Source organism: Paraburkholderia graminis C4D1M, from assembly GCF_000172415.1.
GTDB classification, from domain to species: domain Bacteria; phylum Pseudomonadota; class Gammaproteobacteria; order Burkholderiales; family Burkholderiaceae; genus Paraburkholderia; species Paraburkholderia graminis.
The window spans coordinates 456,390-507,199 of sequence record NZ_ABLD01000004.1; the positions used below are offsets into that span (position 1 = coordinate 456,390).

A 50,810-nucleotide genomic window follows, 5' to 3' on the forward strand; every position below is an offset into this window, starting at 1 on the left:
GAGAACAGGTTAGTTGCGACCGAGGAGCGGGGAAGGGCACAAAAGCGCCGATGTGACAGCCTCGACCAGCTCCCGTCGAGGCGGCGAGTTGGCCTTCAATGCTCCTTACCCGCTAGTGATCCGCGAGGGTTGACCCGCGAACTCAGTTGAACCAGTAAAACAGAGGGATAGTTAAAGCGTCATAGACAAGAATAGCCACGACTGCCAAGGCGAAAGCCAACTGGGGCGCGAGCTTGTGACGAAGACGGTACGCGGCGCGAATGTAGTCGAAGCGGGACATAAAGCAGCTACTCCTAAGTGAAGGACCGGTCTACCGCAGTCGGGAAGACCTTCTGACAAACATGCCGACCCCAGCAAGATATCGAGTTCGCGCCGGCTGCGCCTCTGCAAGCCGTCAACCCTGCAATGAACCCGGCCTACCTATCAAGTTCTGCGTCTGGCCGCGAAGCCCGACCGCGTTTAGACTCAAAGGCGTGGGAGCACTATCTTGATGGATGCAGCGTGACACCGCGAGTCATCGCATCAAGGTAGCGGCGAGCCTCGAACAGAACAGTCTGGAAAGTGGGCTTGTCTCCAGCGACTTCCCGGGTCCATGGCCTGCTCTCCACCGATCTGTGCAGTGATTTCAGCATCTAAATCTGCAGCTATAAGCTTGCGTTGTATCTCTGGAAGTTTTCCGGAGCCGTCCGCGTCGCCTAGATGTTGAGCGAAATGTCCTTCACAGGAAGCACATTTCCTGCGACCCGCGTTTATTGGAATTGGTATGGGGCAAGGGCCACGACGACCGTGGTCCGCAATGAGGCGTTGGCGCGGCCCAACAGCTAAAACACAACATTGGGCTCTCGCCGCGCGTCTCGTCATCGACAGCGGTTCACACTCGAAAATCGACCTCAGCAACGACACCCTACTTGCAGATGCCAGCAACGCGTGCTTCGTCAACCACCTTCGCCCCAGTCTGCAGTTCGCGACTGCAGGTTCGCCGCGATGTTCGCCGCTGCTGCAAACCGCGCGTGGCTATCGCGGAACTGGTTCAAACGCGAGCGCATAAAGTGGCGCAACTCAATAGCTTGAAGGAGGTTGACCGGTAAGGCGGGATCGAGCGTACACGAGGAATCGGCAAACACCGCAATGGACTCGACCGGACAACCACAATGGCCGACGACCGAGCGTAGATACCGGAGTGCCGGCTTTGCCCTGCGCAATGGCGACGTTTGAATCGAGACGACACCTGGTTTCTCATGCAGAACTACTTCCTCTTCGCTGGATGAACGCGTCACTGTGCCCGTCCAGTCGTACTGATCGACGACAAAGACCCCAAATGGAGTTACAGCCAAACAGTCCAGCCAGGTCACCGGGTTGAGCGTGCCTGGGGCGTGCTCCAGCAGCACTCCACGGCGAACGAAGCATGGATCTCCGGTCATTGCCTCGAGCAGCGATTGAATACGCCCTGATAATGGCGAGCACTCATGACGGCGCTGAACCTTCCACGAAGTTTGACCGAGGTCCTGTCCTTTAGCGGCCGCACTGAAATCCGTCCGCAACGCGGCGGTGGAAACTGCATTATTCCCGGCCAAAGGGTGCTGTAACTTGATTCGTTCCATATATTCTCCGTTGATTGAACGAGCGGTTAAACGACAGGCAGCATTCGCCCCGCTCGGCTCGTCTAAGAGCGCAGCGTGGCACTCGGTGACACCGAACTGCGCAGCAGGTCCAAGACGTCGCTAGTCAGGACGGCCTTGGATAACTGCAGCGTGCCATGTGTGGCGCAAAGTCAAGTCAACGTGAAATGACCGAGATAGCGAGCCTACAGACCCGAACCAACAAATGCCTTCGAGGTTCAGCCCGTTGACCTTCTCTTCTTCAAGCGAGCACATGGGCGATCTCGCGTGCCTGAAGGTCCACTGCTCGCGCCGAAAGCCACGCGGAGAGCGACGATCATTTCGGTGGGTATAGCGGCGGAGGTTTCGGCCGGCCGGTGCGGAGAAGTCGGCCGCAACGCAGCCGCTGGAGAGTTCTCCCCACCGGCGGCGCCAATCGGTTGAGCCCTATGATGGCTGATTGAATAAGAAAGCGATCCGCTAGATATCTGCCACCGGCATTCCCCACAAACCGGTTCGCGTCTGCATGTCGAAACGCAAACATCACTCGCAGTAGATCGCCGGCGCCAAGGCCGGCATCAGTAATCGGTTATCGCCAGAAGGTGCGGGTGTATGGTGACAGGCTCGACTGCCAGCGCGTAAAGACATCATCGAAATCAGCGCTGGCTGCATCCAATGACTTGTCGTTTTTTCATCGGCGCTCATAGCTCTTCGCAGTCATCCGCTCGCAACAACTCTGGGCGCGTACCAGAAAGGAGTCGACAACCACATGGTAGGCGGTCGTCCATTACTTGAAGAGGGAAATACGGCGTGTGGTAAAACGCACTGGCTCACTTAGCTTCAGCAGTGACGTCGGGACGCCGTACCCCAGCTCCGGTCTTCACCGTCAATTCGCGATCGCTTCAGCTGGGGAACTGAATCTGGCCAACAGTGCTCCCAAAAAGCTCACGGCCGGGGCAGTCTATGCAATAGGAGATGCGTAGGTGCTCACTTCCCGCGATTTGGTCGCAATGCCCAATTTGCCGACTTCATAGTCCATCGAAATCCGGCCAGACGCAGAGATATGCGTAACGACAAATTCACCTGTCAAGACAACGCAGTCCCGCCCTAACAATGGGACCTGAAGACCCGGCAGACGGTAGCACTGCTAGCTCTTCGCGAATGGAAAACAGTTCCCCAAGCAAAGGGAGCAGTATTTCATGCGCCTTTGGCGAGAAGTCGCGAATTTTTTTTGGCGTTCGGTCATCGCGTGCAGTTTCTTGGCTCGATTCGGATAACCTAGCGTTGCGTGGGCCGTTAAGGTGTTCGCCAACCTACCCCCGCTCGTGTGGAATGTTCCGGTCATGGATAGATCGTTTTGTCGGGCTTCAGCAAAGGGTTCGGTGCGATGCCGTCGCTGTATCGGCAATGCCTATCCTAAACCGGCTCATCCGACGCAGCTCCTCAAATGATGACGATAGTGGTGGGCGTTTCGCGAGCGCACGGCCATCCCATCTTGAGTGGCGCCAGAGTCCTGGGAGCAGCTTATCCACCAAAATTGGTGGATAGGTGAAGCACGACCGCAGAGGGAATCGCGCTTGGCTGGCGTCGACGCCGACGCCGACGCCGACGCTGTAGCGTCGAGTTCAAAGTTTAGGCGGCGGCAGCATCCCAAGGTCCACGGTGTCGCTCATAGCCATCGCGTTGCACCACGAATCGAACGCTCATCTGGTGAGACACACCTTCAGCCGATATGCTGGCGTTCAGACACGCTGCAAGGCAATTGCCACAATACTCGCGCCAGCCTGCTGACCGCGACGAAACCGGTGGCAGCATCGGCTATTGACTATCACGCCGGCGCGACCAGCCGGACGTGCGGAGACTCCGTGAGGCACGGACCATGCGTCCCCAGCAAGGGAGCCAAGTCGCGGGCTAAGCAGATTGCAAAATCGGCGACTAGTGCGTTAGGCAGCGTCCTGCTTCGACCGGTTTCGCTATCAGAGGATTGAGTCCGCCAGATTGTTTGGCGGGACCGATCGAGTCGATTGGACATACCGATGATCATGCGACAGCGGACTCTCTAGCAGCGCACCGCCGCTTCCAGCACCTTCAAAGGAAGAGACACACTAACGGAAACTACCCCGTCTTCTTCCACGCATCGCGACGTCGTGGAGGCGATGGGCGAACACGCAGCGCGAGGGCGACAGCCAATCTATTTTCCGTTTAGCGCACCGGCCAAGAGCCGGGGTATGTAGCCTTAGTCTTAACAACTCCGCAGCTTAGCGTGGACTGGATCCAGAAATCGGCGAGAAACTCTGCGTGCTCTGCCAGTACGCAAGCCCGATCTGCGCATGTCGACCAACGCGACTGCCAATTGCGGGAAACTTGCGCGGCCGCCCCGTTGCCTCCGTGCAGGGGTTTTGGCGCCGTGGCGTGTGGTGATGTCTGCTCAACGCGAATCGTGCCACTGGGTCGGTTCAGTCACGAGCCGAAAGCGGCCGGTCATGTTCGCAAGATATGCATGAATGCAGCCGCTCACTGCTACAGTGCAGGTCCCGGAACGACGTGCGGACATGCCGTCCGCGGTTTCGTCCAAGCTCGTGTTGCGCTGATTCGGTGCTGCTGAAGAACCGGGCCCGTCTATCTACGATAGCTTCAATGACGACATCGAAAGGGGCCGCGATGATCTTGCGCCGTGTGGTTGCAAAGTTGCGGATCAAACGCCGCCGACGCAGCCGCCTCCCCGATGTCACCGGCCACATGCGCAGCACTTGTGTGGACACGCCGCCGGTTTTGGCGGTGCTGCGCCCACAAGCATGGTTCGCAACGCGGTGAGTCGTCCCTGCTGAGCGGGAACGAGATGGAACTGCTGGCCGATGCCTACGACGCGCGAAAGCCAGTAGGACGCGTCAAAGTAATCATAATCATCGGACGCGCGGCTACTAACGAAGTACCGGACCACCGTTTCCAGATGCGCTATTTCAGCATCGGCGAATGCCGCTGAGCGCTTCGGTCGGGGTTGCTCATCCGCAGCCGTTGCTCGCGACTTCATTCGAGGCTGCCCTCACACCGGTTCAAGATCCGACGAAGCAGCGCAGAGCGAGACGCAGAACCATCGCGCGGAAAGACGCGGCCAGGCGATAAAGGCGCGACGCGTCCCGGTTTGCGAATGTTGTTGCGAAGGTTATAGAGAGGGTCGTTGCGGAGGTTCCTATGACCTCGTCTGCGTTCGGCATTGCCTCCGCTCGCGGCGGAATCGGGAAAGTACAGTGTTTTGAAGTGCATGGCCCAATGAAATCGGATTGACGATTTCATCTTGCCGAGATCAGCGAGAAGTCAAGGCAGCGTAGCCCACGAAGCTTGACGCTGTTCTGAGCACCGCAGCGGTGTGCAGACGCTCAACCGAGAAATGGGGCGATCCTTCAGTCATCCTATGGAGTGACCAATGCGACAATCGCAAATAGCCCGACACTTTCAGTGACGTCTCCAAATGGAGTGCATTGGATTGAGGCAAACGCGACGTACAAGTTCAGTGATAAAGCCGCGCGCGCTCTTGCCACGCCCGCGAGATGAGATCGAGCTCGCGTTGCAGCACTTGCACCTCCAACTCGGCCGGACTAGGAGGTGACTTCGGCTCGGGGCAGTGCCACGCAGAGCACTGCGCGCCGCCGCAGTACTTACTCAGCAAGGGATCGCCGCTGAGTCGCGTAGTGGGCACTCCTGACTTCACTTACCGAATCTTTTGGTAGGCTTGTAGCAAGCTAATCGACGACTTTCGACAATGCACCAGTTACAGGCGCGCTTCCTCAAGTTGATTTCGTGAAGTGCTTTCCAATATTAGGCGAATTCGCGTCACCTATAGTGATTGACCGCAATGCAGGCGAGAACCTGCCGGAATACCGCTCACCATTCAACATGTTGCCATCGGCGCTTACTGGATAGGACGGAGAATCCTCACAACCGTTGTCTTGTTCCGCGGAGGCCAGTGTAAGGTTGGCCGTTCAGTTCTGCGCATCGCGCTTGGCTTCTTAGCCTTGGGAATTTGTCACGTCAATTCCCTTCGCGAGACAGCTATGAGATGCGCGTTACCGGCGCAGGCACGCTGCGCAGTGCGGTCAACGTCGCTGGCTGGTACTCGGCAACCCAACGGCGTAGGTCGCGGCGAACCTCGTCGTCGGTGGGAATCCGGTGCTGCATTAACCACGGCAGCAGGTTGTCGATCAGACTGTCCGACACTTCGCGCGCCCGCGCGATACGCAGCTTGGGATGCGGCGTGCGCGTGGTGGTTTCGTCGTCAGCCAGCAGTTCTTCGTAAAGCTTCTCGCCCGGACGAAGACCCGTGAATACCACGCGAATTTGCTCGTCCGTAAAACCGTAGAGGCGAATCAGATCGTGCGCAAGATCGGCGATGCGTACAGGTTTACCCATGTCCAGAATGAAAATTTCTCCGCCGTGTCCCATGCTCGACGCTTGCAGCACGAGCTGCGAAGCTTCGGGAATCGTCATGAAGAAACGCGTGATTTCCGGATGCGTGACCGTGACCGGACCGCCGCGCGCAATCTGCTCCTGAAACTTCGGGATCACGCTGCCCGCGCTGCCGAGCACATTGCCGAAGCGCACGGTCTCGAACTGCGTGCGCCGCGCGCCCTGCTGTTGCAGCGACGAACACACCATCTCCGCGAGGCGCTTGCTCGCGCCCATCACGTTGGTCGGATTAACAGCCTTGTCGGTGGAAATCAGCACGAAACGCGCGACGTCGTGACGGATTGCCGCGCGCGCCACGCGATAGGTGCCAAGCACGTTGTTGCGCACGGCCTGCCACGCATTCACCTCTTCCATGAGCGGCACATGCTTGTACGCCGCGGCGTGGAAGACGATATGCGGGCTGTAGCGCGCCATCACCTGATCGAGCAGCAGCGAGTCCTTGACGTCGCCGATGATCGGCACCACCGACACTTCCGGATACTTATCGCACAGCTCTTCGTTGAGTCGGTAGATGGAGAACTCGGAGATGTCGAACGCCACCAGTTGCGCCGGTCCGAAGCGCAGAATCTGCCGGCATAGCTCGGAGCCGATCGAGCCGCCGGCGCCTGTGACCATGACCACGCGGTTCTTCAGCAATGCTTCCACGTCGTCCGTGTCGATCATGACCGGATCGCGGCCAAGCAGGTCTTCCAGATCGATCTGACGGACGCGCGAGAGGAAGGCCTGGCCTTGCGTCAGCGGCGTGAGCGCCGGCAGCGTCATTGCGCGAACGCCGGCGCGAACGCAGAGCGTCGCGATGCGCCGATGTACTTCGACGGAAGCCGACGGAACTGCGATGATCACATGCTCGATCTTCAGCTCGGAGGTGATTTTCTGCAGATCGCTGATCGCGCCAAGCACGCGGTAGCCGTAGATCTCGCGGCCTTGCTTCACCGGATCGTCGTCGAGCAGACCCGCCAGACGCCACTCGCCCGAGCGCTTCAGTTCACGGACCAGATTCGCTCCCGCATTACCCGCCCCCAGCACCAGCACCGGTTTGCCTTGGCCGACGAGCCCGCCGTAGCGATAAAACTCCTTGGCCGCGCGATAGATGGCGCGCGAGCCGCCCATCGCGAGAAACAGCAGCATCGGCGAAACGATCAGCACGGAGCGCGGCACGATAGGCGCCGGCTGCAACAGCGCGGAAGCGATCATCACGACGAGCGCGCCGACGCCGATTGCTTTCGCGATCCGCACGAGATCCGGCAGGCTCGCAAAGACCCACATGCCGCGATACAGCCCGTAACTCCGGAACATGACTGCGTAAATGAGCAGCACCCAGATCAGCGCATGCATGCCGCTCGACCAGAACGGCGCCGGCACCGGGCCGTTGAAGCGGATCACGTAGGCGAGCATCCAGGCGACCGCCACCGCGCACAGGTCAAACGCAAACGCACTGAACGAAAGCCATCGGGCTTTGAATCTCTTCATTGCGCAGAACCTCAGGATTGCCCTGAACGGGGCACATGGCGTCGCCAGCGACGATCAATAAAAAGCCCGGCGACGACGAGCACGACAGCCCATGCGACGACCACCAGCCACTGGTTGGGCACCGACAGGTCCAGCGCCCACAAAGCAAGCATTATGCCCGCAGTCATGAACAAATACCAAATGCGCGCCGTCGATGCATGACCGAAACCCGACTGCACCAGTCTTTGATAGTAGTGTTCGCGGTGCGCTTCCCAAAATTTTTCACCGCGCAGCAGGCGTTTGGCAAGCGTGACCGACGCATCGCCGATGAACGGCGCAAAGCTAACTGCGGGAAACCAGACCGGCCACACGCCCTCGCGCCAGCCCCAGTAACCGAGCGCGCCTGCGAGAAAGCCGAGCGGGATCGAGCCGGCGTCGCCGAGAAAGATGCGCGCCGGGTGGAAATTGAACAGCAGGAAACCTCCCGCCGCGCCGGCCACGACGACCGAAGCGACCGCGAGCGCGGCGTCAGGACGGCCGGAAATTGACGCGGCGATTGCATAACCGCCAAAGCCGAATAGCGCCATGCCGCCCGCGAGGCCGTCGGAGCCGTCCATGAAATTGTATAAATTGACCAGCCAGACCAGTAAAACCGCCATGACCGCGAGCGCCCACCCGGGCACATCGGCGGGATAAACGATGATGAGCGCCGCCACCGCCGCCGCATGTCCGCCGAAGCGCACGCGCGCCGGCAAGCCGCGCCGGTCGTCGATCTGCGAGAGCGCGGCGAGCAGCGCCGCCGCCAGCGCAGGCAGCCACAGCGCGGGCGCCACGAGCCCGATCAGTACGACGGCCACCGGCACGATGCCCCAGCCGCCGACGCGCGGCGTGGGGCGCGTGTGCAGCGAGCGGTCGTTGGGAATGTCGATGGCAAGACGCCAGGCGAGGCCGGTCTTGAGCAGCGCCCACAGAATGGCGGCGCAGGCGCAGAACGCGAGTGCGCCCCATAGCAGCAACTGCACAGCGTGATGAGCGGAGAGCGAGGCAAATGGCATCGAAGTACGTTCAGTGCGTGGCGCGATACCAGGCCGCCGTTTCGAGCAGGCCATGTTCGACCGTATGCGGCGGATACCAGCCGAGGCGTTCGCAAATGTGCGAACTGTCGAGACGCAATTCGCCGATCAGACGATCGATGGGCGCCGAGCGCCCCGTGATGCGGCCGGCGAGCCGCAACACGGCAACCGGCACCCGCACGAGCCGCGCTGGCGCATGCAGTTGCGTCGCAAGCGCTCGCGCGAGTTCGGCGACGCTCAGATCTCGGCCGTCGGTGACGTTGAAGGTCTGGCCCGCCGCGCGCGGATCGGTCGTGCAGTGGACCAGCGCATCCGCGAGATTGTCGACAAAGACGAGGCTGCGGCGCGCGTCGATCGCACCCAGCGGCAACGGAATGCCTCGCGCGATGGCGCTCATCAGTTGCAGGAAGTTTGCCCGCACGCCCGGGCCATAAACCAGCGGCGGCCGCACGATCACGATCTCCATGCCCGACCTCGCGCCATAGTCGATCAGCGCGCGCTCGGCTTCGAGCTTGGAGATGCCGTACGGATCGGTCGGCGCCGGTTGGTCGGTTTCCGCGATCGGCCAGCCGGCGCTGCTCTCGGCCACCGCCTTGATACTGCTCACGAACACGAAGCGCCGTGCGCCCGCGCGACGTGCCGCCCCGGCCACGCGCAGCGCGCCAGTGACGTTCGTCGCGCGATAGGCCGCGAGCGGATCGGCCGTGGTGTCGCGCATCATGTGCACGCGCGCTGCAAGATGGATGACCGCATCGCAGGACAAGTCCGCGGGCCAACGCGCTTCGAGGTTCTCGAAGTCGGCCGCGTCGAAGCACCATTCGCGCACGCCCGGCTCGCCGGTCTCGGCGCGGCGCACCAGCCCCGTCACCGAATCTCCGCGTTGCAGCAAGGCCTTGCAGACCGCTTTGCCGACGAAGCCATTCGCGCCCGTCACGAGCACACGCTGGGTCATGAGCGCACCTCCGCTGCTAGCGGCAGCGGCAGCGGCCGCAGCCGCGAGCGCGTGCAGGCAAAGCCTGCCCTACCCCGGCACGTCGGGAAAGGGTTTTGAGACACGATACAATCCTGCCATCGGCGGCGCTGAAGAGGAAGTCTGACTGGGAACGTATTGTTATGCGGGCAGCTCTGCTTCGGCCCGCCTTGCGCGATCTTAGGCGCTAAAATGTGCCGGCATCGCACCAGCCAAGCGGCACAGGACAAGTCGAATGAAACTGGCCGGGCCGGGACCGCGTTGGCGGCCTCGGGCCGAGATAATAAACGGCCGGCCGCGCAGCGAGAGCCGTCTGAACACTTCGTAACACCTCAAACATATTCGCGCATGTGGAATTCGTGGTTTCGATCCGACGTGCTCGACAACAGCACACTCAGGCTCGCCCCGCTCACGTCACGGCGGGCAAGCAGCGGCCCGTTCCCCAAGGCGCCGGCGAGCCGACGGGCGCCTCGTGCAATGCCCGCGCAACGCACGATCTGGTCTGAAGAACGTTTGAGTAAAAGAGCCCATCTATGAAAGTGCTGTTCGCCACCTATCCGATGGCATTCCACACTCCCGGAGGCGGAGAAATCCAGATGCTTGCGTACCACAAGCATCTGCCCGCGCACGGCGTGGACGTCACGTTGTTCGATCAATGGAACCCGCGGTTTCTCGAACACGACGTGGTCCACTTCTTCTCGTGTGTCGGCGGCTCCGTCCACTTCTGCAATTTCGTCAAACAGTTGGGCTTGCCGCTCGTGGTGTCGTCCAGTCTTTGGGTGACCGAGGAGACCAAGCATCTGTATCCGATCGGCGAGATTCATCATCAGTTCTCGCTGGCGGACCGGGTGGTCGCCAACTCCGAGATCGAATGCGAAACGCTGGCGCGCATTTTCGATCTGCCGCGCGAGAAGTTCGTGAGCGTGCTCAACGGCGTCGAGCAAAGTTTTTATGAGCCGGTCGCCGCTGAGCTCTTTCGTAGCGAATTCGCGATTCGCGACCGCTTCATTCTGAACGTGGGCAACATCGAGCCGCGCAAGAACCAGTTGGCGCTGATTCGCGCGATGAAGTCGTTCCCTGAACTGAAGCTCGTGCTGATCGGCCATCAACGCGATCCCGAGTACGCAAAAAGCTGCTTCGCGGAAGGCAGCGACCAGGTCATCTATGCAGGCACGCTCGCGCACGATTCGCCCGTGCTGCGCTCGGCCTACGCGGCATGCGAAGCGTTCGTGCTACCGAGCACGCTGGAGACGCCAGGACTCGCCGCGCTCGAAGCGCACGCCGCCGGCGCCCGCATCGCCGTCACAAAAGTTGGCTCTACCGAAGAATACTTCGCGGAGCACGTCGCCTATCTGGACCCGTCGGACGTCGACAGCATTGCGCAGTCGATTCGCGACGCCCTCGCACACGAACGCACCGGCACCTCCAATAGATTGGGCACGGCGCGCGACCTGACGTGGCAAGCAGTCCTGTCACCCCTGAAAGACCTCTACGATTCCCTGCTAAGAAAATGAACTTCGATCTTCGTCCTCTGAATAACGTCGAGAAATCCTCGAATCCTGACTTTTCCTGGCAGGCGACCAACAACGACCCGCAGTTCCAACTCGTGGGTTGGGAGGCGTTGTCGCAACGGGCCGCGCGCATTTCATTCGAACTGAAGACGAACGCCACGGCGGCCTCGCCCTGCATGCTGTATCTCGATGCGGGCTCGGGCATGTCCGAACATACCGCGATAGGTCTGCACGTCGACGCAAACGGCAAGGTCCAGCAGGACGTCGCGTTTCCGAAGCTGGCCGGTCCGATCCGCTTCGATCCGATCGCGCTGCCGGCGCTCTTTTCGGTGACGGGCCTGAGCATCACCGTGCTCGATGAAACCGAATGTTCGGGCGAACTGCTCGCCCGCGCGCGCCGCATGGCGGCATGGCGCGGCGGACCGTTGCCGGCCACTGCGCCAATCGTCGGCGAGTCGTATCCGGAATGGCTCGACGCCAACGAACCGCCGAAGTCCATTTACCCGCAACTGCGCGAACGTTCGAAAACGTTTGCCTTGCAGCCGAAGGTCAGCATCGTGATGCCGACCTATAACACGCCGGAAAAGTGGCTGCGCAAGGCGCTCGATTCGGTGGTCGACCAGGTGTATGAGAACTGGGAAATCTGCATCGCCGACGACTGCTCGACGAAGCCCGAAGTCAGGATGGTGCTGGACAGCTATGTCGCAAAGTACCCGGGCCAGGTGAAGGTCGCGTACCGCACGACGAACGGCCACATCAGCGCATCGAGCAACACGGCGCTCGAGCTCGCGACGGGCGAATTCGTCGGCTTGCTCGACCACGACGACGAACTGCATCCGCTCGCGCTCTATTGCGTGATCGAGAAGCTGAACGAACATCCGGACGCGGCGCTCATCTATAGCGACGAAGACAAGATCTCGGAAGAAGGCGAGCGCTCGGACCCGTACTTCAAGTGCGACTTCAACTACGATCTGTTCCTGAGCCAGAACATGATCTCGCACTTCGGCGTGTATAAGACGTCGGTGCTGCGCGACATCGGCGGCTTCCGCACCGGCCTCGAAGGCTCGCAGGATTACGACCTCGCATTGCGCGTGATCGATCGCGTCGGACACGACGTGGTGTATCACGTTCCGCGCGCGCTCTATCACTGGCGCATCATTCCCGAGAGCACCGCGAGCGGCCATGAAGCGAAGCCGTACGCACATATCGCGGCGATGCGCGCGATCGACGACCACCTGAAGCGCAACAACATCGCCGCGCACACCATTCATGCGCCCGGCACGCACGCGTTCAACAAGGTGGTGTACGAACTGCCGGAGGTGCTGCCTTCCGTCGAAATCATCATTCCGACGCGCGATTCTGCGGAACTCGTCGAGCAATGCGTCGAATCGGTGCGGCAGAAATCGACCTACTCGAATTACCGCATCACGATCATCGACAACGGCTCGGTCAAGCCCGAAACGCACGACCTGTTCGCACGCCTGCAAGCCGACGAGCGTATCAAGGTGATCCGCGACGACTCGCCGTTCAACTACTCGGCGATCAATAACCGCGTCGCGCTGGCGAGCACGGCGGACTTCGTCTGTCTGATGAACAACGACATCGAAGTCATCAACGCGGACTGGCTCGAGGAAATGGTGTCGGTCGCGATTCAGAAGAACGTCGGCGCGGTCGGCGCCAAGCTGCTTTATCCCGACGACACCATCCAGCATGGCGGCGTCGTGCTCGGCGTGGGCGGCATCGCGAGTCACGCGCACAAGCACTTCCCGAACACGATGGCCGGCTACTTCGCACGCGCGCGCCTGCGCAATGCGATGAGCGCGGTCACCGCCGCGTGCCTGCTGATCCGTCAGTCGATCTACAAGGAAGTCGGCGGCCTGGACGAAGAACTGCACGTCGCGTACAACGACATCGACTTTTGCCTGCGCGTGCGCAAAGCCGGCTATCGCAACGTGTGGACGCCGTACGCGGAGCTCTATCACCACGAGTCGGCCACGCGCGGCGCGGAAGACACGCCGGAAAAAATCAGCCGCTTCAACAAGGAATCGGAACTGGTGCGGCAACGCTGGCACGATCTGCTGATGAACGACCCGTACTATTCGCCGAACCTGACGCTGACGGCCGACGACTTCTCGTTCGCCTGGCCTTCGAGGATTGCAGACCTTGTCTAATCTGGGAACGAAGAACAAAACCGCCTGGCTGGCCGAGTATCGTCATCCGTCGCCAGGCGAGCTGTTTTGCCTGCCGAGCGCGATTTACTTCCTGATGAAGTTCCGCGCCGATCTCGCGCGCTTTAACTCAAAGTCGCTGAACGACCGCATCGCGCTGTATTTCTGGTGGGAAATGACGGCGCGCGAGACGTACCCCGACTTCGACTGGGTGCTGCGTCGCGAGGACGTCGACTATCTGCGTCAGCTCGACAACGAAACGCTGATCGCGCGGCATCCCGAGGCCGTGAGTTATTGGCTCGGTTCCACCGCGCCCAGCGTGCTCGACACTAAGCATTTGCCCGAGACGCTGCTCGAACCGCAGACCGTACTCGAGGAAGCCGGACTGCAACTGCCCCGCCTGATCACGATGATCGTCGCAAGTCGCGGCGATCTTTCGCAGGCGTTCGATCTCGGCACCTTGAGCGGCTTTCTGAACTGCCTGAACTGGTGGGAAGCTCACGGCCAGGACGCCTGTCCGCGCGTGACGTGGCGAGCGCCAGCTGCGTGGCCGAAGCTCACCGAGCCGATGCGCGATACCCAGGGCCGCGCGCTGCCCTTCCCGCGCTTTCTCGCGCTGATCGCAGCGGAGCGGCCCGATCTGAAGAGCGCGTTCGACCTCACGACGTTTATCGGTCAACTGGCTTGCCTGAGCTGGTGGGAAGAGCATGGGCATCGCGAATATGCGCGCATCAAGTGGTCGCCGGCGCCGATCGGCGGCGCGATGCTCGAACCCGTGGAACCGGTCAGCGACGACGGCCTGCATGTGCCGCGGTTCATCTCGCTCATCATCGATGAACGCCCCGATCTGCAAAGCTCGTTCAATCTGCGCAGCTTCACCGGCCGGCTGAGTTGTCTGTCGTGGTGGCTCGAGCACGGGCAGCTTCAATATCGCGCGATCAAGTGGGTGCCGCCTACCGCTCCGCGAACGCTCACCGAGATGGAAGAGTCCGAAGATCCGCACGGCTTGCCGTTGCCGCTCTTTTTGCGGCTCATTCTCGATGAGCGGCCGGACCTCCTGGCAGTGTGTCCGTTGGACACTTTTATCGGCCGTCTGAAGGCACGTTCGTGGTGGCTCGAACACGGACAATTCGAGTATCGGGCGATTCGCTGGGTCGCGCCGCCCGTGCCCGCCGACCTGTTCGCGATGCAAGCCGGCGAACGTTGCGCGCTGCCGCTCTTGCCGCGATTCCTGAATCTCATCTGGAAAGACCGCGCGGATCTGCACGCCGCGTTCAATCTCGACAACTTCGGCGCGCGAGTGAGCTACGAGTCGTGGTGGGACGAGCATGGCCAAGACGAATATCCGGCGATCAAATGGTCGGCGGCCGGTCTCGCCGTCGCGCTCGCTCGCATGGACGACGAAGAGGAACCGGGCACCTCGCAACTGCCGCGCTTTCTCGAACTGATCGCCAGCGAACGCCCCGATCTGCAAGCTTCATTCGATGTCGCGACCGAAGCCGGCCGCGCTCAGCTTGTAGAGTGGTGGAACAGCTTCGGCGGCCGCGAGTATCCGTTGCTGGACTGTCTGAAGGTGCACTGGGCGCAAGGCAACGCTGCGCGCGATGCACCGGAGCCGCCGCGCTATCACGCCCGTGTCGAAGGCGTCTGCGAGTTTGGCGTGAACGTGATCGGCTTTCCGCAAGGCGTGCTCGGTCTCGGCGAAGACGCACGCATGGCCGTGCGCGTATTCCAGATCAACGCCACGCCGGTCGCGCTCGTCAATGCGCCGATGTCCGGCCCGGCGAAGCTCGATCATTCAGTGGATCATCTGCTGAGCGACGAGCTGAAGTACGGCATCAGCCTCATTTGCCTGCCTGCGCCGGAAATGGTGCGTCTCGCGCTCGAAGGCGGCCGCAAGCTGATCGAAGCGCCCACGCACAAGATCGGCGCGTGGCCGTGGGAATTGCCTCACTGGCCGAGCGCGTTCGGCAAGGTGCATCAGATGGTCGATGAAATCTGGGCGCAGAGCCGCTTCGTGCAAAGCGTATATAGCCGGCTCGGCGACACGCCGGTGTATCACATGCCGATGGCCGTCGAAGTCCCCGCGCCCGTCGATGCGCGCCGCGAGCGCTTCGGCCTGCCGTCGAACGAATTCCTGTTCTATCTGATGTTCGACGGCAATTCGTGGCTCAGCCGCAAGAATCCGCTCGCGGGCGTGCAGGCGTTTCGCCAGGCGTTCGGTAACGGCTCGTCAGGCGTCGGGCTCGTCATCAAGGCGATGAACGTGCGCGACGACGATCCGGTGTGGCGCGCCGTGCGCGATCTGACGGCCGGCGACAGCCGGATTCACATCGTGTCGGAACGCCTGAGCCGCCAAGATTCGATCGACTTCATGGCATGCTGCGACGCCTATATTTCGCTGCATCGTAGCGAAGGCTTCGGCCGCGTGATCGCGGAGGCAATGGCGCTCGGCCAGCCGGTCGTCGCCACCAACTTCTCGGGCAACGTCGACTTCTGCGAGCCGGATACGGCATTTTTGGTCGACGGCGAACTGGTGCCGCTGCGGCCAGGCGACTATCTGTTCTCCGAAGGCCAGTACTGGTGCGATCCGGATGTGTCGATCGCCGCCGAGCAGCTCAAGCGCATGATCGAAGACGTCGCGTTGCGCGAGCGCATTGCGCGAGCCGGCAAGGCGCGCATCGAGCGGGACTACTCGGTTGAAGCGGTCGCACGTGCTTACGCGCGGCGTATCGCGGATATCGCGGATATTGCGGATATTGCGGATATCGCGGGAGCGCGGAGCGAATGAAACTGCATGTGTGCGCCCCTGACATTTTTGCCGGCGATGCCGTCGGCAATCATTGTCTTGGGCTTGCTCGCGCGGCGCGGCGTCTCGGCCTTGACGCGCAGTTGTACGCGCAGCGCTACGACGTCGGCACGATGGAAGTGCGTCCGTTCGACGAACTGTTCGCGAGCGTCGCGTCCGACGACGTCGTGCTGCTCAGCTATTCGATCTTCGATCCGTATTTGGAGCAACTGCTCGCATTGCCGTGCCGCAAGCTGTGCTATTTCCACGGCGTGACCGATCCGCAACTGCTGCGCCAACTCGAACCACGCACCGCGCAACTGTGCGAGAAGGCGCTCGCGCAACTGCCGTTGCTGCGAGGCTTCGACGTTGTGATCGCGAACTCGCTGAATACGGCCGAAAGCCTCGCCGGCGTGGTGCAAGCGGCGGCGGTGAAAGTGATACCGCCCGTGTTCGCCGATATGCCCGCGTTCCTGCGCAAGCCGGCTTCGGCCACGCGCAGGTTGCGTGAACCGAATTTGCTGATGGTGGGCCGCGTGGTGCCGCATAAGCGCGTGGAAGATGCGATCGACATTCTCGCGCTGCTGCAACAGCGGGAGTTCGCGGCGAGTTTGACGATCGTCGGCAATGCGCCGAATTACGATTATCTGAAGCTGCTCATCAATCGTGCGCGCAAGCTCGGTGTGCTCGAGCGCGTCGATTTCAAAGGCATGCTCGACGACGCCGACCTCTTCGAGTGTTACGACACGACAAGCGCGCTGCTCGCGATGAGCCGGCACGAAGGCTTCTGCGTTCCGGTGCTCGAGGCGATGCACTTCGGCAAGCCGGTTTTCGTCCGCGGCGGCACGGCGGCGCAGGAGATCTGCCCGGCGGATTGCGTGCTCGATGCCAGTGCAGAACTGTCAGCGTGGGCTGCCGCGATTACGGAGCGCCTGGGCGCATCTGCTGGCGCGAACGCCGCTGCAAAGCCGATTGACGCCGCGTATGTGGCGCATGCGAACAGCGTGCTTCAGCGTGCGAGCGATGTTGTGTGGCGCGATGTATTGATTCGAGCAGGCGCTCAGAGGAACAACGTATGACCGGGCTTAAATTCATTCTCACCACGTACAGCACCGCGTTCACCGTCAGCGGCGGTGGCGAATCGGAGCTCGTGCAGGTCGCCGAAATCCTGAAGGGTTCCGGCGTGCATACGGACATCTACGGAATCGGCAGCCGCCCCCTCAGTTTCTACGACGGCGTGATCCACTTCTCCGTGCATGCGGACGGCCACGCCATCCTGCGCGAGGCCGCGAGCCGCAACAAGCGCATTTTTCTGTGGCCGAATGTGTGGTGGCTCGACCCCGTTCCGGCGAGCGAAGTGCAGCGTATCGAGCAGATCATCGGTCTTGCGCATAAGCTGCTGTTCAAGTCGCAAGCGGAACTCGACAATTTCACGCAGTACATTCAGGTGCCTGCGGACAAGATCGAAGTGCTGCCGACCTGCGTGTCGAACCGCTTTCTCGCGCCGCCCGACAAGGACCTGATGTCGACGGTGTCGAACAGCACGGATTTCGCACTGTGCCTCGGACTCATCGAGCCGATCAAGAACCAGTTGCAGACCATCCGCGCGCTCAACGAACTGAAGCTCGACGGTCTGTTCGTCGGCGGTGCGCGCGACGACGCATACTACCGGCAATGCGTCACCGAGGCACATCCGGGTATCACATTCCTGCCGTTCATCCAGCCTTGCAGCGCGATGCTTCGCTCGATCATCGCGAATTGCAGCGTGATGGTGGAACCGAGCATCGATCCGCCCGGCCGCTCGAGTCTCGAAGGCGCGATCATGCAGAAGCCGCTCGTCATGTCCGACGGACCCTGGCAGCGCGAGCATTTCGAAGACGGCGTCTGGTACACGCCCACCGATTCGGTGAGCGCGATTGCTTCGGCGATCGCGGGCGCGCTCAACGACGCTGACCGCGAAGCCCGCATCTCGGCCACCTACGAGCGCGTCATGGCGCGTCATTCGGCGTCGACCATCGGAGCGCAAATCGCGGCGCTGCTTGCACGGGAAAGTGTCTGACATGCCGAAAATTCCTCGCCTACTGGTTGTTCAGCGAATCTCGCTGTCGCACGACAGGCTGATGTCCCGCTCCATTGCTGCCCGCTTCGGTCCCTTGCTCGGCTACATGGCGAACAACCGGATGCTCGAATGGGAAGAGATTGTTGAAAGCGACGTGACCGTCGGGCAATTGCGGCGTTTCGATGCGGTGCTGTTCAACAAGCACACGTCGAACCGTGCGACCGACGTGATGCGCATGGCCAACGACCTCGGCCTGCGCACCATCTACGATATGGACGACTGGATCATCGACTTGCCGATGTACAGCGTGACCGATCTGAACGACGACCTGCTCGCGAATATCACGTGGCTGATCCGCCAGGCGTCGATTGCGACCGTGTCGAACGACACGCTGCGCAACAAGCTGAGACGCCTGCGGCCTTCGGTCGTGGTGATTCCGAATGGTTTCGATCACGACGCGCTGCCTTCCGGTCCGTCGAACTGGCATGAAGCCACGCCGCCCAAAATCCTGTTCTCGAATACGGACGGCATCAAGCTCGTTCAGTTCAGAAAGGAGTTCTTCAAAGTCGTGGTCGACTTTCTGGAGCGGCATCCGGAAGTCGTGCTGGAATTCTGGGGCGACGGCTTCCCGGAAATGTCCCGCATTCCGCGGCTTGTTTCCAAGGGCTTTCTCGAGAACCACGCCTATAAAGCGGCGATTCGCGATGCGGGCTATATGTTTTCGATCGTGCCGCTCGGCGGCCGCGAAGACCCGGACGCGCTGTTCTTCAATAGCTGCAAGTCGTGCATCAAGTACATCGACTACGGCAGCCTCGGCATTCCCGGCATCTACTCGCGCTCGCCGGTTTACGAGGAAGCGGTATCGAATGAAGAAACCGGATTGCTCGTGAACAACACGCCTGAAGAGTGGGCCGCCGGGATGGAGAAAGTGTACCAGGACAAGCGGTTGCGCGACTCGTTGCGCATTAACGCGCACGCCGACACGCATGAGCGATTCGGCCTCGCCGGTCCGGCCAGGACGTTCCTTGAACTCATCACCGGCGACAATCCGGTCTGAACGGATACGACACTATGGATCTTCTATTGATCAGACACGGCCAATCGGTCGCGAATGAAAAGGGACTGCTGATCTCAACGGACAAGGACGGACTCACCGAGCTCGGCCGAAAACAGTCGATCAATCTCGCGGCGACGCTCGAGCGTTTCGCCTTCAAACCGTCGCGCTTTTATTGCAGCCCGTGGGCGCGTGCACGCGAAACCGCCGAGTTGCTGTTCGACGCCGCCACGCCGATTACCTACGATGCGCGGCTCGCGGAAACGCATCCGGGCAAATACGCGACGTGGCTGGAGCTCGAGTTCAATCGCGCGTTTCCCGACTTCAACGCCAACATCAGAAACCGCTACGAAGAAGGCGAATCGCATCTCGAGATGGCGGAGCGCGTGCAAGCGTGGGTCGAGTCGGAAGTGCGCCCGCATGTGAACGAAAGCGGTTTGACCGTGGCGGTCGCGCATGGCGGGCCGATCAGCGTCGTGTTGCAGCATCTGCTCGGCGTGCCTATCGAAACGCATTACCCAAGCTTCACCGTGCCGAATGCGTCGTTCAGTTATCTGAAATGGCGTTCGGATCTGAACCGCTACTGCCTCGAACGCGCAGGCCACGTATGAGCAAGACCGTTGCGATATTCGAGCCGATCTACTCGCAGGATCAGACGCTGACCTGCGCGGACTTCCTGCCGCTGGTGCGCGCCGACAATGCGCGTCCCGAGTGGCGCGAGTTCAAGATCCTGACCGACATGTATCGCAACGGCGAGCATCTGCGGCACGACTATACGGGCCTCTTTTCGCCGAAGTTCTCGCTCAAGTCGAAGATCGCCGGCAGCGGGTTTCTCGATTTCGTGCAGCGCCACGACGGCGCGGACGTCGCTTTCATCAATCCGTTTCCGCAACTCGCCTACTGGTCGTTCAATGTGTGGATGCAGGGTGAAGAGGCGCATCCTGGCCTCGCCCGCGCGGCGCAGGCGCTGCTGGATGCGAGCGGTGTCGACATATCGATTGCGGATACGCCGCGGCATGGACCGGCCACGCTCGCTTACTGCAACTTCTGGGTCGGCTCGCGCCGCTTCTGGAACGAGTATGTCGGCAACACGCTGTTGCCGATTGCCGATTTTCTCGAAGCAAATCCGTCGCACGAAGCGGCCATCGGCGTGATGACCGATACGATGCACACGGACCCGGCGCCGTTTTTGCCGTTCATTGTCGAGCGCCTTTTCAGCACCTATATTTCTTTGCATCCCGAACTGCCACGCGCCGCCTATACGTTCGATGCTAATACGGTGCGAGAGTACTGCATCAATGACTTCGAGAAGCTGTTGTTCGACCGCATGCGCGCAAAGATCGACAAAGCCGATGCGTCCGATGTGTTCGAACCGGCGCTGATCGAACAGATGCAGACGGTCTGCGCGTTGTGGCAAAAACATTTTTTCGATTTCTATGCAACGCGGCCACATCCGCATACGGGGCAGCCGGTGAGGATCTAATAGACGGCGGCTTTGCGTTGTAACTGCAGCCCGTTTGACGAAACACAAGAACCGCCACGCGCGGCCAGTCCATTTCTCTCGAGAAAACGCTTATGCAGTCAGCACGCATTCATCCGAACGACGACATGTTTCATGGTTCGGCCGAACATTACGCCTCGGTCGGCACGCAAATGGCCGACTTCGTCTCTCACGCAGCGGCGCTCGCGAATGCGCGCTCGCCAAACGTTCTCGAATTGCCGTGCGGTTATGGCCGCGTCACGCGTCACCTCGTTTCCCGCTTCTATCCGCAACAGATACACGTGGCCGACATCATGGTGCCGGCCGTCGACTTTTGTGTCGAGGAATTCAGCGTCAATGCGTATTCCATCGTCGATCCGGTGTATGAGTTCAAGAACGTTCCGGATGAGTTCTTCGACGTTGCCGCGCTCGGCTCGCTCATCACACATCTGTCGGGCCACAACGCCCGCACGGTGATGAAGCACTTCTTGCAGAAACTGAAACCGGGCGGCGTTGCGGTCGTCACCACGCACGGCGAGCGTTCGCGCGAAATTTTGGGCACTGTGGATTGCTATCAGGTGGGCGACGCCGCGCGCACTCATTTGCTCGCCAGTTACGACGCCGGTCAATACGGTTTCGTGAACTACATGCCCGACCATTCGCTCGAGTCCAAAACCGTCGACTACATCGGCGACAGTTACGGCATTGCACTCATTCCCCATCAATGGGTGAGCGACGTCTGCCGCGAAAACGGCGTCGAGATTCTCGAGTACCGCCGCGGCGGATGGGACAATCATCAGGACGTTTTCTTCATCTCGCGCGAGTAAGCTATTCTTTAGTCGCGAGCCATTGTCGGCTCAGCCAGCACGCGTGCGATAGACACGCGCTGCCCTTCACGTTTGGTACATGCAACGGGTTGCGTTGTCTCATGCCGGGCGCCATCCGACGCATGTACGCTAACCATCTTTTCGCGTTGTGCGTTTTTGCGCCACTACGCGTGACGCATGAATCGAGCGGCTCAGGATGCAGTTCGATGAGGAGGAGACATGACGAAGGAGAGCAACGACCGCGACACCGTTGCAAGAGAGAAGCGCCGCGCCCGCCTTCTGCGGGGACTCCATCTGAAGCAAAGCGTGGGCGTCGAAATCGGCGCGCTGTGCTGGCCGCTGGTTCGCCGTGCCGATGCCGGCAAGATCATCTACGTGGATCACACCGACACGCCGCATCTGCGCGAGAAGTATCGCGAAGATCCGCATGTCGACGCAAACGAGATCGTCGAAGTGGATGCGGTGTGGGGCATGAATACGCTGCACGAAGCCATCGGTGGGCAGTATGTCGATTATGTGGTGGCCTCGCACGTCGTCGAGCACGTTCCCGATCTGGTCACGTGGCTGCGCGAACTGGCCGCCGTGCTGAAGCCGACCGGCGAAGTGCGTCTCGCCGTGCCCGACCGGCGCTTCACGTTCGACTATTTCCGGCGCGAGAGCGGCCTGCCCGAGGTCCTCACGAGCTACGTGGAACGCGCGCGGGTGCCTCGTCCGTTTTGTCTCTTCGATCATTGTCTGAATGCCGCCGATATCAGTACAGCGCAGGCGTGGCGCGGACGCATCGACCGCGCTTCGGCTAAACGGCATCACACGTGGCAAGGCGCGCTGCACCTCGCGCGCGACGTCGTCGAAAACGGCACCTATCACGACGTCCATTGCTGGGTCTTTACGCCGCGGTCGTTCGCGAACCTGATCGCGAATCTATGCGACATGGACCTCATCGACTTCGCGTGCGAGGACTTCGCCGACACTGTGCGAAACGGCATCGAGTTCTCGGTCGTGCTTCGGCGTTCGTGTGACCGGCAATACATCGCCGAAAGCTGGCGACGCATGGAACGCGCGGCGAACGACGTCACAGTGGGCGCGCCGTTCTCGCGGGCGCGCCGCAAACTAAAGGAAATGACCGTTGGGTCGGACGAAGCAGCGCCTGTCGCTCGCGTTACTGGGCGGAAGTACGATCTCGATCCAATCGAGCCGATTGCTTTGCCGCCCGATTTCGATCCAGTCGATTATCTTGCGGCCAATCCTGATGTGCTCGACGCAGGCGTGGACCCGGTGCTTCATTACATGCATTTCGGGTGGCACGAGGGCCGGCCGATTCATCCGCCGCCCGCAATACTCACTACAGAACGTGCGGATGTAACTGGCCCAAAATGACAGGAACACGTGCGTGGCAGCGCACGTACTTTCCATGCGCCGCAGTGCCAGATTTTTGCTACAACCACTCACCGGGAGTCCGGGATACGCGCGCGCAGTCCGGTTCTGCGCGACTTTAAGAACATATTCAGTGTTCTCGTGAGTGATCTTCCAAATGGGCCATTCCGAGGCCTGGAAGCGGGTCGCGCTGGCTAGCAGAATGACACACGCATACGGCCAACGTCGTTGTCTCGATTGGAAGCAGGGTCGCCGAGAAAGCGAACAAGAGCGCCGCATAAATGTAGCGAGCGCCAGTACCGTACCAAAACATATGATCGGCAATGGGGTTCGTTCGGGCCGCGCCTAATAGCCAGATTGCCACCGCCGTCGGCGCAAGAAGTAGGCAGACCCCATGCGCACTCGATGCGAGCGCCACCGACACAAATGCAACCGCCGGGATTAGACCGAGGACAGTCGAGACATTATTGGGTGCCGGAAGAAGGCCCACAAATATCTCCCGGATCAGCCGGATGCCGCACCGAAACATATACGGTGGAGTGCCAAATTCTAGCGTCGGCGACGCGTTCGTTCCATCGCATAGATTTGTCCGGCGACGCCAGCAAGATAGACGAGCACAAATCCAATTGGCAACGCGAAAAACGCCACCGCGACGCCATACGCAAACGCAAGCCACGAGGGTCCGTACGAGCGCGATGATTCCGAACGGTCCCGTCAGCGAGATCGCCGCCGCCACCAGCCCGCGAACGAAGTATCCCGATCGAGGCGGGCTAAACAGGTTCTCCCACAACAGAATGAGGAGTGTAGAAAAAGTATCCATTGGATATTCGCGACGTTGAGAAGCATCTCGCCGGTTTGCGGAACCAGCAATGGGCCAGCGCAAAAAGGGCCGCAATGGCAGACGAGAGCTGGCGCACAACATACGCCATATAACTAGTGGACAGCGCCGTGATGAGCGCGCACGCCCACATGAAAAATACGGCGCTGCGTCCACAGAACTCGTTCTCATTTAGAGCCATGCCATCAGCCGCGGGACAAAATGCCGATATCCTGAATAGGCCTGAACGAATGGGCGCGCCCCGAGTTCATGAGCTTGAGTGATGAAGATGGTTGAATCCTCGGCCTATAGGAATCCATGCTCAATGCGTAGCGGCGCCCGAAACCACATAAGCAAAAATGCGCAAACAAACACCAGCAGCGGCAATGAATAGAATTTCGTGCGGTGCATGTTGATATCTAGTAGCCGTCTCAAATCGAACTGGTTTGCCAATCTCCAAGCTGGCTTGTCGCACAAAACGACCCGTCGCCAAACCTGAAGTACCTCGGACATCAACAACTGCTAGTTAGGTGCGTGGTCCTTTTGAGCATACTTTGATCCGCCGTTGCGTCTCAGGAGAGTCGCCTTTCTTCAACAGCCGGTAGCCAGCAAAGTTGAACGCTTCCACAGGTGCGTACGCTCCACTCTCGAGCAGGCAATTTACGCTTACCTCAAAGCGCCACAGCGGTTGATGCACCAAAATATAGTCGGGACTGTACTTCGAGAGCCAAGAGTAGACGTCCCCGCGAGCGATGTAATCAGCGTTGTAGCGGTTCGTTAAACCAAGAATATCAATGATGTACCGGTGCGAGTACCATCCGACCGTCCCGATTTCTACCATGGCAATTACCGAGTTGTTTACCGTATTGTCCTTCAACCATCCGCCGATATTTCTGTAGGCGTCCATCGAACCTCGCTGGACGTTGGAAATTTGGAAGCTTCGATAGCCAAACGCGGCCGTGATGAGGAAAAACGCGAGGAAAAGCGTCATGAACACTGCGCTTTCCTGGGACCGCACATAGGTAAACTTCAATACCTTCCATGCACCGACACTGACGAACAGCAACCAGAAGAAATAGAACGGAGCGTAGTACCAGTGATAGTTCGGAATATGCAGAAAGACGTAGAACGCACCCAGTAGGATCAAATAGCCGAGTACCAGTCGCACCGACATCTTCCTGAGACTAGTCAACATTCCCAAGAGGCCCACGGGCACCATGAAAGAGAGTAGCTTGAAGCTGCCGCCGAGGAATGCGTCCTTCATGTACTGCACATGCAGGAAAATCAGCCCTTCTCCCCAAAATCCCGACTTACCTTGGCCGATTTTGGCATTGCCGGTCGCGGGTAGAAAAGCACCGTAATAGTAGTAATTGAACAGGAAATTGCCCGCGAGCAAAATGGCCGGCGCGATGAAATACTTGGCATGCGGCGGCTTCTTCGTTCTAAGGACGTAATCACCGACCAGCACGGCACCGAGAAACACGCCTTCGCTACGAGTTATAAAGAGTAAACCCAACACAACGCCTAGAGGGAAGAACTGGTCCCTACCATAGAGTATCAACGCAAGCGCTGTAAGGAACAAAAACAGCGAGGTTTCCATCCCGAACGTATCGTAAAAGTAATTGAACGACACGACGAGCAAGGCGCACAGGATCTGCTCGTACTTGTTATCACAGAGTAGATGTGCGCCAGTAATAGCCGCCGCGCATAGGAACAAGAACGACAGGAAAATCGTCGCGTATTGCAGGTTCCCAGCGATCAGGTTAGCGACTATCAGCAGATAGGAATACAGCGGCGATGTGAGGCCATTGAACCGATCACCGGTGTTGTACGTCAGCCCGTTTCCATCGAACAGATTACGCAAATACCGGAGGTAGATCAGTGCATCGTCCAGCTGGAAATTGCGATTCTGCCACGCCAAAAAACCGCCCACGGCGATGGTCGCCGCCAGCAGCAGGGCGTTCTCTAAAACGTACCGTCTAAGTCGTTGCATACTCATGGAGTTAGTTTGTCGTTGGCGACACGCCGGTTAGCAATCACGGCGCCGGAGATATCTGCGCGTCTACCGCAGTCAAGAAAACACGAATTTTTTGTCCAGCCGGTATTTGACCACATAGCCAATCGCCAGCCCTATCGCTCCGCCGATAAAACGCGCGGCTTCCGAGTGGAACATAGCATCTCCGCCGAACTCAAAAGCCCAGAAGATTGCGGTCGTCGCCAGACCCATCACGGTATAAAGTGCGAAACTCTGAATTCCGTGCGACATGTCGCGATGCTGGTATCGGAAGATCCAGGTTTTGTCGAGCAGGAATTTCAGGACGAGGCCGCCACCGGTTCCCACGAAGACCGACAGCGGCACGCCGAATGGACCCGAATAAGCGAGCAGAGAAAGCTTTTGCGATCCAATGTTCGCGAGAATTGCAATTCCTGCAAATAGAGTATAAAGAGTGACGAGACGTGTCGGACTCAAAGGCGTTGCGGGTGAATTCACAAGTGGCGCACCATCATCAGTCAAATGGGAGACGCCCGGCACCGGAACGCAGTGGCAGTATCGGACGGCTGGAAAAGCAATCAGTTCGCCAACACGACTGCAAAGACTGGCCGTGGTGACGGTGGCAGTTAAAGCGCGAGCCGTTTGAATATTCGCCCGGGCACCGACCGGATGATCAACATGATCCCCGACCAGAACCACGGTGTGTAAATCGAATCCTTCTTACGTTCGACCGCTCGAATGATGTCACCGGCCACACGCTCGGGAGTCGCAACGAGTGGCCCCGGCAGGGGCATGCCGGCCGTCATTGGTGTATCGACAAAGCCCGGCTTAATGGTCAGCACATGCACGCCGGATTTGAATAGCCGCGCGCGCAAGCCTTCGCAGAAGGTGCTGACTGCTGCCTTCGCCGTGCCGTAGACGTAATTGGATGGACGCCCGCGATCGCCTGCCACCGATGAAATTACCGCGATCACACCGCGTTTCGAGGCTTCCATTAGGTTCGCGAGCGGCGTCAACAATGCGATCACCGACAGGCCATTGGTCGACAACTCATGCATCGCAATCTTCACATCCTGCTCGCAGGCCTTCTGATCCGAGAGCGTGCCGTGTGCGATCAGAGCAATGTCGATGCCGCCGAGCTCGCCCACGCACGCATCGAGCATGGCCTGATGCGCGTCGAAATCATTCATGTCGAGCACGTGGGCACGCGCCGCGGTGGCGCCGCGCGTGACGAGATCGGCGGCTATCTGCTGGAGGCGCTCCGCCTGGCGCCCGACGAGAAACAAAGCAGCTCCCTCGGACGCCCAACGGCGCGCGCAAGCAATGGCGATTGCGGATGTCGCACCGACTATCAGGACTTTTTTCATGTTTGTGTGGTTCGTTGCCAGAAACGTGACATCAATGCCGGATCGCGTAATGCCTCCAGGCGATGCCAGGCGGGATAGGCGCGCTGAAAATCGCTCGCCGACATGTGCGCGTCCTTGGCTGGATAGAGCCGCCCTCCGGCCCCGCGCACGATGGCGTCGAGTCGTTCGAAGAGCCGTCGATTGCCTTCATCGCGCTGCGGAAAGTCCAGCGCTAGCGATGCGCCGGCCATGGGAAAGGACAGCAGGCCAGGCGAAGCTATATCGCCACAGCGCTTAAGCACTGCGAGAAACGAGCCGGCGCCGCTCTTGCCGATGGTATCGAGAATCGCACGCATGCCTGCACGCGATTCGGCTTGCGGAAGCACGCACTGATATTGCTGAAAGCCGCGCTTGCCGTAAATCCGGTGCCATTCGAGTAGACTGTCGAGCGGATAAAAGTAGCTGTCGTAGTCGACTTCGCTCGCCACCGTCTTTTGCTGCTGACGGTAGTAGTACAGCGTATTGAACGCGCGTAACGTGAGCGGATTGATGAGCGAAATGGGCGGCGTGAGCGGCACCGTGTGCTTCTTCCTGGCCGGCAGTTGCAGACCGCCCTGCTCCGCATGATCGCCGACAATGAAGCGCCCGCGCCCGAGCGCCGAGCCGCGGCTCACGCAGTCGATCCACGCGACGCTGTACTCGTACTGATTGTCGAGTTCTTGGGATAACGTAAAGAATTCGTCGAGATTCTCGAAGCGAATGCTTTTGACCGAGATCTGGCTCGAACGGATCGGCATTAGTTGAATTTCGACCCATGTGATCACGCCGGTCAGCCCGAGGCCGCCAATCGTCGCGGCGAAATACTCCGCGTTATCGTGCGGCGAACATTCGAGTGATTCGCCATCGGAGCGCAGCAACGAAAAGCGGCGCACATGACGGCCAAATGTGCCACGCACATGGTGGTTCTTGCCATGCACGTCGTTCGCCACCGCCCCGCCCAGCGTCACATACTTAGTGCCCGGCGTGACCGGCAACATCCAGCCGCGCGTGACCGCGATCTCGAGAACATCGGCGAACATGGCGCCGGCTTCCGCCCGCACGACACCGGTCGTCCAGTCTGCAGCAATGAAGCGGTCAAGGCCGCGTGTATGTACCACATGACCGGTCGCGGCGAGGCAACTGTCACCGTAGCTGCGCCCGTTCCCATAGGCGAGCGTCGTTCCATGCGCCTGCGCTGTCTGCGCGAATACCGGGCGCACCCGGTCGCGCCATTGAACCGCATGCCCGGCTTGCGGAAAGTCGGGATAACGTCCCCAAGATCTCAGCGGCCCCGTCATACCGCGAGCCAGAAAACCAGAGCCATCAACGCGACGATCAGCACACTGGTCCGGTCTTTCGCAGCAAAAACCACGGGGTCGTCGTGCATCAGCCCGCGGTGTGTGATAAGCCAGGTGCGGCTGATCCAGTACAGCAACAGCGGGCAGGCAAGCCAGATGACCTGGGGGTGGCCGTAAAGATGCGCGGTCTTCGAGTCCTGGATGTAAAGCGCGAGAACCAGCACCGACAGGTAGCCCGATGCAGCACCAAGCGACGAGATCATCGGCAGATCGTCGGCAACATAGCCGCGTCCGCGCGCTTTCGCACCACCTGCCGCGCGCGTTGCATGCAACTCGGCGTAACGCTTGACGAGCGCGAGGCTCAAAAACAGGAACATCGAGAAGCCGAGTAACCAGAACGTCAGCGTCATTCGCAGCGCCGCCGTGCCGGCGATGATGCGCGCCGTGTAGAGCATGGCCAGCACGACCACGTCGAGGATCACGCGACGCTTGAGCAGGAAAGAATACGCCATGGTCAGTAGGTAATAGCCGGCGAGCACCCCTGCAAAGCGCAACGGTAGCCAGAGCAACGCACCCACGAACGAGCAGACGGCAAGCACCGGAAAGGCGACCATGCCTGAGATGATAGACAGCGAACCGGACGCGAACGGACGCCGACGCTTACTGTGATGATGCCGATCGTCTTCTAGGTCCAGCAGATCATTGAGCAGATAGACGCTCGATGCACACAAGCCGAACAGCACGAAGGCGAGCACGGCGCGCAGGTCTAGGTCCAGCGACGCGACTTGATGCGATGCCAGCAGCGGAATAAAAATCAGCAGGTTCTTCAGCCACTGATGCACGCGCAGCGCCTTGAGCCACACATGTAGCGAACTCTTGCGCGTCTCGATCACGCTTTCGACGTTGCCCAGCTTACGAGCGCGACGCTCGACGCCCGGAGACGGATTGACGACGTAGGCGCGCTCTGCGGCTTCCCAGACAGCAATGTCGTCGTGCGAATTGCCCGCATAGTCGAAACCCTTGTTGCCGAATTCACGCACGAGCGCGTCACGCTTGCGGCCCGACGACAGGTTCACCTTGCCGTCGGTGGCGAGCGTCTTGTCGAACAGGCCGAGATGCCCGGAGATAGCTTCCGCATAGCGCGCGTCGCTTGCGGTTGCCAGCACCATCGGGCGACCAGCGGCGCGTTCGCGCTTGAGCCATTCGATAACCTTGGTGTCGTACGGCAATGTCGTGATGTCGACGTGAGTGGCTCTCGCCAGATTCGACTTCAGATGCGCCTTGCCGCCGCGCGCGAACCAGATCAAGGGGCGATAGAACGACAACGGATTTGCCTTGACGTAGGCGAACCCCGTCTCGACCAGAATGTCAGATCGGATCAATGTACCGTCCAGATCGACGGCCAACGTTTTCCATTGCATGTACTACCCCTTACGCCCCGGCGGCGCAATTTCCCGATACAACGCCCCATACGCCCTGCCCAGCGCCAGCCCTGAGAAGAGCGCCTCGTAACGCTCGCGCGCCGCGCGGCCCATCTGAACCGCCAGCGCGTCGTCGTCGAGCAGCGCGTTCATGGCGCGCGCCAGTTCTTGCGGTGCTTCGGGAGCAACGACAAAGCCGGTTACACCGTTCTCGTTCACATATGAAGTACCCGATCCCACTTCGCAGCACACCATCGGCTTGCCGAACATCTCTGCTTCGACGAGCACCATGCCAAACGCTTCTGAGCGCAAATGGGAAGGCAATACCATCGCGCGGCAATTCCTGAGCAGCACGACTTTTTCCTCATGCGTCACCTGGCCCGCAAACACAACATTCGTCGCGCCGGTCTGCCGTGCCAACGCACTCAGCCGCTCGCGTTCCGGCCCGGAACCCGCGATCACGATTTTCGCATTCACGACACGCGCGGCCTCGACGAGCGTATGCAAGCCCTTGTAATAGCGCAACACACCGAGCGCCAGAAAATACGGTTCGCCGTTCGCCAGCCCGAGCCGGCTCACAATATCCCGCTCTGTGTCCTGCGAATGAGGGGCGTCCCGATAATCGATGATGCCCAGCGGAATCGTTTTGAGCCGCTCGCCCTGCACGCATGCGGCCAGCGTCTCGCTCGTCTGTGCATAAGCCGGCGAGGTCGCGACCACCGCTGACATGCTGCGCAACGTGCGTCGCATCAGCGGCCCGTAGACGGCACCGAGGACCTTCTGTCGCACGACGTCCGAATGATACGTCATCACGGTGGGCTTTTTGGTGGCGCCCAGAAGATGCAGCACATCAGCGAAGGGCCACGGAAAATGAAAATGCACGACATCAGCCCAGTCTGCCATCTCGCGATACGTCGTCAGCGAACCGATACCGCCGAGATCGCACGACGCCGGGGCTGCCCACGATTTCGCCCGCACCACGCGGCCCTCGGGAAAGTCGATCGCGGGTGGCCGGGGCGTCGGCGACAAAGTGAAGATGCGAGGCTCGACGCCGCATGTCCGCGTGGACAACGCGATCTGCCGGATAGCTTCCTGAAGCCCGCCAGGCGGGTCGGGAAAATACGTACGGTAAATATGCAGAACTTTCATGCGCTCATCACTCAAGCGGCAGCGTTCAGCGAAGCCGGCAGGCCGTTGCCGGACACGCGGCCCTCGAAGGTGATCGCGAGCATCTTGTCGAGCCTGCGCTCCCACGTGTTCTCGCCGACCGCCGCGACGGCTTCCTGGGTGGAAAGCTTGCCGCGCGCCAACTGTTTTTCGATTGCCGCGATGAATGCGTCGGCATTGCCGCCCACTTCCAGCCCCCCGCGCGGCTCCCTCGCGAAGTCGAGCGGCGTCGACACGACGGGCAACCCCGCCGCGAGGTATTCATAGAACTTCATGGGGAACATCGAGCGGGTGTATTCGTTGAGCAAAGTCGGCAGCACGCCGACGCGCATGCCGCGCAAATATTGCGGCAGCGACTCATAGGTGCGATAGCCGAGCAGGTGCACATTCGGCAAGCGCGCCAGTTGCGCGAGCAGTTCGCTGCGCTGCCCTTCCCGCTCTTCGCCAATGATTACCCATTGCCACTGCGGACGCGCCTCGGCGGTCTGCATCAACAGCGGAAAGTCCACTTTGAAGTCGGACAGCACGCCGTGATACACGAGCCGCGGCTCGGGGATCGCAGCGAGTTCGGCGGGCAGCGGACCATCGGCGCGAGCCTCGCCGAAATGCGCGTCGTCGACCACGTTGCCGAAAAAATGCGTGTTGCGGTTGAACGGCAAGCACACTTCTTTCAACGACATCGCCGTCGTGAACACGGCCTCGCATTGACCGAGCAGCGCCTGCTGCGCGCTGCGAAACGCGTCCACGTCCACACCGGGAATCGCCGCAATATCGTCGACGCAGTGATAAACGAGCGGTCCGCGCCGCAGCGTCGCAATCGAGTCGAGCATGTACGGGTGATATGTCCACACGACAGGATCCTGGTAGCGATGCCCCTTCGCAAAACGTGCGACGGAAATGCGCAGCAGCGCCTGGTTCAGCGAGCGCACGAACGGCAGATGATGTCCGGCCGGCACCATCAACGGAGAAAGCACCCAGATGTTCGCCGCGCGCCGCGGTGGCCCGAGCACGAGCGACTGCACGCCGCGCCACAAGCGCCGCCACAGGCGCGCCCAGTCGCGGCCGCTGCCGACTTTCGGCGAACGGAAGCCGACGCTCTCCACATACAGAACCCGCCAGCCGCGCGCCGCGAGAATGCTCGCCGTATGCTGCTTGTTGGTCCAATACGGTTCATCCCAGTCGGCGGTCGAAAAGAGCACGCAGTCGCGCGCGGCCGACACGACATCCTTGCCGTCAACCAATGAACACCTCGACCGGCCGGCCCAACAGGCTCTCGACGATACGGTGCGAAGCCAGCCCGTCGCCATAAGGATTCGCGCGGTTGCGCAGCGCCTCGCGGCGCGCCGGATCGTCGAGCCAGCCCGCCACCGCGCTTTCGATGTTCTCCGGCGCCTGGCCCGCGAGCGTCGCGAAGCCGGCATCGACGCCTTCGCGGCGTTCCGTGTGATTGCGCATCACGACGACCGGCACGCCGAACGTCGGCGCTTCTTCCTGGATGCCGCCCGAATCGCTGACCACGACCGCGCTGCGGCTGATCAGATACAGGCTCGTCGGATAGTCGACGGGTTCGATCAGCGCGAGGTTCGCAATGCCGTCCAATTCGCGATGCACGGGGCCGCGCACAGCAGGATTCAGGTGCACAGGAAACACCCATCGGTAAGCGCTGTAGCGCTGACACAGATCGCGCAGCACGCGGCAGATGTCCTGCAAGACATCGCCGAAATTTTCCCGCCGATGGCACGTGACCAGAACGTGCTGCTGTTCGGCGCCATGCCATGCGGGCAGCGGACTTTGCGGCGGCGTCGTGCTCCAGCTTTGGCGGACCTCGGCAATCGCATCGACGACCGTATTGCCGGTCACCACGATTTTTTCCGCGGCAATGCCTTCGCTCAGCAGATGCCGGCGCGCGAGTTCAGTCGGCGCGAAATGGAGCGTGGTAATGCGGCTCATCAGACTGCGATTCGCTTCCTCGGGAAACGGGCTCGTCAGATCGCCGGTGCGCAGGCCCGCTTCGACGTGACCGACCTTGATGCCGCGATGAAACGCCGCGAGGCCCGCGCAAAACGCCGTGGTCGTGTCGCCCTGGACGATCACCCAGTCGGGACGCACTTCGTCGAGCGCGCGGTCGAGCGCAGCAAGGAGGCGCGACGACAGCGCGTTGAGCGTCTGCCCGGCGCTCATCGTGTCGAGCGTGAGATCGGGTTCGATGCCGAAGAACGAAAGCGCTTGCGCGGCCATGTCCTTGTGTTGCCCGCTCGCGCAGACCACCGTGTCGACCTGCGCACGCAACGCGCGCACGACGGGTGCGAGCTTGATCACCTCGGGGCGCGTACCCATCACCACCATGACTTTCATTGCAGCGGTTTCCCCGGTTGGACCGGCACATGCGCGCCGCGATATTCGACGCCGAGCGTCAGGGCCGTCGAGGCTGTCGCCGGCGCGGCTTCGCGATTGCCCGGCGTCAGCACGCGAAACTCGCCGCCGTCTCCGGCGACCTGGGCAAGCGACCTGAACTTGAGAAAATCGAGCGCGGCGTCTTCGTGCAGAAAGAGCGGCTTGTGCGCCTTGCTGCGGATGTACGCGATGAACTTCTTGTGAGCGTCGATACGCTGCGCTTCGTCAGTCCAGCCGTACGTATAACGCTCGGAGAACGGATGATCGAGATAGCCGAACAGCGTATTCGTTGCGTATGCGTAGTCGAAAGCCTGCTTGAAGATCGCGAGCGGATCGCCTCCTTGCAACAGGCAATCGCCGTGCAGCATGCACTGCTGGCTGTGCGCGACGAAGCCCGCCGGCATGCCGGCCAGCGCGCCGCCGCGAGCGGTCAGAAACTCGGGATCGTTGCCGATGATTCCGCCGACGCAGCCTTCATAGCCGGCATCCGCGAGACCGCGCATGGCGTACGGCGGCGACTGATGAAACGGCGACACCGCATAGCGCACGGGCGCGCCCGTCGCGGCTTCGAGCAAGGCCGCCGATTGCATGCCTTCGGCGACCGCGTTGTCGTACGTGCCGCCCCAGTTGGGCGCATGCGTCGCGGTGTGCGACAGCACCGCGCCTTCTGTTCGCTCGGCGAGAAGTTCGCGCAGAATGCGGTGCTGCTCCGCGCAGTTCAGGTTTTGCGTGTGGACGGCGAGCGTGAACGGCACGCCGAGTTGTCGATACGCCTGCCACAGCGGACGCGCGGACTCAACGCCTTCATCGCAATCGAGGCGCGACGTGATGGCCGCGTCGTAGCCCCACGGCAGTTCGCTCAACACGGGCTGACACGGCAGGCTGTCCTGCGCCCGATAGCCCGACAGAAAATTTTCGACGAGGCGCCATTCGAACGAGTCGCAAGGACCGACCGGCCGGTTGAACCACAACACGCTCGACTCGCCCGCATCCGACAGCGCGGCGTACGAGAACTGCCGCTCGCCGTCGATCAGCGCAGCAGCAAGTTCAACCTCGGCTGGCACGTGCATCGGCTTGCCGACTGCCCACATCGAGCCGTCGCCGCGGATCGCGCCGAAGCCCAGGTTGTTCCACTCGTCGGCGAAATCGAAACGCTCGAACGGACGATGCCACGCGTCGCCGCCCAGCGTGCGCGCGAACATGCGGTAGCGGACCACGGCTGCGCTTTCCCGCGCCTCGCCTGACGGCGCAGGCTCGCTGCGGCTCGCAGTAGCAAGCGTGGCGGTGAAATCGGCCGACGGCTCCGCGCGTTGATAGCGCAGATAGTCGGCGAGCGCGATCGGCATGTTGCCGAACACCATGAGCTTGCGAGGCCGGGCGCGCAGCCAGGCGATTAGGTCCGCGCTCCAGCCGTCGGGCGTATCGACAGCCACCACGATGTCAGGCGCCAGTTCCTCGCGCAGCAGGCTGCGCGAAATCGGCTGCGCCTGGCTTGCGCTAACCGAGCGCTGCACGGCGGCGAGCGCATGGCGGCACGCTTCCGCCGACGCGTCGGACGAAAGAACGCCGATCATGCAGTCACCACGTGACGGAATTTGGCGCGGCTGCCGACGCGCACGAAGTCGTCGTGTCCGACATAGGCGATCGTGAACGCGTCCTGCCAGAAATGCCGCAGCTTGGCAGTGGTTTCCTCGGCGCTCGCATGCGGCTCGAGCACGATGCGCAACGTGGGTGGCGAGGTGCGCAGATCGATCTGAAACTCCTGAATTCCGCCGACGCGATGATCGAGCATGTCCTGAATGTGATGCGTCGGATGCGCGACGCCCTTGATCGGCACGACGTCATGAATACGGCCGACCACATCGGTCAAGAAAAAGCCGTTCTCCGTTTCCTGCACGCGCGCGAGATCGCCTGTTGCGTAGCGAATCAGCGGCATCAGCTTGTTGCGAAAGCCGGTGAACACGAGTTCGTGCGCGCCGTCCGGATTGCCCTCGGACAGACGGCTTTCCGGCCAACTTTCGGATTCGAGAATCTGGAAGCCGCCTTCGTGGCCGTCGAGTTCATAAGCCATCACACCGAGCTCGGCGAGGCCGTAACGGTCGATCACGCGGCAGCGCAGCGCCGACGCGATCATCTCGCGCGCATGCGGCTCGAGCAGTTCGCCGCTCGACTCGAACACCTGGAACGCCTTGCCGCCGCCATATTTGCGCTGCACGTAGCAGGCGAGCGCGTACATCGTGGACGGATGCGAATGCGCGAGATAAGGCTTGCGGCGCTTCAACGTGCGCCATATTTCCTCGAGGCCCTGATCGTCGATACGGTCGAAGAAAATATTGCTGCGGTTCATCGCGAAGCATTTGAAGTCTTCACGCGACGGCCATTCGGGAATCGCCTGATCCGGGAAGCGGCACGCAAAGTGAAGCTCCGAGCGATGGCGCAGTTTGCCGATGCGCTCGCGGCAATAGTTCGTCACCGCTGACGAATAGTCGGCGCCCTCCTGATCGTAGTAGATCGTGGTCGACAAACCCGTCGAGCCGCCCGTCTTGCACGCATGGTGCTGTCCGGCTTCGAGCGGCCCGGACAAAAGGCGCGGCCCCTGCTCGCGGATGATGTCCTTGGTCAGGTACGGAAGCTCTTCCAGATAACGCGGCTCTTGCTTGACCTTCGCCGGATCGAACTGCTTCGCCTTGAACAGGTCCTGGTAGTACGGCACTTTGGCGCCGGCGAATTCGAGCATGCCCGCGAGCCGTTCGAGCGCAATACGCCGGCGATGCGGCACCGGCAGCGTGTAGTGCTCACGCAGTTCCTGGATCTTCGGGCGCACGCTGCGCTTTTCGCGGCTCTCGGCGATCGGATAGGCGATGTAGCCGCCGGCAAAACCCTTCAGCGTGCGAAACGGCTGGCGCACGAACAGGGATTCGGAATAACGCAGGAATGGATGATTAGCTCGCATGACTTCGAACCTTGTTGCGCCTCTCTTGCGCCTGACTGCTGCCGCCGGATGCGCCACGACAGTCTCGCGGGCGCTTCGGCGGCATGATTGGTATAAAGCGCGAAACTTTGCCTCGAATGGAAGCGCGCGCAAACAGTGCCACGCGCGCGCGTCCAGCCTTCCTTGACACACAGCATGCGATGCCGCGACGGCGAGACCTCAACCAATGGTCCACGCGCCCCGCGACCTCGACTCTTACTCCAGCGTCAATGCGGCAACTGCGCGGTATGACTGACGAGCGGGCCCTCGCTCGCGACCGGCGGCGCCACGGGTTCATCCGCGATCATCCGGCCGTGCTCCATCGAAATCTTGCGATTGCATACGCGTGCCACGAGCGACGGATCGTGCGACGCAACGACCAGCACCGACGCCTTGCCGACGAGACTCTCGAGACGCTCCGCGGCCTTGATGCTGAACTCGGCGTCCCCCACGCTCAACCACTCGTCCATGATCAGGATGTCGGCTTCGACGCTCGTCGAAATAGCGAACGCGAGGCGCAGCATCATGCCGCTCGAATACGTGCGCACCGGCAGATTCAGGTAGTCGCCGAGTTCGCTGAAATCCGCGATTTCGTCGATCTTGCCGCGGATGCGCGCCGGCTTCAGGCCGTCGAGAATGCCGCGCAAATAGATGTTTTCGAAGCCCGTTGCGTCGGGGTCGAGGCCCATCGACACGTCGAGCAGCGACGCAATCTTGCCGTGCACCTTCAGTTCCCCGCGCACGGGCGCATAGACGCCCGACAGCGTGCGCAATAGCGTGGTCTTGCCCGAGCCGTTGTGACCGACGAGGCCCACGCGATCGCCTTCTGCGAAGGTGAACGAGAGGTCGTCGATCGCCTTAACGATCGCATGACGGCCGGCGTCCTGGCCGATGCGGCCACCCGTCGTCAGGTTGAGCACCGCTTTTTTCAGCGAGCGATGCGAGTTCTCGTAAATCGGAAATTCGACGGAGATGTTACGAGCGACAATCGATGAAGAACTCACAATATCAAAGCCAGTAAGGAACGCGATTACGGAAACGCTTCATTAGGAATTGCGCGAACGCAAAGCCGACGATCAACAAGCCGATTGACCAGGCCCACGACTCCCAATGGGTCGGGCGGCCGGTGAGCGGCGCGCGAACCGTTTCGATCAGGTGATAGAGCGGGTTGTAGTCGGCGATCCAGCCACGGTCTTTCAGAATTTCCGGCGACCACATGACGGGCGTGAAAAAGAACACGACCTGAATCAGATTGGTGACGATCGGCGGAATGTCGCGAAAGCGCGCGCACAACACGCCGAGCGTGACGCCGAGCCATACGCCGTGCAGCAGCAGAATGGCCAGCGCGAACGGCACCAGCAGAAACTCCCAGCCGGGCCAGCGTCCGAAAGCGACCAGCAGCACGACGACCACCGGCAAGCTGTGCAGCAGGATCACGAAGTTGCGCCACGCGATACGGCACACGTGCACGGTCAGCGGCAACCTGATCTGCTTGATCAGATACGCGGCGCCGATAAAGGCAAGACAGCCTTCGTTCGCGACCGAAGCCAGATACGCCCACACGACCAGACCGACCGCGAGATACGGCAGATAGTCCGAAATCTCCTGATGCAGCAGCGTCGAATATAGCGCGCCGAGCACGACGACCATGATGATCGTGCTCAACGTGAACCAGAACGGCCCGAGCACCGAACGCCGATAGCGTTGACGGATGTCGTGCCAGCCGAGCGTGCCCCACACGCGCACCGACTTCATGCCGACGATCAGGTCGTCGTTCTGCGTGTGCCGCGTGAGGTCTTCACTACTGTCGTTAATAAAGGTGATGTCCATCTCAAGTACGTCCGTAAATGTCTTCAAAGCGGACGATATCGTCTTCGCCCAGATATTCGCCGCTTTGCACTTCGATCATCACGAGCTCGACGACGCCCGGATTTTCGAGGCGGTGTTTATGACCCGCCGGAATATAGGTGGACTCGTTGGTCGACACGAAGAACGCCTTCTCTCCGTTGACGACCTTCGCCATGCCGCTCACCACCACCCAATGTTCGTTGCGGTGATGATGCATCTGCAAACTCAGGCTCGCGCCGGGTTTCACTTCGATGCGCTTGATCTTGAAGCGCGGGCCTTCCTCCAGCACCGAGTAAGTGCCCCACGGCCGATGCACCGTGCGATGCACCTTGTACGCTTCATGTCCGCGCGCTTTCAGTTCCGCGAAGATCTGCTTGACGTCCTGGGCGCGGTCTCTGTGCGCGAGCAGCAGCGCGTCGGGCGTGTCGATCACGATCAGATCCTCGACGCCCACCGCGCCGATCAGCCGGTTGCCGCCGCGCACATAGCAGTTCTTCACGTCGAACAGCAGCGCCTCGCCTTCCACGCGATTGCCGCTCGCGTCCGCTGGCGAGAGATCGCTCAGCGCAGTCCACGAGCCCACGTCGGTCCAGCCGATGTCGCAACGCACCACCGCCGCGTGCTTGCACTTCTCCATCACTGCATAGTCGAACGAAACGTCGGGCACCGTGCCAAAACAGCCGGGCTCGAGGCGGATCTGCGCGGCGCCGTCGGCGCCTTGTGCCGAAGGCGATACCTTCATGCACTCCGCCGCGGCATTCAGTACCTCGGGGCAATGCTGCTGCATCTCCTTAAGGATAGTGCGCGCGGTGAAGCAGAACATGCCCGAGTTCCACACGAACTTGCCCGACGCCAGATACTCGCGCGCCTTTTCGAGCGACGGCTTCTCGAAGAAACGCACGACCTTCTCGCCGTCCGCCTCGATATAGCCGTAGCCGGTCTCAGGCGTGAGCGGCTGCATGCCGAAGGTGACGACCTTGCCCGCTTGCGCAAGCTTTTGCGCTGCCGCGACGGCTTGCGCGAAGGCGGCCTGGTCGGCGATCAGATGATCGGCGGCCAACACCAGCATCACGGTTTGATCGCCGTGTGCCTTCGCCGTATGCAGCGCCGCGGTCGCAACGGCAGCAGCCGTGTTGCGGCCGAACGGCTCGAGAATGAACGAGGTCGCACAACCCTTCGTGTTCACCTCGCGGAAGTCGTCTTCCGTTTTGAAGAACAGCTCGCGATTGGTTACCGTCAGCACTTCCTTCACGCCGGGCAACGCGACCGCGCGCAGGAAAGCTTTCTGCAAAAGGCTCTCGCCATCCGCGAGACGGATGAACGGCTTCGGGTGCGACTCGCGCGAGACCGGCCACAGTCTCGAACCCGCCCCGCCACACAGAATGATCGGCAACAAATCCACTGGCTCCCCTTCAATACCGTATTTATTACTCGACCGATAATGCTCAGCGCTCATTGGTCACCGCTTATTGCTTGGCGCTTATTGCTCGCACTTACTGGGTCACCGCTTGCCGCGTGCTTGCCGCGCGCACGGCCTGCATGCCGCGCCCGTCGCGCTCGTCAGCGGAAGTTGGCAAACGCTTCAATCGGGCCGCGGCAAATGTCACAGGACGGTCAATATTCTACCCTCGCCCTCTTTCAAAATCGTCAGCCAGCGCGGGCTCGGTGCATATATGCTTACCAGCCACAGATCACGACTCGACGTCTTCATGAGCCGCGCCGCGAGCTGACGCAACGGCTTCAGGGGCGCACGGCAGGCGACTTTGGGAAACCGTCGGTCAGGCATAGCTTCAACGCGTCGCGCCAATGCGGAGCGGCGAGCCCAAAGACGCGGGCGAGTTTGTCGTTCGACATGCGCGAATTGGACGGACGCCGGGCCGGCGTCGGATAGTCGGCCGCGGGAATCGGCAGCGTGTTGGGCCGCTGCGGCAAATCGGCGAGGTCGAAGATCGCGGACGCGAAGCCGTGCCACGATGTCGCGTCGCCGGCGCACAGGTGATAGATGCCCGAGCGCTCGCGCCACCACGACGCACTGTCAGGCGTGGCAAACGACTGCGCCGCGATATGCGCAGTCAGCGTGGCGATCGTGTTGCACCACGTGGGCGCGCCGAACTGATCGGCGACGACCTTCAGCTCGGGCCGATCGGCGCCGAGACGCAGCATGGTGAGCAGAAAGTTTTTGCCACGCGTGCCGTAGACCCAGCTCGTGCGCAGCACCAGGTGATTCTCACCCGTCGCCGCAATGGCCTGTTCGCCGGCGAGCTTGCTGCGCCCATAGACGTTCTGCGGATTGGCGGGATCGCTTTCGACGTAAGCGCCTTGCTTCTCGCCGTCGAACACGTAATCCGTCGAATAGTGGATCAGCGCCGCGCCGAGCTTCCTGGCTTCCTCGGCCAGCACACCCGGTGCTTCGCCGTTAATGCGCATAGCAAGTTCCGGCTCCTGCTCGGCCTTGTCGACCGCCGTGTAGGCCGCGGGATTGACGATCAACGCGGGCTTCACATCGCGGACCACGGCGCGGATCTGATCGAGGTTCGACAGATCGAGCGTCGAGCGGTCTACCGCGACTACGTGCCCGAGCCCTTGCAGCGTGCGCGCGAGTTCATAGCCGACCTGGCCGTTGACGCCGGTGACGAGAATCGTCGGCTTGCCATTGTGTGCGCTCATGCGGCCGCCCCTTATGCGTAGACTTCGGCGTCGGCGAGACGCTTGGCCGCCGCATCTTTCGCTGCGAGCAGCGGCTCGAAATCAACAGGCCATTTGATACCGATAGCGGGATCGTTCCAGAGAATGCTGCGCTCATGCTCAGGGAACCAGTAGTCGGTCGTCTTGTAGAGGAACTGCGCGGACTCCGACAGCACGACGAAACCATGCGCGAAGCCAGGCGGCACCCACAGTTGCCGATGGTTCTCCATCGACAACGTCACGCCAACCCACTTGCCGAAGTTCGGCGAACTCTTGCGAATATCCACCGCGACGTCGAACACTTCGCCTTCCACCACCCGCACGAGCTTGCCCTGCGCATGTTGAATCTGATAGTGCAAGCCGCGCAGCACGCCTTTCGCGGAACGCGAATGATTGTCCTGCACGAACGTCACGCCGGCCTCGACATGCTCCGCGAATTCCACGGCATTAAAGCTCTCGTAGAAATAGCCGCGCGCATCGCCGAATACCTTCGGCTCGATGATCTTGACTTCGGGCAGCGCCGTAGCGGTTACTTGGATGGCCATGCAACTTGGTCCGTAAGAATGTTTTGCAGATACTGCCCGTAGGCGTTCTTCGCGAGCGGCGCGGCGAGCGCGAGCAACTGCTCGGCGCCGATCCACTGCTGGCGATACGCGATTTCCTCGGGACATGCGACCACGAGGCCCTGGCGCTTCTGCAACGTCGCAATGAACGTGGCCGCTTCGATCAGCGAATCATGCGTGCCCGTGTCGAGCCACGCATAGCCGCGGCCCATGATCTCGACATTAAGCGCGGCGTTGGCGAGGTAACGCGAATTGACGTCGGTGATCTCGAGTTCGCCGCGCGGCGACGGCTTGATGTCCGCCGCGATGTCGCAGACCTGCTTGTCGTAGAAATACAGACCCGTGACGGCGTAATTCGAACGCGGCTTCGCGGGCTTTTCCTCGATGGACAATGCGCGGAACTGCTTGTCGAACTCGACTACACCATAGCGCTCCGGATCGTGCACGTGGTAGGCGAACACGGTCGCGCCGTCGGCCTGATCGTTCGCGCGCTCGAGCTGCTTCGCGAGATCGTGACCGTAGAAAATGTTGTCGCCGAGAATCAGCGCCGACGGGTCGTTGCCGACGAACTCACGCCCGATGATGAACGCTTGCGCGAGGCCGTCCGGCGAAGGCTGAACCGCATACTGAATGTTCATGCCCCACTGGCTGCCGTCGCCGAGCATGGCTTCGAAGCGCGGCGTGTCCTGCGGCGTGGAGATGATCAGCACGTCGCGAATGCCCGCCACCATCAGCGTGGACAGCGGGTAGTAGATCATCGGCTTGTCGTAGACCGGCAGCAGCTGCTTCGAAACGACATGGGTGATCGGATAGAGCCGGGTGCCGGATCCGCCCGCGAGAATAATGCCTTTGCGCGCCATGACCGTGCCTTTACGCGCGTTGCGCGTAGTTGGTCTCAACCCACTTGCGGTACTCGCCCGAAGCGACTTCGTCAGACCATGCCTGATTGTCGAGATACCACTGAACAGTTTTTGCCAGACCCGTTTCGAATGTCTCCGCAGGCTTCCAGCCGAGTTCGCGCTCGAGCTTGCGGGCGTCGATTGCGTAACGGCGATCGTGGCCCGGACGGTCCTTCACGTAAGTGATCTGGTCGCGGTACGAACCGGCCGTTTTCGGACGGAGCGTGTCGAGCAGATCGCACAGCGTGTGCACGACCTCGAGGTTCTTCTTCTCGTTCCAGCCGCCGACGTTGTACGTTTCGCCCGGCACGCCGCGCGCGAGCACTTCGCGAATCGCGCTGCAATGGTCGCCGACATACAGCCAGTCGCGCACGTTCTGACCGTCGCCGTATACCGGCAGCGGCTTGCCGCCGAGCGCGTTGGCGATCATCAACGGAATCAGCTTTTCGGGGAACTGGTACGGGCCGTAGTTGTTCGAGCAGTTCGTGGTGAGCACCGGCAGGCCGTACGTGTGATGGTACGCGCGCACCAGATGGTCCGAGCCCGCCTTGGTCGCCGAATACGGGCTATTGGGCGCGTACGGCGTGGTTTCGGAGAACTGCGGATCGGTCGCGGACAGCGAGCCGAAGACTTCGTCGGTCGAGACGTGCAGGAAGCGGAACGCTGCCTTCGCGGCTTCGTCCAGCGTGTTCCAGTAGCTTCGCGCGGCTTCGAGCAGCGTGAACGTACCGACAACGTTGGTTTGCACGAAATCGGCCGGGCCGTGGATCGAGCGGTCAACATGGCTTTCCGCGGCAAAGTGCAGCACCGCGCGCGGCTTGTGTTCGGCGAAGAGCGCGTCCATGGCGGCGCGGTCGCAAATGTCCGCGCGCACGAAGACGTGCTTCGGATTGCCTTGTTGCGACTTGAGCGTGCCGAGATTGCCGGCATAGGTCAGCTTATCGACGTTCAGCACCGCTTCGTCCGACGTATTCAGCCAGTCGAGCACGAAATTGGCGCCGATAAAGCCGGCACCGCCCGTAACCAGGATCATGAAATTCCCTTCCAGATATCAGCGACGGCCCGGCATTAATGAGCCGGCCGCTCGCCACGCGTTATGGTGTTCGATTATTGCGGCGCCCGCGGCCTTGCACGGCACGCAGGCGCTTGGACGCCAATCTTATGAAGCCCAGATTATAAAGCCGCGCCGAGCAAAAACTAGAACCCTAACAACTTGAAACAGCTTGACAAGTCTGGTTTCCGGTGCAGTTTGCGAAGTCGCATAGGGGCGTTGATGCTTGCCGGGTCGACGGGGCGTATGCAAAAGATTAACGCGCGGTCAGATGCTCAGGCCGAAAGGCAAATCGCGGCGTTGCGCGAAAGGAATCGAAAGCATAGAAGGGACATGCTGCGGACCGCGCCATTGTGCCGCTGGCGGCATTTGCAGGACGGGCGAGCGCCCGTCCATGAGCTGCAGGCGCTTCAGGCCGCGAGCATCCAGCGCAGCGTATCCATGAACGGAATGGCTTGCACCTCGGGAACCAGCGAGCGGAGCTTCGCGGGCGAACCGGCGAGGACCTTCACATCCGTTTGGCGGACGAACGCGGGATTGACATGCACTTGCAGCTTATGTCCGGTCATGTCGCTGGCCGCGGACAGAATCTCGCGCAGCGTATAAGGCGTGCCGGTGCAGACGTTCACCGTTTCGCCTGCCGCATCGGATGTCAGCAACGCTTCGTAAGCACGCGCCACATAGCGCACGTCGGAGAAATCGCGCGCGACGTCGAGATTGCCGAGTTCAATGGATGGCTCGCGCCGCGCGAAATGCTCGACGATCTTCGGCACGAGAAAGTTGGACGCCTGGCCGCGCCCGGTGTAGTTGAACGGCCGCGCGATCAGGATAGGCAGCCGCTCGAACCACGTATGCACCATCGTTTCCATCGCCGCCTTGCTCGCGGCGTAGTGGTTGACGGGCGTGAGCGGGAAGCTTTCGTCGATCGCATCGCTCGTCACGTTGCCGTACACGTTGGCACTACTCGCGATCAACACCTTGCGCGGCGTGTGGCCGGTCGCGGCGCACGCTTCCAGCAGGTTCAGCGTGCCGATCACGTTGACGCGGTAAAAATCGAGCGGATCGTCATGGCCGACGAAGCTGATCGCCGCAAGATGCACGATATAGTCCGGCCGCACGGTTTCCATCACATGCCGGCAGTTTTCCGGCGACGTGATGTCGAGCCTCAGGCGCGTGGCCGTTTCGGGCTCGTCATGCCCGGCAAAGGTTTCGATCACGGTATGGCCGCGACCGGCGAGGTTCTCGACCAGATAGCGGCCAGTAAAGCCGCTCGCTCCAGTGACGAGCGTGCGGACGGGTTGCTTCGCATGGGAAGACGACATGCTTTCTCCGTTCACGAGGGTCATCCTGTTGTGATGCAATATTGCGCCGGTCGTTCACTGCGGCGGATGCGAACTGCCGCCAGGTTGCCTGCGGAGTGGTCGCATAGTGGCCACAGCGGCCGCGCGGTGGCCTTCAACTGCTCGGCACACACGTGATGGCCGCCGCACCGCGCGATGCCGGCGCTGCAAACGGGCTATTATGTCACGCTCTTTTGCTGCACCGCCCCAACGCGGCACGCCTCCTGCATCGCCGCGCGTATCGAACCGCCAACATTTCGTCGATGACACCGTCAACCGCGCCTTCACCCGCTTTGCCAATCTCGCAGCAGCAGCCCGTGCCTCTGGCTTTCGGCGATCTGCAAGGCTGCCGCACGCCGTTCCAGCGACTGCTCGCGAAGGCCGCGCCTCCCGCCGGCACGCCGCTGTGGTTCGCGGGCGACCTGATCAACCGCGGCGCCGAGTCGCTTGCGACGCTGCGCGACATCATCGCGCTCGGCGATCGCGCGGTGCCGGTGCTGGGCAATCACGATCTGCATTTGCTGTCGGTATCGGCGGGCATTCGCCAGTCGAAAAAAGGCGACACCATCGACGACATTCTCTCGGCGCCCGATGCCGCCGATCTGCTCGAATGGGTTCGTCATCGCCCGATCGCCCACTACGAGAACGGCATGCTGATGGTGCATGCGGGCGTCGTGCCGCAATGGGACGTGAACCTCACGCTCGATCTCGCCGACGAATTGCAGCGCGCGCTGCGCGCGCCGAACTGGAAGGAAACGCTCGCCGGTCTCTACGGCAACGAGCCGAGTTTATGGACGCCGCAATTGAAGGGCATCGAGCGGCTGCGCGTGACCTGCAGCGCGTTGACGCGGGTGCGCTTCTGCAACACCGAAGGCGCAATGGACTTCAGCAGCAGCGGTGGCCTGAACGCCGCGCCGCCTGGCTGCATGCCGTGGTTCGACGTGCCGTGGCGCAAGACCGCGGACGTCACCGTCGTATTCGGTCATTGGGCCGCCCTTGGGCTGACGTTGCGCGACAACCTGATCGGGCTCGATTCGGGCTGCGTGTGGGGCGAAAAACTGTCGGCGGTGCGGCTCGCGGCGAACCCCGCCGAGCGCACGCTCACTCAGGTGGAATGCGAGAACTGCCGCGCGCGCGGCGGCAACTAGACAGCGCTCGTCCGAAAGACGCTCAGACGCTTGGCGAGCGGCCGGACTGATCGACCGGTTCGATCAGCGTCTCGTTGCTCGCTGACGACTCCACTCGCTCGACAACCAGTGCGCCGCTCGTTGCCGCGCCACCCTGCATTTCCGTCAGCGCGGCCGCAACGGCGCCCTGCGCTTGCGCCGCCAACGCACGGCGGTCGGCGCCAGGTAGAAGCGGCTCGCACACGTAGACATGCGCGGTCAACGGGCCGCCGCGCAGCAGCAGATTGAGCGAGTCGGCGAGCGAAAGATCGTCGATATAGGCAGGCGCCGTCGACTGCCGGCCGTGTGCGTCTTCATACATGATGCACAGCGGCTGCACCGGCACGGACGCCGACACCGCCGCCTGAAACATGTTCGCGTGAAACGGCAGCAACTCGAGACCATTCGACGTCGTGCCCTCCGGAAACACGCACATCAATTCGCCGGCGCTCAAACGGTCGGACAACTCGTGCATGATCCGCTTTGCGTCGCTGCGTTTCTCGCGCTGGATGAACACCGTATCGAGTTGCTGCGCGAGCCAGCCGACCAGCGGCCAATGCCGGATTTCCGCTTTGGACACGAACGGCGTCGGCCGCCACGCATTGATCACGTAGATGTCGATCCACGAAATGTGATTGGCGACCACCAGCGCGCCGCGATCGAGCCGCGCGCCATCGTTATGGACGACGAGGCGCATGCCGCACAGCCGCAGCATCTTCAGCGACCACGCGCGATTAAGCGCGTGACGCCGGTCGGCATCGGCTTTCGGAAAACGCGTGGCGACGATCCACATGCCGTGCAGCAGATGCGCGATGAGACGGGCCTTGCGTAACGCGAGCTTCATGGTCGGAGCTTTTCCTGGCGAGTCGATGCGGTGGCTGCGGTCAATGCGAAGTCAGTACGTGTCGATGCCTGAGTCATGCCGCGAACATCAGCGCAAACATCAACGCAACATCAGCGCTGTTCGAACGCGACGCGGCCCGACACGATGGTCGCACGCACGCGCGCCGGCAGTTCGTAGCCGAGGAACGGCGTGTTATGCCCCTGGCTCTTCAGCGCGCGCGGCTCGACGCGCCAATGTGCGTGACGGTCGAACACGCACAGGTCCGCCACGCTGCCCACGGCGACGCGGCCAGCCGCGTCCAGATCGAGCACTTGAGCCGGCGCAGCCGTGATGCGGTTGAGCGCCTTCGCGAGCGGCACGCCGGCTTCGTCGGCCCATTTCACCGTCAGCGAGAGGAACAGCTCGAGGCCCGTTGCGCCCGGTGTGGCTTCGCCGAACGGCAGCAGCTTTTCGTCGTCATCGACGGGCGTGTGGTCCGAGCAGATTGCGTCGATCGTACCGTCGACGAGACCCGCGCGAATCGCTTCGCGATCGCGCTGCTGACGCAGCGGCGGATCGAGGCGGAATTGCGCGTCGAAGTAACCGATGTCGAGATCGATCAGATGCACGTGATTCACCGTGACGTCGCACGAAACCGGCAAGCCCTCGGCCTTGGCCTCGCGCATCAGCGCAATGCCCGCCGCCGACGACACATGCGACAGATGCACCCGCGCGCCCGTCACGCGCACGAGTTCGAAGATCGTATGCAGCGCGATGGTTTCAGCCGCGACGGGCACGCCGGAGAGGCCGAGCCGCGACGCGAGCGCGCCGCTCGCGGCCACGCCGCCCTTGCCGAGATACGCGTCCACAGGACGCAGCCACACGGTGAAGCCGTACGTCTTCGCGTATTGCAGCGCGCGCATCAGCACCTGCGTATCGACCACCGGCGCGTCGGCCTGCGAAAAGCCGATGCAACCCGCCTCGGTCAACTCCACCATTTCGGTGATGACCTGGCCTTTGAGGCCGACGGTCAACGCGCCGAGCGGATACACGTGCGCCTGATCGAGATTGCGCGCGCGGAACTTCAGCATTTCGACGAGGCCGGGTTCGTCGAGCGTGGGATCGGTGTCCGGCGGACACACGAGGCTCGTCACGCCGCCCGCGAGCGCCGCGGCCATTTCCGATTCGAGCGTTGCCTTGTGCTCGAAGCCAGGCTCGCGCAGACGCGCCGACAAATCGACCAGACCCGGCGCGATATGCAAGCCGCGGGCGTCGATGGTTTGCGTCGCCTCGAAATCGGCGGGCGCGTTGCCGAGCGCGACGATCTTGCCGTCCGCGATAAAAACGTCCTGCTGCTGTTCGGTGCCCGCTGCGGGGTCGATCAGCGTGCCGCCTTGAATGTGAATCTTCATGCGCTGCCTTAGTTGTTTCAGCCTGGTTCGGCGAAGGTTTTGCGTTCGCTTGCCGCGTTCGTTTGCCGCGTTCGTTTGCCGCGTTCGTTTGCCGAGTGTTCGAGCCGCGAATCAGTCGTTATTGCCCGCGACAATCCCCATCACCGCCATGCGCACCGCGATGCCGAACGTCACCTGATTCAGGATCACCGATTGCGGACCGTCCGCGACCTGCGAGTCGATCTCGACGCCGCGGTTCATCGGGCCCGGGTGCATCACGATTGCATCCGGTTTCGCGAGCGCGAGCCGCTCGGGCGTCAAGCCCCAGCTCTTGAAGTACTCCTGCGCCGAGGGCAACAGCGCGCCGCTCATCCGCTCGTTTTGCAGACGCAGCATGATGATCACGTCGACGTCCTTCAGTCCTTCGTCGAGGTTGTGGAACACCCGCACACCCATCTGTTCGAGGCCGCCCGGCAGCAGCGTGCGAGGACCGATCGCGCGCACTTCCGGCACGCCGAGCGTGGTCAGTGCATGAATGTCGGAGCGCGCGACCCGCGAATGCAGAATGTCGCCGACAATCGCCACCCGCAGATTCGTGAAGTCCTTCTTGTAGTGGCGGATCGTGTACATGTCTAGCAGCCCCTGCGTGGGGTGCGCATGACGGCCGTCGCCGGCATTGATCACATGCACGTGCGGCGCGCAGTGCTGGGCGATCAGATACGGCGCGCCGCTCGAAGCGTGACGCACGACGAACATGTCGGCGTGCATCGCCGACAGATTGTTGATCGTGTCGAGCAGCGATTCGCCCTTGCTCGTCGACGATGCATTGATGTTCAGATTCAGCACGTCCGCGGACAAACGCGTGGCCGCGATTTCGAACGTGGTGCGCGTGCGCGTGGAGTTCTCGAAGAACAGGTTGAACACCGACTTGCCGCGCAACAGCGGCACTTTCTTCACCTCGCGATCCGTCACGCTGACGAACTGGCTCGCGGTGTCGAGAATGTGATTGACGATCGCCTTCGGCAAACCTTCGATCGACAACAGATGCTTAAGCTCGCCGTTTTTCGTGAGCTGCGGGTTGCCCTTCAGGAAGCCATAACGGAAGCGCTCGGTGGCGCTATCGGCGGAATCCTGCGGAGCCTGGGTGGCGGTATTCATGATTTACCTGCTTGAAATACGGGCTTCAACGTGTTGGTGCGATGCGGCGTTGGAAGCTGCACTTGCAGCCGCACTTGCATCTGCACTCAATCGACGCGTGCTTCGGTATGAAACGTGAAACGCGGCTGATCGGCGCTGCTGGTTTCGTCGCGCGCGAGCACGAGCGTGGCGTCGGCGGGCACATCCACCACGCCGCCGACAAAGCGTGCCGCCACCGGCAACTCGCGCCCGCCGCGATCGGCGAGCATGGCCAGTTCGACCGCTGCCGGACGGCCGTAGTCGTACAGCTCATTGAGCGCCGCGCGAATCGTGCGGCCGGTGTACAGCACGTCGTCGACCAGCACGATGCGGCGGCCGTCGACGGAAAAAGGCAGCGACGTCGGGCTCGCCTGCGAGTGCAAACCTTTCTTCGCGTAGTCGTCGCGATGCAGCGCGACATTGACGACGCCGAAGCTCGCCAGGTTCAGATCGCGCGCGAGCCGTTCGGCGAGCCACGCGCCGCCGCTGTAAATGCCGGCCAACACGGCGCCCTCGGCGCCGTCGTGCGCACCGAGCTTGTCGCCGTACGCGGCGCGAATCTGGTCGAGCAGCGCGCGGTATAGCGCTTCAGCGTCAATGGAACTCATGGGTGTCGGAAAGTCCGTCAAGATATTGCTGAAGGATGATGCTGGCGGCTTCGGCGTCGAGCATATCGGCGCGGCCCTTGTTGGCGCGCGTGGTCGCTTCCGCCTCGACCGACGAATAGCGCTCGTCGACCCACGTCACCGGCAAATTGAAGCGGCCGTTCAACTGATTGCCGAAGCGCTTTGCGAGCTGCGTCATTTCGTGCGGCGTGCCGTCCGGATGCATCGGCAAGCCGACCACGAGCGCGTCCGGCTTCCATTCGGCAATCAGCTTGCCGACTTCGGCAAAACGATATTCGCGGCTGCGATTCTGCACGATGACGAGCGGCCGCGCGCTTCGGGTAAGCGAATTGCCGACCGCGACGCCGATGCGCTTTTCACCGTAATCGAACGCGAGCAGCGTCGCCTCGCGTCCGCCCGGCAGGCTCATGCGGCGCCTCTCATGCGTGCCCGGCCTCGCCCGACAGCATGGACAGCGAGACGCCGAGCAGCGCGAGCGCGGCTTCGAAGCGCTCCTCGGCGGGCACGTCGAACACGATTTTCGGATCGGCCTCGACGGTGAGCCAGCCGTTCTTCGAAATCTCTTCTTCGAGTTGGCCCGCACCCCAGCCGGCGTGGCCGAGCGTGAGCAGAAAACGCTCGGGACCAGTGCCGCTCGCGACCGCCTCGAGCACGTCTTTCGACGTGGTCATCTCGAGACCGCCCGGCACCGACATGGACGACGTGTAGGTATTGCCGTCTTTCGGATCGTGCAGCACGAAGCGCGCCGAAGTGGACCGCACGACGCTCGTCTATCGCGATGCTTTGACTCACACTACGCGTATCGTGCGGGTGCAAGACCAACTATGAACAACGCCTTTCCCAGAGAGAGTGGCCTTTGAGCACGCTGATCGTCTTATTGCCGCCGCGTGATCCGGCGGTGCCGTCGCAGGAATGGCAGTTGCCGGACTTGCCGTTCGTGCTGCTCGACAAGTCGGGACGCACGCAGCGCGCCGGGCGTTC

40 protein-coding genes and 1 pseudogene are annotated in these 50,810 nt (G+C 61.5%); 13 read left to right on the forward strand and 28 right to left on the reverse strand.

From position 1 onward, the window contains the following. Positions 1-935: 935 nt before the first annotated feature. Positions 936-1,601, reverse strand: a complete 666-nt coding sequence (locus BGRAMDRAFT_RS10105; RefSeq protein WP_006048621.1) for a nuclease-related domain-containing protein — start codon at positions 1,599-1,601, stop codon at positions 936-938. Positions 1,602-4,235: 2,634 nt separating this feature from the next. Between BGRAMDRAFT_RS10105 and BGRAMDRAFT_RS35315 the strand changes: the two genes are divergently transcribed. Beyond that, on the forward strand, positions 4,236-4,412 hold the full coding sequence (locus BGRAMDRAFT_RS35315; RefSeq protein ID WP_161966560.1) for a hypothetical protein: 177 nt from the start codon (positions 4,236-4,238) through the stop codon (positions 4,410-4,412). A gap of 25 nt (positions 4,413-4,437) precedes the next feature. Beyond that, positions 4,438-4,581, forward strand: a complete 144-nt coding sequence (locus tag BGRAMDRAFT_RS34480; RefSeq protein ID WP_006048622.1) for a hypothetical protein — start codon at positions 4,438-4,440, stop codon at positions 4,579-4,581. Positions 4,582-5,648: 1,067 nt separating this feature from the next. Here the strand turns inward: BGRAMDRAFT_RS34480 and BGRAMDRAFT_RS10115 are convergent. The 3 genes from BGRAMDRAFT_RS10115 to BGRAMDRAFT_RS10125 are packed head-to-tail and all read right to left on the reverse strand — an operon-like array spanning position 5,649 to position 9,536. Beyond that, entirely contained in the window at positions 5,649-7,532 is a 1,884-nt protein-coding gene (locus BGRAMDRAFT_RS10115) for a polysaccharide biosynthesis protein (RefSeq protein WP_006048623.1), read from the reverse strand. Between the two features lie 11 nt (positions 7,533-7,543). After that, a complete protein-coding gene (locus BGRAMDRAFT_RS10120; RefSeq protein WP_006048624.1) occupies positions 7,544-8,566 on the reverse strand; it encodes an MraY family glycosyltransferase in 1,023 nt (340 codons plus the stop codon). Positions 8,567-8,576: 10 nt separating this feature from the next. Further along, positions 8,577-9,536 carry a UDP-glucose 4-epimerase family protein gene (locus BGRAMDRAFT_RS10125; RefSeq protein ID WP_006048625.1) on the reverse strand — a complete coding sequence of 320 codons (960 nt, stop codon included), beginning with the start codon at positions 9,534-9,536 and terminating at the stop codon, positions 8,577-8,579. A gap of 551 nt (positions 9,537-10,087) precedes the next feature. Between BGRAMDRAFT_RS10125 and BGRAMDRAFT_RS10130 the strand changes: the two genes are divergently transcribed. The 10 genes from BGRAMDRAFT_RS10130 to BGRAMDRAFT_RS10175 all read left to right on the forward strand — a co-directional run bounded on the left by BGRAMDRAFT_RS10130 (position 10,088) and on the right by BGRAMDRAFT_RS10175 (position 22,818). After that, positions 10,088-11,068: a glycosyltransferase gene (locus tag BGRAMDRAFT_RS10130; protein ID WP_006048626.1), complete on the forward strand. Its 981-nt coding sequence runs from the start codon at positions 10,088-10,090 to the stop codon at positions 11,066-11,068. Next, a complete protein-coding gene (locus BGRAMDRAFT_RS10135; protein WP_006048627.1) occupies positions 11,065-13,236 on the forward strand; it encodes a glycosyltransferase family 2 protein in 2,172 nt (723 codons plus the stop codon). Before BGRAMDRAFT_RS10130 ends, BGRAMDRAFT_RS10135 begins: the two co-directional genes overlap by 4 nt. Then, positions 13,229-16,024, forward strand: coding sequence for a glycosyltransferase family 4 protein (locus BGRAMDRAFT_RS10140; protein ID WP_006048628.1), 2,796 nt, complete (start codon positions 13,229-13,231; stop codon positions 16,022-16,024). The genes BGRAMDRAFT_RS10135 and BGRAMDRAFT_RS10140 overlap by 8 nt, the downstream gene beginning before the upstream one ends. Continuing rightward, on the forward strand, positions 16,021-17,100 hold the full coding sequence (locus BGRAMDRAFT_RS10145) for a glycosyltransferase family 4 protein (protein WP_006048629.1): 1,080 nt from the start codon (positions 16,021-16,023) through the stop codon (positions 17,098-17,100). The genes BGRAMDRAFT_RS10140 and BGRAMDRAFT_RS10145 overlap by 4 nt, the downstream gene beginning before the upstream one ends. Continuing rightward, on the forward strand, positions 17,097-18,080 hold the full coding sequence (locus BGRAMDRAFT_RS10150; RefSeq protein ID WP_006048630.1) for a glycosyltransferase: 984 nt from the start codon (positions 17,097-17,099) through the stop codon (positions 18,078-18,080). Before BGRAMDRAFT_RS10145 ends, BGRAMDRAFT_RS10150 begins: the two co-directional genes overlap by 4 nt. Before the next feature lies 1 nt (position 18,081). Then, entirely contained in the window at positions 18,082-19,137 is a 1,056-nt protein-coding gene (locus BGRAMDRAFT_RS10155; protein WP_006048631.1) for a glycosyltransferase, read from the forward strand. A gap of 14 nt (positions 19,138-19,151) precedes the next feature. Then, on the forward strand, positions 19,152-19,745 hold the full coding sequence (locus BGRAMDRAFT_RS10160; RefSeq protein WP_006048632.1) for a histidine phosphatase family protein: 594 nt from the start codon (positions 19,152-19,154) through the stop codon (positions 19,743-19,745). Next, the gene (locus BGRAMDRAFT_RS10165) at positions 19,742-20,617 is read left to right on the forward strand and encodes a hypothetical protein (RefSeq protein WP_006048633.1); all 876 of its coding nucleotides are present in this window, start codon (positions 19,742-19,744) and stop codon (positions 20,615-20,617) included. The genes BGRAMDRAFT_RS10160 and BGRAMDRAFT_RS10165 overlap by 4 nt, the downstream gene beginning before the upstream one ends. Positions 20,618-20,709: 92 nt before the next feature. Further along, positions 20,710-21,441, forward strand: coding sequence for a class I SAM-dependent methyltransferase (locus tag BGRAMDRAFT_RS10170; RefSeq protein WP_006048634.1), 732 nt, complete (start codon positions 20,710-20,712; stop codon positions 21,439-21,441). A gap of 219 nt (positions 21,442-21,660) precedes the next feature. Further along, positions 21,661-22,818 carry a methyltransferase domain-containing protein gene (locus tag BGRAMDRAFT_RS10175; protein ID WP_006048635.1) on the forward strand — a complete coding sequence of 386 codons (1,158 nt, stop codon included), beginning with the start codon at positions 21,661-21,663 and terminating at the stop codon, positions 22,816-22,818. 1,340 nt (positions 22,819-24,158) lie between these two features. On the opposite strand, the gene BGRAMDRAFT_RS10185 is transcribed toward BGRAMDRAFT_RS10175, so the two are convergent. The 18 genes from BGRAMDRAFT_RS10185 to BGRAMDRAFT_RS10270 all read right to left on the reverse strand — a co-directional run bounded on the left by BGRAMDRAFT_RS10185 (position 24,159) and on the right by BGRAMDRAFT_RS10270 (position 44,629). Further along, entirely contained in the window at positions 24,159-25,631 is a 1,473-nt protein-coding gene (locus tag BGRAMDRAFT_RS10185; RefSeq protein ID WP_006048637.1) for a hypothetical protein, read from the reverse strand. Between the two features lie 72 nt (positions 25,632-25,703). Continuing rightward, a complete protein-coding gene (locus BGRAMDRAFT_RS35920; protein ID WP_006048638.1) occupies positions 25,704-26,123 on the reverse strand; it encodes a GtrA family protein in 420 nt (139 codons plus the stop codon). Positions 26,124-26,251: 128 nt separating this feature from the next. Then, on the reverse strand, positions 26,252-26,992 hold the full coding sequence (locus BGRAMDRAFT_RS10195; RefSeq protein WP_006048639.1) for an SDR family oxidoreductase: 741 nt from the start codon (positions 26,990-26,992) through the stop codon (positions 26,252-26,254). Beyond that, a complete protein-coding gene (locus tag BGRAMDRAFT_RS10200) occupies positions 26,989-28,308 on the reverse strand; it encodes an FAD-binding oxidoreductase (protein ID WP_006048640.1) in 1,320 nt (439 codons plus the stop codon). Before BGRAMDRAFT_RS10200 ends, BGRAMDRAFT_RS10195 begins: the two co-directional genes overlap by 4 nt. Continuing rightward, the gene (locus tag BGRAMDRAFT_RS10205) at positions 28,305-29,729 is read right to left on the reverse strand and encodes a UbiA family prenyltransferase (protein WP_006048641.1); all 1,425 of its coding nucleotides are present in this window, start codon (positions 29,727-29,729) and stop codon (positions 28,305-28,307) included. The genes BGRAMDRAFT_RS10200 and BGRAMDRAFT_RS10205 overlap by 4 nt, the downstream gene beginning before the upstream one ends. 3 nt (positions 29,730-29,732) lie before the next feature. Continuing rightward, a complete protein-coding gene (locus tag BGRAMDRAFT_RS10210) occupies positions 29,733-30,878 on the reverse strand; it encodes a glycosyltransferase (protein ID WP_006048642.1) in 1,146 nt (381 codons plus the stop codon). A gap of 11 nt (positions 30,879-30,889) precedes the next feature. Then, positions 30,890-32,137 (reverse strand): glycosyltransferase, encoded by a 1,248-nt coding sequence (locus tag BGRAMDRAFT_RS10215; RefSeq protein ID WP_006048643.1) that lies wholly within the window; start codon positions 32,135-32,137, stop codon positions 30,890-30,892. Further along, positions 32,130-33,251 (reverse strand): non-hydrolyzing UDP-N-acetylglucosamine 2-epimerase, encoded by a 1,122-nt coding sequence (gene wecB, locus BGRAMDRAFT_RS10220; RefSeq protein WP_006048644.1) that lies wholly within the window; start codon positions 33,249-33,251, stop codon positions 32,130-32,132. The genes BGRAMDRAFT_RS10215 and wecB overlap by 8 nt, the downstream gene beginning before the upstream one ends. Continuing rightward, positions 33,248-34,864: a polysaccharide deacetylase family protein gene (locus BGRAMDRAFT_RS10225; RefSeq protein WP_006048645.1), complete on the reverse strand. Its 1,617-nt coding sequence runs from the start codon at positions 34,862-34,864 to the stop codon at positions 33,248-33,250. The genes wecB and BGRAMDRAFT_RS10225 overlap by 4 nt, the downstream gene beginning before the upstream one ends. Next, complete coding sequence (locus BGRAMDRAFT_RS10230) at positions 34,861-36,243, reverse strand: phenylacetate--CoA ligase family protein (RefSeq protein WP_006048646.1); 1,383 nt, start codon at positions 36,241-36,243, stop codon at positions 34,861-34,863. The genes BGRAMDRAFT_RS10225 and BGRAMDRAFT_RS10230 overlap by 4 nt, the downstream gene beginning before the upstream one ends. 245 nt (positions 36,244-36,488) lie before the next feature. Further along, positions 36,489-37,265, reverse strand: coding sequence for an ABC transporter ATP-binding protein (locus tag BGRAMDRAFT_RS10235; RefSeq protein WP_006048647.1), 777 nt, complete (start codon positions 37,263-37,265; stop codon positions 36,489-36,491). 4 nt (positions 37,266-37,269) lie between these two features. Further along, positions 37,270-38,091 (reverse strand): ABC transporter permease, encoded by an 822-nt coding sequence (locus BGRAMDRAFT_RS10240; RefSeq protein WP_006048648.1) that lies wholly within the window; start codon positions 38,089-38,091, stop codon positions 37,270-37,272. A gap of 1 nt (position 38,092) precedes the next feature. Continuing rightward, positions 38,093-39,511 (reverse strand): mannose-1-phosphate guanylyltransferase/mannose-6-phosphate isomerase, encoded by a 1,419-nt coding sequence (locus BGRAMDRAFT_RS10245; protein WP_044020718.1) that lies wholly within the window; start codon positions 39,509-39,511, stop codon positions 38,093-38,095. A gap of 338 nt (positions 39,512-39,849) precedes the next feature. Then, positions 39,850-40,776 (reverse strand): dTDP-4-dehydrorhamnose reductase, encoded by a 927-nt coding sequence (gene rfbD / locus BGRAMDRAFT_RS10250; protein ID WP_006048650.1) that lies wholly within the window; start codon positions 40,774-40,776, stop codon positions 39,850-39,852. A gap of 11 nt (positions 40,777-40,787) precedes the next feature. Further along, positions 40,788-41,339: a dTDP-4-dehydrorhamnose 3,5-epimerase gene (gene rfbC, locus BGRAMDRAFT_RS10255; protein WP_006048651.1), complete on the reverse strand. Its 552-nt coding sequence runs from the start codon at positions 41,337-41,339 to the stop codon at positions 40,788-40,790. Next, the gene (rfbA, locus tag BGRAMDRAFT_RS10260) at positions 41,324-42,217 is read right to left on the reverse strand and encodes a glucose-1-phosphate thymidylyltransferase RfbA (RefSeq protein WP_006048652.1); all 894 of its coding nucleotides are present in this window, start codon (positions 42,215-42,217) and stop codon (positions 41,324-41,326) included. The genes rfbC and rfbA overlap by 16 nt, the downstream gene beginning before the upstream one ends. A 10-nt stretch (positions 42,218-42,227) precedes the next feature. Continuing rightward, on the reverse strand, positions 42,228-43,289 hold the full coding sequence (gene rfbB, locus BGRAMDRAFT_RS10265; protein ID WP_006048653.1) for a dTDP-glucose 4,6-dehydratase: 1,062 nt from the start codon (positions 43,287-43,289) through the stop codon (positions 42,228-42,230). A gap of 428 nt (positions 43,290-43,717) precedes the next feature. Further along, on the reverse strand, positions 43,718-44,629 hold the full coding sequence (locus tag BGRAMDRAFT_RS10270) for a GDP-mannose 4,6-dehydratase (protein ID WP_006048654.1): 912 nt from the start codon (positions 44,627-44,629) through the stop codon (positions 43,718-43,720). A gap of 281 nt (positions 44,630-44,910) precedes the next feature. Between BGRAMDRAFT_RS10270 and BGRAMDRAFT_RS10275 the strand changes: the two genes are divergently transcribed. Continuing rightward, positions 44,911-45,795 carry a symmetrical bis(5'-nucleosyl)-tetraphosphatase gene (locus tag BGRAMDRAFT_RS10275; protein WP_006048655.1) on the forward strand — a complete coding sequence of 295 codons (885 nt, stop codon included), beginning with the start codon at positions 44,911-44,913 and terminating at the stop codon, positions 45,793-45,795. A gap of 22 nt (positions 45,796-45,817) precedes the next feature. Here BGRAMDRAFT_RS10275 and BGRAMDRAFT_RS10280 read toward each other — a convergent pair whose 3' ends face one another. The 6 genes and pseudogenes from BGRAMDRAFT_RS10280 to BGRAMDRAFT_RS10305 all read right to left on the reverse strand — a co-directional run. Beyond that, the gene (locus BGRAMDRAFT_RS10280; RefSeq protein ID WP_006048656.1) at positions 45,818-46,657 is read right to left on the reverse strand and encodes a lysophospholipid acyltransferase family protein; all 840 of its coding nucleotides are present in this window, start codon (positions 46,655-46,657) and stop codon (positions 45,818-45,820) included. A 110-nt stretch (positions 46,658-46,767) separates the two neighbouring features. Continuing rightward, the gene (locus BGRAMDRAFT_RS10285) at positions 46,768-48,048 is read right to left on the reverse strand and encodes a dihydroorotase (RefSeq protein ID WP_006048657.1); all 1,281 of its coding nucleotides are present in this window, start codon (positions 48,046-48,048) and stop codon (positions 46,768-46,770) included. 111 nt (positions 48,049-48,159) lie between these two features. After that, positions 48,160-49,185, reverse strand: coding sequence for an aspartate carbamoyltransferase catalytic subunit (locus BGRAMDRAFT_RS10290; RefSeq protein WP_006048658.1), 1,026 nt, complete (start codon positions 49,183-49,185; stop codon positions 48,160-48,162). 86 nt (positions 49,186-49,271) lie between these two features. Continuing rightward, positions 49,272-49,811 carry a bifunctional pyr operon transcriptional regulator/uracil phosphoribosyltransferase PyrR gene (gene pyrR, locus BGRAMDRAFT_RS10295; protein WP_006048659.1) on the reverse strand — a complete coding sequence of 180 codons (540 nt, stop codon included), beginning with the start codon at positions 49,809-49,811 and terminating at the stop codon, positions 49,272-49,274. Continuing rightward, positions 49,798-50,238, reverse strand: coding sequence for a Holliday junction resolvase RuvX (gene ruvX, locus BGRAMDRAFT_RS10300; protein WP_006048660.1), 441 nt, complete (start codon positions 50,236-50,238; stop codon positions 49,798-49,800). The genes pyrR and ruvX overlap by 14 nt, the downstream gene beginning before the upstream one ends. A gap of 10 nt (positions 50,239-50,248) precedes the next feature. After that, positions 50,249-50,581: pseudogene (locus tag BGRAMDRAFT_RS10305) on the reverse strand (YqgE/AlgH family protein); the annotation flags it as partial. Positions 50,582-50,810: the final 229 nt, after the last annotated feature.

Coding starts and splice junctions, on each gene's coding strand:
- BGRAMDRAFT_RS10290 (WP_006048658.1), bottom strand. CDS start 49,185: ATGAATACCGCCACCCAGGCTCCGCAGGATTCCGCCGATAGCGCCACC.
- BGRAMDRAFT_RS10270 (WP_006048654.1), bottom strand. CDS start 44,629: ATGTCGTCTTCCCATGCGAAGCAACCCGTCCGCACGCTCGTCACTGGA.
- ruvX (WP_006048660.1), bottom strand. CDS start 50,238: ATGAGCCTGCCGGGCGGACGCGAGGCGACGCTGCTCGCGTTCGATTAC.
- BGRAMDRAFT_RS10130 (WP_006048626.1), top strand. CDS start 10,088: ATGAAAGTGCTGTTCGCCACCTATCCGATGGCATTCCACACTCCCGGA.
- BGRAMDRAFT_RS10175 (WP_006048635.1), top strand. CDS start 21,661: ATGACGAAGGAGAGCAACGACCGCGACACCGTTGCAAGAGAGAAGCGC.
- BGRAMDRAFT_RS10195 (WP_006048639.1), bottom strand. CDS start 26,992: ATGAAAAAAGTCCTGATAGTCGGTGCGACATCCGCAATCGCCATTGCT.
- BGRAMDRAFT_RS10280 (WP_006048656.1), bottom strand. CDS start 46,657: ATGAAGCTCGCGTTACGCAAGGCCCGTCTCATCGCGCATCTGCTGCAC.
- BGRAMDRAFT_RS10205 (WP_006048641.1), bottom strand. CDS start 29,729: ATGCAATGGAAAACGTTGGCCGTCGATCTGGACGGTACATTGATCCGA.
- rfbD (WP_006048650.1), bottom strand. CDS start 40,776: ATGAGCGCACACAATGGCAAGCCGACGATTCTCGTCACCGGCGTCAAC.
- BGRAMDRAFT_RS10105 (WP_006048621.1), bottom strand. CDS start 1,601: ATGGAACGAATCAAGTTACAGCACCCTTTGGCCGGGAATAATGCAGTT.
- rfbC (WP_006048651.1), bottom strand. CDS start 41,339: ATGGCCATCCAAGTAACCGCTACGGCGCTGCCCGAAGTCAAGATCATC.
- BGRAMDRAFT_RS10150 (WP_006048630.1), top strand. CDS start 17,097: ATGACCGGGCTTAAATTCATTCTCACCACGTACAGCACCGCGTTCACC.
- BGRAMDRAFT_RS10135 (WP_006048627.1), top strand. CDS start 11,065: ATGAACTTCGATCTTCGTCCTCTGAATAACGTCGAGAAATCCTCGAAT.
- BGRAMDRAFT_RS10170 (WP_006048634.1), top strand. CDS start 20,710: ATGCAGTCAGCACGCATTCATCCGAACGACGACATGTTTCATGGTTCG.
- BGRAMDRAFT_RS10115 (WP_006048623.1), bottom strand. CDS start 7,532: ATGAAGAGATTCAAAGCCCGATGGCTTTCGTTCAGTGCGTTTGCGTTT.
- rfbB (WP_006048653.1), bottom strand. CDS start 43,289: ATGATCCTGGTTACGGGCGGTGCCGGCTTTATCGGCGCCAATTTCGTG.
- BGRAMDRAFT_RS10155 (WP_006048631.1), top strand. CDS start 18,082: ATGCCGAAAATTCCTCGCCTACTGGTTGTTCAGCGAATCTCGCTGTCG.
- BGRAMDRAFT_RS10165 (WP_006048633.1), top strand. CDS start 19,742: ATGAGCAAGACCGTTGCGATATTCGAGCCGATCTACTCGCAGGATCAG.
- BGRAMDRAFT_RS10160 (WP_006048632.1), top strand. CDS start 19,152: ATGGATCTTCTATTGATCAGACACGGCCAATCGGTCGCGAATGAAAAG.
- pyrR (WP_006048659.1), bottom strand. CDS start 49,811: ATGAGTTCCATTGACGCTGAAGCGCTATACCGCGCGCTGCTCGACCAG.
- BGRAMDRAFT_RS10185 (WP_006048637.1), bottom strand. CDS start 25,631: ATGAGTATGCAACGACTTAGACGGTACGTTTTAGAGAACGCCCTGCTG.
- BGRAMDRAFT_RS35315 (WP_161966560.1), top strand. CDS start 4,236: ATGACGACATCGAAAGGGGCCGCGATGATCTTGCGCCGTGTGGTTGCA.
- BGRAMDRAFT_RS10225 (WP_006048645.1), bottom strand. CDS start 34,864: ATGATCGGCGTTCTTTCGTCCGACGCGTCGGCGGAAGCGTGCCGCCAT.
- BGRAMDRAFT_RS34480 (WP_006048622.1), top strand. CDS start 4,438: ATGGAACTGCTGGCCGATGCCTACGACGCGCGAAAGCCAGTAGGACGC.
- BGRAMDRAFT_RS10145 (WP_006048629.1), top strand. CDS start 16,021: ATGAAACTGCATGTGTGCGCCCCTGACATTTTTGCCGGCGATGCCGTC.
- wecB (WP_006048644.1), bottom strand. CDS start 33,251: ATGAAAGTCATGGTGGTGATGGGTACGCGCCCCGAGGTGATCAAGCTC.
- BGRAMDRAFT_RS10285 (WP_006048657.1), bottom strand. CDS start 48,048: ATGAAGATTCACATTCAAGGCGGCACGCTGATCGACCCCGCAGCGGGC.
- BGRAMDRAFT_RS10230 (WP_006048646.1), bottom strand. CDS start 36,243: ATGCGAGCTAATCATCCATTCCTGCGTTATTCCGAATCCCTGTTCGTG.
- rfbA (WP_006048652.1), bottom strand. CDS start 42,217: ATGGCGCGCAAAGGCATTATTCTCGCGGGCGGATCCGGCACCCGGCTC.
- BGRAMDRAFT_RS10275 (WP_006048655.1), top strand. CDS start 44,911: ATGACACCGTCAACCGCGCCTTCACCCGCTTTGCCAATCTCGCAGCAG.
- BGRAMDRAFT_RS10210 (WP_006048642.1), bottom strand. CDS start 30,878: ATGAAAGTTCTGCATATTTACCGTACGTATTTTCCCGACCCGCCTGGC.
- BGRAMDRAFT_RS10120 (WP_006048624.1), bottom strand. CDS start 8,566: ATGCCATTTGCCTCGCTCTCCGCTCATCACGCTGTGCAGTTGCTGCTA.
- BGRAMDRAFT_RS10125 (WP_006048625.1), bottom strand. CDS start 9,536: ATGACCCAGCGTGTGCTCGTGACGGGCGCGAATGGCTTCGTCGGCAAA.
- BGRAMDRAFT_RS10240 (WP_006048648.1), bottom strand. CDS start 38,091: ATGGACATCACCTTTATTAACGACAGTAGTGAAGACCTCACGCGGCAC.
- BGRAMDRAFT_RS10200 (WP_006048640.1), bottom strand. CDS start 28,308: ATGACGGGGCCGCTGAGATCTTGGGGACGTTATCCCGACTTTCCGCAA.